Below are 57,671 nucleotides of genomic sequence, written 5' to 3' on the forward strand. Positions count from 1 at the left end.
GTCGGTCGTCGTGCACCCCATCCGCAACTACATCGAGCACGCCGACCTCCTCGTCATCAAGAAGGGCGAGAAGGTCACGATCGACGTGAACGTCATCGTCGTCGGCGATGCTGCTGCAGGCACGATGGTCGCGCAGGACGCATCCACGATCTCCATCGAGGCCGACGCGCTTCACATCCCCGAGCAGATCGAGGTTTCGGTCGAGGGTCTCGAGATCGGAACCCAGATCCTGGCCAGCCAGCTCGAACTGCCCAAGGGCTCGACCCTGCAGGCTGACGCCGACACCCTGATCGTCAACGTCGTTGCTGCACCCACCGAGGCAGACCTCGAAGAGGGCGCAGAAGCTCCCGCCGCCGACGAGGCTGCAGAAGAGGCCTGATCCTCTCGGTTCCAACAGAACTCACTGCGCGCGGCGCGTCATTCCGATTCGGAGTGACGCGCCGTTCGTGCGTAGCAGGAAAAATCAAGCCAGAAAGTAGCGTCCGTTGAGCACAGATACCGCCCTCGTCATCGGCCTGGGTAATCCCGGCCCCCAGTACGAGAAGACCCGGCACAACGTCGGCTTCATGGTCGCCGGCACCCTTGCCGGGCGCATGGGCGGAAAGTTCAACGTACACAAGAAGAGTGGTGCCGAAATCGTCGAAGGTCGCCTCGCCGGCCGGCGCGTGATTCTCGGAAAACCACGCTCGTACATGAATCTCTCGGGTGGCGCTGTCGCCGGTCTCGCACGGTTCTTCTCGGTCGACGCCGCGAACATCATCGTCGTCCACGACGAACTGGATCTCGATTTCGGGACGATCAGACTCAAACTCGGCGGCGGCGAAGGCGGCCACAACGGCCTGCGGTCCATTTCGAGTTCGTTGACCACCAAGGACTACCTGCGCACGCGCGTCGGGATCGGTCGTCCGCCGGGCCGCATGGACCCGGCGGACTACGTTCTCAAGCCGTTCTCGTCCACGGAGCGAAAAGAACTCGATCTCGTATGCGAAGAGGCTGCGGATGCAGTGGAGCTACTGCTCGAACTCGGGTTGGAAGCCGCACAGAACCGCCTGCACTGACGGTCAGTTACCCAGCAGTGCAGCCGAATTCGCGCGGCGGAGCTTCCCCGACGACGTCTTCGGGATACTGCCGGGACCCAGGACCGCAACGGCGCGAGGTCGGACACCGACGTCGGCAACCACGGCGTGGACCACTTCGCGTTCGATACGCTTGACCTCTTCCGGATCTTCGAAAGCGTTGGTCTCGACGGCGACTGCAAAGCTCTCACGCTTCTGGCCGGCGTCGAGACGAATCGCGACGGCGTTTCCGGGACGCACACCGGCAACGGTTCCGGCCGCCCGTTCGATGTCTGTGGGGTACACGTTCCGGCCGCCCATGATGATGACGTCCTTGACACGCCCGCACACCACGACCAGTCCTTCCTCGGTGAAGTACCCGACGTCACCGGTGTCGAGCCAACCGTCGGCGTCCTGGGCCGGCTTGTGTCCGTCGACCGTGACGTACCCGGGGGTGACTGCCTTGCCGCGAACCTCGATGATTCCGACACCGCGGGCCGGAAGCACCTGACCGTCACGGTCGACGATGCGTCCCTCGAGGTCAGGCACCATCTTGCCGAGTGTGGCGAGGGCACGAGCGTTGGGGCGATTGGACGGCACCGCTCGAGACATCGATTCGAGAAAGTCTGGATCGACGTAGTCGAGGACCTGACCTTGATCGGGATCCGGAATCGACACGGCGAGCGTGGTTTCCGCCATTCCGTACACGGGCGCCAGCGCAGTCGGGTTCAAACCGAAACGCGCACCTGCCTCGGCGAGTGCATCCATCGTTTCGGGATCCACCGGCTCGGCGCCGTTCCACATGTATCGGACGCTGGACAGGTCGACTGCCCCGTCTTCCGCCTGTGCGAGTCGACGAGCCAAGAGCGAGTACGCGAAGTTCGGTGCGGCGGTGACGGTTCCGCCGTACTTGCCCATCAGTTCGGCCCACAGCACCGGGGTGCGCAGGAAATCCATCGGCGTGATGCTGATGACCTCTGCGCCCACCTGCATCGGAACCGTGAGAAAACCGACCATGCCCATGTCGTGGAAGAGCGGAAGCCAGCTCACCATCACGTCGTCTTCGATGGAGAACTTGATGCGGTTGATCATGGCGTAGGCATTTGTGTAGAAGTTCTCGTGCGTGATCTGCACGGCCTTGGGCGAACCGGTGGAACCGGACGTCAACTGCTGGAGTGCGATATCCGATTCGGCCGTCTCCACGGGATCGATCGACGTTCCGCTGCGAAGCTCGTCCACCGTCACGACGGTGATGCCACGCTCTTCGAGGAGCGGCTTGGCCGCGTCGAAGGGCGCACCAAGAATGACGGCTTTCGCGGAGATCATGTCGATCACAGTCTCGGTGTCCTGAGCCCAGACGCCCAGATCCGTTCGGGGGGTCGGCTGATGCAGCATCGTCACCGACGCACCGCGCATCCACGTCGCCTGGCAGGCAGGTGCGATGTCGACGGGCTGTCCGGCGAGAATGCCGATCGCGACGCCGCGATCGATACCGACCTCGGCCAGGCCGCCGGCCATGCGCCTAGCCTCCTGGTGGATGTCGCCCCAGGTCTGACGGAAAGCGTTGTCCGGCTCTCCCGTCACCAGGCCGCGGTCGGTGACTGCGGCGGTCGCATACATCTCTTCGGTGAACTTGCTCAACGCAACTCCTCGGTCAGTGTCACTCTTCGATCAGTGCAACTCTTCGCAGGACACAAATGGCTGTGTGTTCGAACACACACATACATGGATAATCAGCGATCGTTCGCCGAGTGTTACGCCGCAGTGGCTATTGCATCGTGGTCTGCGAGTATCCTTTCTCTGTTGTGCTGCCGCACTCTCCACCTGTCCGCGCACCGGCACGTCGCCGGCACCGACGCCCACTTCGAGAGGTTCTTCGTTGACTACCCCGTCCGACTCGACCGTCCCTTCCGACTCGACTGTCCAGTCCGACACCGAAGGCCCCGATTCAACCGAGAGCGGGTCGGTCGCGGTCACGACGACGACCAAGGGCCTGTCCGCCGAGGCAGAGCGTCGCCGCACCTTCGCCGTCATCTCGCATCCCGACGCCGGAAAGTCGACGCTGACCGAAGCGCTGGCACTGCACGCGAAGAAGATCTCGGAGGCAGGAGCCGTCCACGGCAAGGCAGGCCGCAAGTCGACGGTCTCGGACTGGATGGAGATGGAGAAGGCCCGCGGCATTTCCGTCAGTTCCACCGCACTGCAGTTCAACTACCACTCGTCCGAGACCCCGGACGAGCAGATCAACGTCATCAACCTCGTCGACACCCCCGGTCACTCCGACTTCTCCGAGGACACGTACCGCGTCCTGACCGCCGTCGACGCGGCGGTCATGCTCATCGACGCTGCCAAGGGCCTCGAACCGCAGACGCTCAAGCTGTTTCAGGTGTGTCGTCACCGCGGCATTCCGGTCATCACCGTCATCAACAAGTGGGACCGTCCCGGTCAGACTCCTCTCGAACTGCTCGACGAGATCAGCGAACGGATCGGCCTCACGCCCACCCCCCTGTACTGGCCGGTCGGCATCGCCGGCGACTTCCGCGGACTGCTGCGGCGCGGTGAAGACGGTCAGGCTCGCGAATACGTCCGCTTCACCCGCACCGCAGGCGGCGCGAAGATCGCCCCCGAAGAGGTCATGGACGCCGACGCGGCGCTCGCCAAGGAAGGCTCCGAGTGGGAGACCGCGGCCGAGGAGAGTGAACTGCTCTCCGCTACCGGCCAGGACCACGATCAGGAGATGTTCCTCGCCGGTCAGACTTCCCCGGTGATCTTCGCGTCCGCGATGCTCAACTTCGGCGTCCGCCAGATCCTCGACACCCTCGTCGAATTGGCGCCGCCGCCGCGTGGGCGCGAAGACCTCAGCGGCAAGCCGCGCGAGGTCACCGATCCGTTCAGTGCGGTCGTCTTCAAGGTCCAGGCCGGTATGGACACCGCGCACCGCGACCGTCTGGCGTTCATGCGCATCGTCTCCGGCGTGTTCGAGCGCGGCATGGTTGTCACACACGCCCAAACCGGCAAGCCCTTCACGACCAAGTACGCCCAGACGGTATTCGGACGTGAACGTTCCACCGTCGAATCCGCGTTCCCCGGCGACGTCGTCGGCCTCGTCAACGCCACCGCACTCGCACCCGGCCACACGCTGTACACCGAGAAGAAGGTGGAGTTCCCGCCGATTCCGTCGTTCGCGCCGGAACACTTCTCGATCCTGCGCGCCGAAAGCGCCGGCAAGTACAAGCAGTTCCGCCGTGCTGTCGACCAACTCGATTCCGAGGGCGTCGTCCAGATTCTCCGCAACGACATCCGCGGCGACGCCTCCCCCGTCATGGCGGCTGTCGGCCCGATGCAGTTCGAGGTCGTCGCAGCGCGCATGAAGGCCGAGTTCAACGTCGAGGCCAAGATGGAACCGCTCGGCTACGCATTGGCTCGCCGTACCGACGCCGCGTCCGAGGTCGAACTGAACCGTCAACGAGGTGTGGAGGTCTTCACCCGTTCCGACGGTGTTCTGCTCGCCCTGGTCAGTGACAAGTGGCGCCTGCAGTACATCCAGAAGGAACTCCCGGATCTGACGCTCGAACCCCTCGTCGCTGCTGCGGACTGATGAGCCTGATCGAGGCGCTGTTCGACGCCGAACTGCACATCGGCAGCGCCACGATTCTCTGGCGAGAGATCATCGGAAACGCGTTCGGAATCGGCTCCGCGATCGCGGGCGCGCGACGCTCGGTATGGGCGTGGCCCGTCGGCATAGCCGGAAATGCCTTGTTGTTCACGGTGTTCATGGGCGCACTTTTCCACACGCCGCAAGAGCTCAATCTCTACGGCCAGGCCGGCCGTCAGTTGTTGTTCATCACCGTCAGCGTCTACGGGTGGACTCAGTGGCGACGCGGGGCACGCGACTCCGGTCGCGCAGTCCTGCCCCATTGGGCGACAACTCGCGAGCGCGTCGCCATGATCGCCGTCATGACCAGCGGCACAATCGCTTTCGCCTGGATCTTCGACCTCCTCGGCTCGTACGGAGCGTGGGCAGAGGCCTGGATCTTCACCGGCTCCATCCTCGCGACATACGGCATGGCGCGCGGCTGGACCGAATTCTGGCTCATCTGGATCGGCGTCGACGCCGTTGGTGTTCCCCTTCTTTTCCGAGCCGGCTATTACCCTTCGGCGATCCTCTATCTGGTCTATGCATTCTTCGTCCTGTGGGGCTTCGCAATGTGGCTGCGCATTCAACGCCGAACTCCACAAGGGGTGTGACCGTAAACCAACTCCTGGTATGTTTGCGTCGATTAAGCAAACCGGCGGTCTGTTTACGGGCATCAGGAGCGAAACAATGGAAGACAAGAATTCTCACGGAATAGCGGGCCCCAACGGTTCCGGCAACGGATCGAGAGCCAATAGTTCCGCAAGTAATGGTTCTGCAAGCAATGGTTCTGCAAGCAATGGTTCTGGGAGCAACCTTTCCACGGGTAACGGTTCCAGCAGTGCCACCGCCACAGCGGATTTTCTGTCGACCGCACCCAAGCAATCCGATGCATTCACGTTTCCGCTTCCTGCCCGAACCACGGCCGCACACAGCAGCGGAGAGGACCTTTCAGTGCCAGCTTCAACACGCGAATCATCGAGGACGCTCGAAACTCGGAGTCGTACCGTCGTACGTCGCGACGCGATGGGCGTAGCCGCCGTTCGAGTGGCCGGTCGACTCACCCACACCGAACTCATCGCAAATCAGGCCTCACCCTCGAGCGCACATTCCTCCGATCCCACGACGGATCTGGACGAGTTGCTCACGATGCTCGGCAGCTACCTGTTGTCCTCGGGGTTCGAACATCCCGAAATCCACGCCAAGCTGGGCGGACAGTCGATCGTCGTCAACCTCGTATCGCCGGAGATCAGCGCGAGCTGATCTGGGCCCAGCTGCCCCTCAGGGCCACAGCACTGCTCGTGTCCATGCTCGGTCCGAGCCGCGCCGGTACAACCACCGCTGATGCCGACGCCCGGAGTCTGCCTGCCAGAACTCGACAGACTCCGGCTGGAGGCACCACGCACGCCAGTCCTCCGACACGAACCCTGGGTCGTCGCTGATTCTTGCTTCCGCAGCGGCCACCGACGTGTCGTACGCCCCTAAGTCTTCGAGCACCTCGCTCTGCTCACTTGCCGTCGCCACCGCTCTCGCCGTGACGGAGCGTTCGACGAAGTCTCGGCGTCGAAGTGCGTCGTCGCCCTCGCGAACCGTTCCGCGAATCCGGATCTGTTGACCCGTCTCGCGCCAGTAGAAGGCGAGCGATGCTCGCGGATTTTCTTTCAGCTCAACACCTTTCGGCGAAGCAGCTGAACCAAAGAACCAGAACCCACCCTCGGTCACGTCCTTGAGGATGAGGAAGCGAGAATCAGGCATACCGTCGCCGTCCACGGTCGAGAGCGCACACACGTGTGGCTCGACGACGCCGAAGGCCACGGCCGCACGGAGCCAGTCGAGGAACAACTCCCCCGGCTTTTCCGGAAAACACTCGGGCGCGGGCGGCGGAGTTCCGGTCAGCGCGGGGATACCGCGAATCCACGTCCGTACGTCAGGCAGCGAAAAATCTGCATCAACCATGAGCCGACTCTAATCGCGGGCGACCTCAGGAGACGTTGCGAACGACCGAGTCGCCGAACGACGGTTGCTGCAGCAGCGCCCACTTGTTGGACGTCAATCGGAAACTCGGCATGTCGGCGAGCGCCACCACCGATTCCCAGGTCCGCTCGTAGCTCGTGTGGGAGATTCGCCATTCACCGTCGCTGCAGCGGGTGTATCTGTCGTGATAGAAGGCCGATCCGCGAAGCAGCATGCCGTCTTCGGGGATTACCACTGTGTCCGCGAGGCACCAGATCCCGGTTGCGGTGTCTCCGTCGACGTCGATCTCGGGTTGCCCGCACTGATGTTCGGTGATGATGTGTGATCCGAGAGTGTTCTCGAGGAAGGAGACGAACGAATCTCGGGAATCGAAACTGAGTTGTTCTCCGTAGATCGCGGTGGCGTCGACGGTCAGAGTGTCGGCGAATTCGACCCACGATTTGGTGTCCAAGGCGCGTGCGTATCGGTACTTGAGTCTTTGGATGAGAACAATCGCTTCGAGATCCATGATCCCCGCCTCCCGGTGCAGCAACCACCCGTCCTATGTGTGCACATTAGCCTGTATCACGCCGAAACGGGCATTACTCTCAAAGCTAGTAGAAATGTCAGCCGATAACACGCTTTTCCAGGCCGTCGAGCATGATCGTGATCTTCTCGTCCAACCAACCTCGCCCGTGCCACGTCGATTCGTCGCCGATTCCCTCGATCAACGACTCCGATGCATTCCAACTTTCCTGATACGCCTGTCGCGCGGAACGTGAATCGGCGGAGCTGACGGTCTTGTCCATCGCCGCCATCATTGCGAACTGCGTCATCGTCACCTCGGAGATGAAGTCCACCGCCAATATCGCATCGTGGGGTGTGAAGCCTTGCGCAGTCAACGAACCGACCAGTTTCTCCACGATCTCGATTATCGCCGGCGGCGTGCCCGGAACTGCGAGACCGACCTGGGCCAGACCTGGATAGCGCTCGAACGAGGACCACAGAACGTCGCAGAAATCCTTCAGGAATTCGCGCCACGGACGATTCGTATCGGGCCATACAGTCTGACGCACAACATGATCCGAGCAGGCACGCAGCAGCGCTTCGCGGTCTGCGAAGTAGCGATAAAGTGCAGAATGACTGACGCCCAGCCGCTTTGCCACGCTCGGCATGGTCAGTTCACTCAGATCACCGGCGAGGGCGGCCTCGACGATGTCCACTGTCGACAACGTCGGCGGCCGCCCCGTCTTCTTTCCGGTCTGCATTCTGCTCAGCTTGCCACCAACCGCCATCCCGACGCACGGTGGCGCTGATTCCAGAACGCGGCGTAGTTCCCACCGGCTGCGAGCAGGACTTCGTGGGTGCCCACTTCGACGATCGAACCGTCGTCACCGAGCACGATGATCTGATCTGCGGCCACGACGGTCGACAGTTTGTGAGCGATCACGAGCAGTGTGCTTTCCCTGGCGAGTTCTTGCATCGCACGTTGAACGTGTGCCTCGTTCTCGGGATCGAGCGCGGCAGTCGCCTCGTCGAGCAGAACGACAGGTGCGCGTTTGAGGAGTGCGCGTGCAATGGAGACCCGCTGCCGCTCTCCACCGGACAGTGCCGTCCCGCCCTCACCGACACGGGTGTCCCAACCCCGAGGAAGCCGCTCGACGATTTCCGCGACGCCCGCGATCCGAGCCACGTCGAAGACTTCTTCGTCCGTGGCTTCGGGGCGGCCGAGGCGGATGTTCGCGATCAACGTGTCGTCGAAGAGGTACACGTCCTGGAAGACCAGAGACAGCTGCGACATCAGGTCGGCACTCGTGAGGTCCCGCACGTCGACGCCGCCGACACGCACCACACCGGAGTCGACGTCGTAGAAGCGCGAGATCAACCGGGTGACGGTGGTTTTGCCGGACCCTGACGGACCGACCAACGCCGTCAACGACTTCCGTGGCACGTCGAAGGAGATGTTTCGCAGAACCTGCCCACCGTCCGCGTATCCGAAGTCGACGGCGTCGAACTGCACTGCCGTCTCCCCCGTCGCCGTCCCGCTGGTATCGGGTTCGACCATTGGTTCAACTTCGAGGATCTCGGACATTCGCCGGATTTCATTGCGTGCCATTCTGATTGCACCGCCGAACTCGCCGATCTCACCCAGCGGCTGGATGAACCGTGCGGTCAGTCCGAGTAGCGCGATCAACGTGACCGGATCGATGTCGCCGCCGAGCGCGAGGAACGCGCCCAAGATGATCACGGCAGAGAACACGAATTGCAGGGCGATCCCGTTGACCACGGACCCGATCACCACGAACCACAGTTGTGAACGACCGGCAGTGTGTTGCGCTTCGATCGCGTCGTCGAGCGGTTCGTACACCCCGTGGGTGCGTCCGAAAGCACGCAGGACCGGTTGGCAACGCGCGTATTCGAGCACTCGATTGTTCGATTCGACGGCCGCTGCATGAGCCCGATCGTCGGCCTTGGCAGTCATCGTCGAGGCAAATCGTGCTGCCGCGAAGAGAATCGGAACGCTGATTACCAGCGCGAGCCCGAGCCGCCAGTCGAAGAACAACATGCACACGACAATGGTTGCCGGGCTGGCAATTCCGGAGATGATCGGTGTCATCAGGTGCGCAGCGGCCCCCATCACCGAGATGGTGCCCTTGCTGGCAACCTGCGATACCTGCCCGAGTCGGCCGGCGCCGAACCAGCCGAGCGGCAGAGTGACGAGATGATCTCCCAGGCGCAGATGCATCGTCCGCAGCAGAGTGAGGGCCGACTCGAAACCCTTCATCGCCTGCAGGTAGTGCGCAATCGAACTGATCACAGCGCATACGGCCATGGCGGCGAGCCACCGAACGAAACTGCCCCAGCTCTGATCGAACAGTGCCTGCACCGCAGGGACCAGAAGCGCCACTGCCAAACCCTGCATCACGCCGTACAACACTGCCCACACCAGGAACTCGCGATAACGGCCCTGATTCTGCGGGCCGAGTATCCGGAAGAGGTCGCGAATCATGAGTTGGCCTTTCCTGCTGCGTCAGACTTACCTGCGGTGTTGCGTTCAATCGAGTCGGCCCGACTGTGCTCAATCGAGTCGGCCCGACTGTGTTCAATCGAGTCGGCCCGACTGTGACTCGCCCACATCCGGGCATAGGTTGAACCACTCGCCACAAGCTGATCGTGCGTGCCCTTCTCCACGATCCGTCCGGCGTCGAGGACCACGATCTGATCGGCGCTCACGATCGAAGCCAACCGGTGCGCGATCACCAGCACGGTGCGCCCCACCGTCAAACGCGACAGCGCTTCTTGGATATCGGCTTCGGACTCCGGGTCGGCGAACGCGGTTGCCTCGTCGAGCACGAGAACAGGAGTGTCCGCGAGAATCGCACGCGCGATGGAGACTCTTTGGGCTTCACCACCCGAGAATCTGGCGTCGACCCCGACCACCGAGTCGTACCCCCTCGGGAGCGCTTCGATTCGGGTGTCGATCTGCGCGGCTGCGGCAGCGGCCTTCACCTCGGCCGAAGTCGCCTGCGGTCGGGCAAGCCGAATGTTGTCGAGCACGGTCGCTTCGACCAGCTGCACGTCCTGCAGAACGAATCCGACGTGGCGGTACAGCTCGTCGGTAGCGACTTCCCTGACGTCGACACCACCGATGGCCACGGATCCGGCACGCACGTCGTGGAACCTCGGAACCAGCGTTGCCAGCGTCGACTTACCCGAACCCGAAGGTCCGACCAGCGCCGTCACCGTACCCTCCGGCAGCGTCAGATCGATGTCGGTCAGAACGTCGGCGCCGTCGTCGTATGCAAAGGAAACTCCGGAGAATCGAACTTCGTTCCCCACAGGCTTTTTCGGATGATCGGTTTCCGGCAGAGCGTCGGTTGCGAACAGCGCGATCAGTCGCGCCGCAGCGGCGGCTGCCTCACGGCGTGCCTGCATACCGAAACCGATGGTCGTCACCGACACCGGAATCACCATCGCGACAAGAGAACTGGTCAGCACATCGATGGGTGACACCCATCCGGAGTGAACGAACCACGAGCCGAGGCCAAGGTTGACCACCAGCACAACCGGTGCGCTCAACGCAATCGAGGCCAGCGCCTCGGTCCGGAGCATCGGGCGAACCCAGCCCTCGTACGAGACGGCAAACGCCTTGGCAGCGTCGCGGTATCGAGAATGTGACTGCTTGTCCTGACCGAAGGTCTTGACCACTGCGATGCCGGTGACGAACTCGACGATGGTGTTGCTGATGGCCGCGATGCCCTCATTCATCCGGCTCATCTTGACGGCCATGTCCTTGGTCATCATGGCGTAGGCGATCATGTAGATCGGGAGGGTGGCAATCGCGACCAGTCCCAGACGCCAGTCGATCGAGATCACGTAGCCGAGCCCGACGAGCGGCACCGCGATGGCGCCGGTGGTCTCGACGGCGCTGTGCGCAACCAGGTAGTGGAGATCGGAGATGTCGTTCTGCGCGGCTTTTCGCACGGTTCCGGACGAGTGGGAGGTGAACCAGCCCAGTGGAAGTCGACCCAGTGTCGCTGCGATTCGACGCCGAAGCACAGCTTGAAGATTGACATCGGCGAAGTGCGTCACGATCAATGCACCGCCTCCGAAGAACGCACGCATACCCAGACCGAAGACGACCACCCACACGATCGTCCAGACGCGAGACGAGTCGATGTCGCCGCCCACGATCAGCGTCTTACCCAACTCGGCGATAGCCACGTACGGCACGATGGCCGCGACCGCGGCGATCACCTGCATCACCATCGCGATGGTGGTCCGTGTACGAACTGGCGCAAGGAGTTCGCGAAGCGCGCTCTTGTGCGCCGCCGCTTCAGCTTTGGCTTGCGAGGCTTCGGCCGCCGCTCCTTGTGATACGTCGGCCTCCTCAGATGAAATGTCTGCTTTCGTAGCCTCTGTCGTCGTCATTTCGAGAACGCCTTCCATCGGGTAACTGCGTCGGCGTCGGATGCGATGCGGCCTTGGAGTTCCGCGCCGGTGAGAGTGCGATCGGCAAGAGCCTCGAGGTCTTCGAGGATCCAGTAGACCGCGAAAGGATAACTGCCGAACCAAAGTTCACCGCTCACGTCCGCCGTGCGTCCGGCCTTCACTGCGGAGATCTCGTTGAACAGTGGATTTGCGTGAACTAGAGCGCCGTCGTAGATGTTGCCCGAGGTCACGACCATCGCGTCCGCCGCGTGCTGTCCGACCTCCTCGTCTGACACCGAAGACGTGGCAACACCTGTGTTGGGGCCGATCTTCGCGTCGAGTTCGGCTTGCGGGCGCCCGAAACCGGCTTCCTCGATGATCGAGGACATCGGCGACTGTGGGATGACGGTGTACATGCCGCCGGAGAATCCCACCAGCACTGACAGCGTCTGCGGTTGCGCCTCGACCGTTCCGGATACTTCGGCAAATTTGGTCTCGAGCCTCGACACGATTTCGCGAGCTTCGGACTCTCGACCCAGTGCAGTCGCCGCGGTATTCAGAACTTCGCGCCACGGCGCCGCATAGGCGAGCACCGTCGTCGGGGCAATCTCGTTGGCCTGCGCGGTGATCGACGTCAACGAGCCGACATCACTGAGCAGGATTCGGTCAGGATGAACGGCCGCGATCTGCTCCACATCTGGTGATTGGAAGAACGTCGGTTTGTCGACGACCTCGATCCCCTCACTCTGCAATATCTCCTTCGCCGCCTGCGACTGCAGCGTGGCGAAGACCGTATCGGGCTTGACCCCGAGCGTGAGTGCGTTGAGCGCTGCGAACTCGTCCAGTGCGAGCAGTTTCTGAGGTGCAGGTACGGCCGACGACTCGCCTGTTTCCGATGCGTCTGCGTCATCGCCGCCCACGGAGCAACCGACAAGCGCCGTTGCTGTCGCTGCGAGTGCCGTTGCTCGCAGGCCCCACTGCTGCCGCATCCTTCTCTCCCCGCTTTAGTTACACGCTGTCTCGATTAGGGGAGCCTACAATAAGTCACGCCTTTTGTGCAGTCCTCGTCGCTGGAAGTGCAATCGCCGGCAGACACGCGACAACACTGATGACGGCACCCATCACGAACGCCAGCGCGAACGAGTCGTCGGAAATGCCGATCGCCAGGACCGCTGTGGTCACCGGGGCGCCCACCGCCGAACCGACGGTTCTGATCACACTGTTGACTCCACTGGCTGCTGCCATTTCCGATGGCGGGACGATCGAGGCAACCAACAGAGCACAGACCGCGAACCCCACGCCGTTCCCCAATCCGACGAGGGAAAAGAACGCCACGATCGCAACCACCGAACTCGGCCAGATCGCGAGTCCGACTGCGCCCGCCGCCATGAGGGCCAGCGCTATGACAGCGGGCACCCGCGGCCCGAATCGCCGCGCGAGAGCCGGCGTCAAGCGGCCACCGAGAAAGACGAGGACAGCGGCGGGCAAGAGCGCCAAGCCGGTCTGCACAACGGTGAATCCGCTTCCATACGTGGACGTTTCCGGCGCCTGGAGGATCCGCGGCAGGCAGAGGTAGAAAATGTACGGCACGAACCCGAACACCAGGGTGAGTGCACTGGTGATCAGCATCGGCTTGTCCCGAAAAACTCGCATGTCGACGATCGGAGCGTCGTGGCGGGAATCGACGGCAATCAGTGTCGCGAACGAAACGAACGCGACTACCACCAGACCCCAGAATCCGAGCGACAAAACTCCCCAGTCGGAGGCTTTCGTGATCGCCAAGAGCAGGCTCACCAATCCGAACGCCAGAGCGCCGGCACCGGCCCAGTCCGTCGGCATACCCGGGCGGCGATGCGAGCCCGGAACCACGGCCACCACTGCGACCAATGCGAGCACGATCAAGATCCCGGTGATCACGAACAACCACTGCCAACTGAGATACTCGAGGATGACACCGCCGATCACCAGTGCACTTCCGGCACCGATTCCCAAAGTCCCAGCGAGCCAACCTATCCCTGAAGACAACTCGGGACCTACTACCGTTCTCCGCAGTACTGCCATCGCAAGCGGGAAGCTCGCCATACTCACTCCCTGGACAGCTCGAACGACAAGCAGCACCCCGATATTCGGGGCGGCTGCCGCGGCAAATGTCGCGAGAGCGAAGATGATCAGGACGATCACCAGGACTCGCTTGTCGCCGAATCGGTCACCCATCGCGCCGACTATCGGAGCCATCACCGCGGCCGCCAACAGGTACGCCGTCAGGATCCAGCCGGTCACCGCCACGGACGTGTCGAAATGCTCACCCAACACCGGCAACGCCGGTACCAGCATGGTCTGCATGAGCGAGTAGACGAGTACCGCCCCCGCAAGCGCGGCGATCACCCGGCTCCCGGATCGCGTGGGCGCCTCCGCCAAGGTTGTCATCGACACCTTCCTCCAATCATGAATCGAATCGGAACGGAACACTCCGTTCCGATTGAGTAAACCATGCATTGCTAGCCTGTGGGAATGGCGAAAGAGAATGCGAGCCTCCCCGGACGCGCCCGAGAAGCCGCAGACAACGACGTCACCGTACTGCGAGCAGCGCGCGAGATTTTTGCCGAACAGGGTTGGAATGCACCGGTATCGGCAATTGCCACCCGGGCCGGAGTGGGAGTAGGCAGCATCTATCGCCGATACCGAGGCAAGGAGGAACTGGCGCAATCCCTGCGCGTCTGGGCGATCGACCACCTCGCCACCCTCGCCCGAGAGTGCATGAGCACCGCGAAAACCGATGAAGCCGTATTGAAGACGTTCTTCTCGCGATATCTCACCGAATCAGTGGGACCGCTCATTCCGGTCCTCGGCGGCAAGTTACCTGAACACGCCGAAGTCACTCGTGCCGCCGAAGAATTGGAGGCCGCACTGCAATCGATGGTCGACGTCTGCATCGACGCTCGCGAAGTCCCGCCCGACTTCACTGCTGCAGACGTCATGCTCATGACAGTGCATCTGCGGCCGACTCTGCCGATCGAGGGTGATCGAGCCACCGAAATACACAGGCGCTATCTCGACTTCATGCTCGACGGACTTCGTGGTGGAACACCCCGACCAACGATCACTCCCCCGTCCTGGAGCGAATGGCTTCAGATGTGGCAGGGCAACTGACCCCGAGAACACCCGAATGACATGTCAGGTTAGGCTTACCTAGCTTAGTTCGCCATGTTCGGAAGGTTCTCATGAAAATCAATCGCCGGCTCGCCGGCTTCGCCGCTCTACCCGCCGTCGCCACGCTCCTACTCGCCGGTTGCGGAAGTAGCGACGCAGCGCCCTCTACCGAGACCAGGTCTGCCGACCAGTCCTGGAGTTACACAACGGGATACGGAAACACGATCACCCTCGACCACGCCCCGGAGCGGATCGTCGTCGACGCGTACTCCGCTGCGGCTCTGTGGGACTACGGCATTCGGCCGGTCGGCATCTTCGGTTACGGCGTCGGCAATCCAGACGTCACCGATCGCGCTGACGAGTCGACGATGACCGTCGTCGGCCGTGAAGGTGAACTCAGCGCGGAAGCTCTTGCGGCGCTGGACCCAGACCTGGTCATCGGGTACGGCAACAGCGACGACCCGACGCGATGGACTTGGTGGGACGAGCCGATGGGCAAGACCGTCAACAATGTTGCACCGTTTGTCGGCGTCAAGTTCTCCGGAGCCTCGACACCGGACGTGTTGAACGAGTACGCCTCACTCGCCGAAGCTCTCGGCGGGGACACCGACACAGCCGCAGCACGCGAGGGCAAGGAAGCATTCGAATCCGGTGCAGAGCGCATCCGAACTGCTGCGGCCAAGGTCGACGACATCGAAGTCCTCGCCCTGAACGGTGACAGCTCCGAGTTGTACGCAGGCACAACGGCGCTCGCTCAGTTCGGTTACCTGAAGGAACTGGGCGTGAAGTTCACCGGTCCGGGAGGTGACAAGGGCTGGGCCGATCTCAGCTGGGAACAGGTACCGGACTATCCAGCGGACATCGTGTTCCAGTTCGCGAAGTCGGCAGAGGCATTCGCGGCATCACCCGTGTTCGTCAAGCTGCCCGCGGTGACCGCGAACCAGGTGATCGACTTCGACGACAAGCGTCCCAACACCTACGCCAATTACGGCGCCTGGTTCGAGCAGGTTGCACAACTACTCGACCAGGCCCGCAACGTCGCCTGAATTACTGCCCAGTAGTGATTCGTCCGGCCGCTTCCTCGAGAACGTCGAGGAAGATGGCCGCGGTGAGCGCAAATCCTTGGTTGTATCGCGCGTCGCTGGTCAACACGTTGCCCGCTTGAACTGCAGGCAACCGCTGCCACGTCGGCTGCGACTTGATCGCGTCGAGCGCTTCCTGATCGCGTGCTTGGGCGATGATCACATCCGCCGGAGCCAAGGTGTCGAGTTGCTCGAACGACAACTCGAACGAGTTCTCTGCATTGTCGTCGTCACGGAAAAGCACGTCCAGGCCGGCATCGAGTGCAACACTGATTCGCAGATTCCGCTGATGCACAAGGAAGCCCGTCGGCGTCTGAACGCCGAACACGATCTTCTTTCCGCCCAGCTTCTCCTGCAACATCGGTCGCAGTCTCGCGAGCTTGTCGTCGTACTCCGCAATGGAAGCCTCGGCGATCGTCACCCGGTCGAGCTGGCTCGCCTGCGCCATCAGAGCACCTCGCCAGTCGACCGGGTGCCCGGCAATCGGTTCGACGTCGTCGCCGACGACCAACAGCGGCGCGATGGAAGACAAGCGCTCGGTGCCGTACCAGTCACTGGTGTATCCGATCGCAGTGATGACGATCAGATCGGGCTCGAGAGCGAGCAGAGCCTCGAAGTTGGTGGAGAAGTCGCCGGCGACGTTGACGAAGCTCGCGTCCTCGATGGTGCGGCCGGGAAACTGGAATCCTGCCTTGGCGTCGGGGAACCAGAAGTTGCCCGATCCGACGATCGGGTAGTCCATCATCATCGCGAATTCGAGGTCGACGCGGCCGTCGAGCACCACCACACGCTTCGGGTCGCGCGGAACGTCGCCGCTGAACTCGGCCCACGTGTACGGGAGAGTGTCACTGGCAGAGTCGGATTCGCCATCGGAGCTTCCGCAGGCGCTCAGCGCCAATGCTGCAGCCACACCAGCTGCGCCACCGAAGAATCGGCGTCGCGAAATGCGGTCGACGATCTGAGCCCACTCCGTGTCGGTAACCTGCGCATCCAGGACGAGTGTCATACCTTTGCTCCTTCGATGTTTCGCTGACGCTCGCGTCCCAGCGGAATGACCAGCGGTGTGTGGGAAACCGGATCGTCGATGATGCGGCACGCCATGCCGAACACCTCCTGCACCAGTTCTTCGGTGATGATCTCCGCGGGCGGGCCCTCGGCGACCACCGCGCCGTCCTTCATCGCGATGATGTGAGTTCCGTAGCGGCACGCGTGATTGAGATCGTGAAGCACCGCCACCAGCGTGTGTCCGTCGTTCTCGTTCAGATCGCGGCAGAGTTCCAGCAGCTCGATCTGGTGCGCGATGTCGAGGAACGTCGTCGGCTCGTCCAGTAGCACCAACGGAGTCTGCTGCGCGAGAACCATAGCTACCCAGACACGTTGGCGCTGACCACCGGACAGTTCGTCGACCGGCCTGGCCGACAGATCCGTGACCTTGGTTGCTTCCATCGCCTTGATGACGGCGGCCTCGTCCTCTCGGGACCACTGGCGGATCAGCTTCTGGTGCGGATAACGCCCTCGCGCAACCAGATCGGCGACTTTGATTCCGTCCGGCGCGATCGACGTCTGCGGCAGAAGCCCGAGTCGCCTCGCAACTTCCTTTGCCGGGTACGACGTGATCGTCTTACCGTCGAGAAGGACCTTGCCGGTGGTCGGCTTGAGCAACCGGGACAGCGCACGCAGAAGCGTCGACTTGCCGCAGGCATTGGGACCGACGATGACGGTGAAGCCACCGTCGGGGATTTCGACGTCGAGGTGTTCCGAGATGACGCGCTTGTCGTAACCGATCGTGACGTCCTCGGCGCGAAGCCGATTCGTCCTTTCGACCACGACGGCGGCCGTACTTGTCTCGTTCACGCTGTTCCTCGTTCCTTCACCGATCACTGCTTACGTGCCTCTCGCGCGAGAAGCCATACGAAATAGATGCCACCGATGGAGACGGTGACGACGCCGACCGGCAACTGTGTCGGCGCGAAAGCTCGCTGCGCCACCCAGTCGCTGACCATCAGCAACGCGCCACCCATTGCTGCCGACGGCAGCAGGGTCACTCCGGCACTACCGGTCAATCGCCTCACCAACTGCGGAGCCGCCAGCGAGACGAACCCGATGGGACCGGCCGCTGCTGTCACCATGGCCGTCAGGGCGACGCCGAGAACAACCAGGGAAAGCCGCGTGGGTTCGGCCCGGACGCCGAGCGCCTTGGCGGCGTCGTCGCCCATCTTGAGCATCTGCATCCGCCTGCCCAACACCAGGATCAGCGGAACGAGGATGGCCAGCACGACGACCACCGGCCACACCTGAGTCCAGCCGAGTCCGTTCAACGAACCGGCACCCCACACTGCGGCAGCCATGGCGTCGTCAAGTTTCGCCTTGAGGATCATCCAGGTGTTGACCGAGCCCAACATCGCGCTGATGGCGATACCGACGATGATCAACCGGAATCCCTGCACACCTCGCTTGTACGCAAGGAGATAAACAACTGCTGCGGTGGCGATTCCGCCCACCAGAGCACCGACTGCGATCTCGTAGTAAGTACCACCGATGAGGAGGATGACCACCAGAGCGCCCGTGTACGCACCGGAGTTGAAGCCGATGATGTCCGGGCTACCCAACGGGTTCCTGGTCAGCGATTGGAAGATCGCACCGCTCATACCGAGCGCCGCACCGAGCATCAGCGCCAACAGAACTCGGGGCAGACGCCATTCCACGACGACCATGTGGATACGCGCGGGGGCTTCGCCGAACAGTGCACCGAGGACGTCCCCGATCGGCACTTGGTAGTCACCACTACCGAGCGCGATGACACCGATGGCCAATGCAAGCGCAACGAGGACGAGGCAGACTGTGACCGTGCGGACGTCGATCCGCGCGGACCAGCCTTCTTTGGGTGAGCGCACCACCGTGGTGGCGCGCCCGAAATCGATGCTCACAGACCGCTCACCTTGCTTCGACGCACCAGCATGATCAGCACCGGAGCGCCGATGAAGGCCGTGACGATGCCGACCTGAAGTTCACCCGGGCGCAGCACGATTCGGCCGACGACGTCGGAGAAGAGAAGAAGAATCGGCGAGCACACCAACGTGTACGGGAGAATCCATCGCTGATCCGGTCCGACGAACCATCTCGCGACGTGCGGAACCATCAATCCGACGAATCCGATCGGCCCGGCCGCAGCTGTCGCCGCGCCGCACAGCAATGTCACCGCGATGACACCGAGGATGCGAGTACGAGTGATGTTGGCACCGAGCGAACGTGCCAGATCGTCACCCAGGGCCACCGCGTTGAGTTGGCGCGCCAACGCGAGCGCCAGGAAGAGCCCGATGAGAATGAACGGTGCGACGGCGAGAACGATTTCCAACGAACGCCCGCTGAGTGAGCCGGCATTCCACTGGCGCATCTGGTCGAAGGCGGTCGGGTTGAGCAAGGTGATCCCGGACGAGATACCGCCGAGCACGGAGCCGATGGCAACACCGGCAAGCGTCAGCCGAATGGGCGTCGCACCACCTCGACCGATCGAGCCCAGCGTGTAGACGATCGCTGTGGCTATCACCGCTCCGAGGAAAGCGAACCATATGTACGACCAGATGCTGGTCAAGCCGAAGACCGCGACGGCAACGACCATCGCGAAGCCCGCGCCGGCATTGACACCGAGAATTCCGGGATCAGCCAAGGGATTTCGTGTCATCGCCTGGATGAGGCCACCGGCCACACCCAGTGCCATACCGACTATCAGACCGAGCAGAGTACGCGGTAGTCGCAGGTCACGGATGATCACGTGATCGTTCGAGTCGTCGTAGTTCACCAGCGCGTCGATCACGGTCCCGAACGGAATGGTCTTCGATCCCACCGCGATACTCAGCAGGAGCACGGCGGCGAGCACCACCAGACACACCAGAAGACCCGCCATACGACGAGAGTTGGTCGATACCAGGCCGTCCGGTTGCTTCTGCTTCTCGTGCAGCGACTCGTCGATCAGTTCTTCGGTGTGTTTGTCGACTGCACTCTTGTCCGCCGCACCGCTGTCGACAGCACTCTTGTCGAATCCAACGGTCACAAGCCGGCGCTCTCTAGAGTCTTCTCGACCTCGTCGCGGATCTCTTCCTCGTCGCGGTCCGATTCCCAAGCCGCATCGAGTGCCGCGCGGACACTTTCGTCGAGGGCCTCGTACTTCGCGTTCCACACCTCGGCTTTGTACGTCCAGTAGCCGATGACCTTGTACTGCTCACCCGGCAACTTCAGTTCGTGGCGAAGGTACTTGCGGATGTCACGGAGCATCGTGCTCTCGCCTGCAACCCACACGTATCCGAGTTCGGTGGGCAAGTTCATCGCGCGAACCGCGTCCGGCAACTTCGACGGTGCAACACCGTTGCCACTGCCGACCAGCCAGATGAACTCGACGTCGGCGTCCGAGGTGATCTGCTGCTTGTGAGACTCGTCCACCACCTCGACGATCGCCTTGGCCGACATCCCGGCGGGCAACTGTTCGATCAAGCGCCCGAGTGCGGGGAGTCCAGTCGCGTCGGCGACGAACACCTGCCAGCGTGCGTCGGCCGGGGGCTCGTAGAGGCCACGAGACTCGCCGATCGCCAACTTGTCACCGATCTCGGCCTTCTGTGCCCAGTCGCTGGCGATACCACCCTCGTGAACGACGAAGTCGATCGTCATGCAGCTGGTTTCGGAATCGAACCGTCGCACGGTGTACGGCTGGCACGGGGACGGTTCCTCTCCCTCCGGGTATCGCCAACCGCGCGGTGCATCCGGATCTTCCGCCGGTAGAACGAACTTGCCTGTAGCCGGGACCGGGAAGTGGAGGCGCAGGTATTCGTCACCGGTACCGGTGGTTTCGAAGGCGGTCAGCTCCTCCCCACCGAACACGATACGAACCATTCCCGGGGTCACGTACTCCTTGTGAAGTACCTCGCCGAACACAAGACTCACAACAATCTCCAACATCGATGGAACATGAACCGGACCCGAACACGAGGATCTATCCGACTTCCGGACATAGTTAACCCGCGCTAAGTAAGGTAGACCTTAATTTATTGCAGTGTCGTCGATGAGTCGATGCCTTCTCCGCTGCAACGGGGCCAACTACTATCGCAATTCGGCCAACGCAATACGTATGGCCTGTTCACGACAAGTATTGGCACCGGTGTGACTTCTGACTACCGCCCACGATCCCTAGCGTGGACCCAGTGCCTTCGACACCACTTCTTTCGGCCGAGACAAACGGTCCCCCAACCAGCCCGGCGATCACGCCGCGTCAGGTAATCACACGCGCGATCGCTTCCGAAGGTCGCGGAGCCAAGCTGGCGGCCGCGTCCGTCGGCTTCACCGGCCACCAGGTCGCGGAAGCGTTGGTGCCGGTGGTGATCGGTGCGGTCATCGACCGTGCTGTGGCGACCAGCGATGCCGCCGCACTCGGAAAGTGGATCCTCGTTCTCGGAATTCTCTTCACCGGCTTGTTGCTCAGTTGGCGCTTCGCGGCGCGCATCTCCGATTCCGTCACCGAGCACGGAGCACATCGCTTGCGGATGGACATCGCGCGCCGAGGCCTCGATCCGCACGGCATACGCCGCGGCGTATGCCGGGCGAGGTCTACTCGATTGCAACATCCGACGCGGGTTCGGTGGCCGGATTCACGCACACGCTGAGCACCAAACTTGCGGCCGCCTGCGGAGTGCTGACCGCCGCGATTTCGCTACTGGTGATCTCGGTGCCACTCGGCCTGCTCGTCATCCTCGGCACTCCCCCGGTGCTGGCTCTCATGCAGGTGGTCAGTCGGCCGCTCGAACGCCGAGCCGAAACCGATCAGTGGCAGGGCGCCAAGGCCGGCGCGCTAGCCGCGGATCTACTCTCCGGACTCCGAATCCTCTCCGGAATCGGCGCCGGAGATGCTGCAGCGCAGCGGTATCGGGGAGCCAGCCGGACTTCGTTGGGAGCAACCCTTCGCGCACAGAGATACCAAGCGATGTACTCCGCCGCCAACGTTGCGATCGCCGGCGCTTTCCTCGCCGTCATCGCGTACGTGGGCGGACGGATGGCAGCGTCCGGGAGCATCTCGGTCGGTGAATTCGTTGCCGTGGTTGGTCTGGCACAGTTCCTTCGGGGTCCGTTGATCGACATCATCTACTTCGGCGCCGGTCTGGCACGGGCGCGTGCTTCCGCCAACCGCGTCGCAGCACTTCTCGGGACCACCGAGGCTGTGACTCCCGCGGGTGAACCTGTGTCCCTGAATCACTCCGAGTTCCTGACGCTGCGCGACGTCGTGTTGGCCGGAGCGTCACCAGTCGATCTCGACGTCAAACGCGGCGAGATCATCGGCATCGTCACCGAGAATGCCGCCTGGGCGGATGCGTTGGTCGACGCACTGGCGCGTCGAATCGAGCCTTCGAGCGGAACAATTCATCTCGGCGACAACGCCATTCACGAGCTGCACATCGACGAACTTCGCACTCACGTTCTGGCAGCACCGCACGACGCGGCACTGTTCATCGGCACAGTCGGCGACAACATCGACGCCCTCGCACCGATCGGCAGCCGCAACGACGAGGCCATCGCCGCTGCTGCGGCAGATCAAGTGATCTCGGCACTGCCGCTCGGCCTCGCAACCCGAGTCACCGAGCAAGGGAATTCTTTGTCCGGCGGTCAGCGTCAGCGCATCGCGTTGGCGAGGGCACTGGCGAGCGAAGCTCCCGTCCTGGTGCTGCACGATCCCACCACTGCCGTCGACTCCGTCACCGAAGCGCGCATTGCTCGCGGGATCGCCGAGGTACGCGGGGCACACGCCACAATACTTCTGACCAGCAGCCCCGTGCTGCTCGATATCTGCGATCGGGTGATCGAGCTGTGAACGAACTACTCCCCACCGCAACACCGAAACAGGCGCGGCGCGCGGCACTTCGGTTGATGGGACCCCACCGAATTTCCGCGATCGCAGCAGTCGTCACCCTGACCGCCGCGACCGCGATCGGTCTGCTCACACCGCTGGTCCTCGGCGCCATGGTCGACGCCGTGACCGACGCAGACGGCGACGCTGTCTCTCGCATCGGCACACTGACTCTCGCGTTGGTCGGTATCGCGGTTGCCTCATCCCTTCTCGTCGGAGTGAGCAACTACCTGCTCGCCGGCGTCGGCGAGCGCGTTGTCGCCGACCTTCGCGAAGAAGTCGTCGTCCGGGTTCTCGACCTTCCGCAGAGCGACGTCGAACGGGCCGGGCGCGGAGATCTCGTCTCCCGCATCACCGGCGACGTGCGGTTGGTGACCCGGGCCGTATCCGAAGCACTTCCGGTTTTTGCCACCGCGGCACTGACCATCGTGTTGACCCTGATCGGATTGGGTAGCCTCGATTGGAGATTCGCCGTCGCCGCGGTGATCGCGGCACCCATCCAGATCCAGGCGCTGCGCTGGTACCTCTCGAGGTCGGCACCGGTCTACCGCGAGGAGCGGGAGGCAGAAGGTGCACGTGCGCAACAGCTCCTGGACTCGCTGAGCAACTCCGACACCGTCGGATCGCTTCGCCTGGCCCAGCCGCATCTCGAACAGATCGAATCTCGATCGATGACGGCCGTCCGGCTGAGCTTGTTGACCACGCGTCTACGCACCAGGTTCTTCGGCCGGCTCAACATCGCGGAGTTCATCGGCCTGTCCGCTGTGCTGATCACCGGCTTCTGGCTGGTGAAGGACGGTCAGATCAGCATCGGTGCCGCCACCGCCGCAGCCCTGTTCTTCCACCGCCTCTTCGATCCGGTGGGCGCGGTTCTCAGCGTGTTCGACGAATTGCAGGAAGGCACAATCGCGTTGGCTCGCCTGGTCGGAGTCACGCTTGCGCCCGTGCCATCTGCACCGACCGATCCGCAGGAACCTGTCGACAGCTCAGCTTCTTTGGAACGCGTCACATTCTCGTACCGAAGCGGCGACGCTCCTGTTCTGCGAGACATCGACATCACCATTCCGGCAGGAACCGTCACCGCACTGGTGGGCGCTACCGGAGCCGGAAAATCTACAGTCGCAAAGCTGATCGCGGGAACCTACGAACCGACCGAAGGCGTCGTGAAGATCGGGACGGTGCCCCGGAACGAACTGCCACCGTCGACATCTCGGAGCGCGGTGGCCCTCGTGACTCAGGAGGTCCACGTCTTCGCCGGCACGTTGGCCGAGGATCTGCGGCTGGCCGACCCGTCGGCAACCGACAACGACATCACCGCGGCGCTCGATACCGTCGGCGCGTCGGATTGGCTGCGGGCTCTCCCGGACGGACTCGAAACCGTGGTCGGAGACGGTGGACACCGGCTGACCGCAACACAGGCACAACAACTTGCGTTGGCAAGAATCGAATTACTGGATCCGCCGCTGCTGATTCTCGACGAGGCGACCGCCGAAGCGGGCAGCGCCGGAGCCAGGGTCCTCGACGATGCCGCTCTCGCTCTGACCCGGGGTCGCACTGCTGTCACAGTGGCACACCGACTCTCACAGGCCGTCGACGCCGATCAGATCCTGGTGATGGACGACGGCCGCGTCGTCGAGCACGGCTCTCACGACGAGTTGGTCAACCTCGGGGGTCGGTACGCGGAGCTGTGGGAAGCGTGGTCCGCGCCGCGGAGTTGACCGCGACGGTTGCACCGAGCACTTCCGCCCGGTGCAACCCAACTCAAGCGTGCAGAAGGTACGGCACCGATTCGGGCGCCACACTCCCCTTGTTCATCATGCTGCCGGGTGTGCGGCCGGTGACCCGGCGGAACACTGCGACAAAGGCACTCGGAGTTTCGTATCCGACCCGCCTACTGACAACCGAAACCGGCACTCCAGCAGCTAAATACGTCAATGCTGCGCGGACACGTACCTGAATTCGCCACTGCGCAAAAGTCATTCCAGTGCCCTGCGCGAACACACGCGTCAGCGTACGGACGCTACCGCCAGCCGTCAGCGCCCATTCGGACAGCGACCGCTGGTCTGCCGGATTGGCGACCAATGCTTCGGCGACGAACAACGCTCGCGGATCGGTCGGCATCGGAACCTCCACCGCAGCAACTTCGAGCGGCTGCAACATGTCGAAGGCCACCCGCTCGGCGCGACTGCGCGCCTCGTCGGGCATGTTCCGCCGATGCATGTGCAGGAGTACCTCACGCAGGAGAGCGCTGACACCGAACAAGCCCGGAACACCCGACGGCGCGGCGTGAGCCTCGGGCCGGAAGTAGGTGCAGAAGAACTCCGTACCCGGACCTGCCTTCACGGCATGCAACGCCCCGGCAGGCAGCCACAGTCCGGCCGAAGGCGGAACCTCCCAGGTGATGCCGTCAGCGACAACCGTGAGCATTCCACCGGAGTTTCCCCAGATCAGCTCATGTTCAGGATGACGATGCGGGGCCCACTGCCGCTGATGAGAGAGCTTCAGAGTCACCGTTGTCATCGAGTAGGGGTGATCGATGGAACGCGGCCCCACGGGCACCGAAATTCTCTCTGCCACAGCTGTCATGAAGACGAGTATAGGACTTTCGTTAGGCATACCTAAATAGGAACCCGGAAATTGTTGACTGTGACCCCAGAGTTACACATACCGGGGTCCCCGATATCGTGACTGCAACTCCCGGCTACGGGTCGGCAACGAGAGGTACATGATGGTTGACGCATCACGAATCCCGGTCATCGTCGGCGTCGGCGATCTGCGCTGGAATCCTGCCGACGGGCACCGCGAACCCCTCGATCTGATTCACGACGCCACCGTCGGCGCGTTGAACGACAGTGGACACGCTGAACTGGGAACACAGATCGATTCCGTGTTCGCGATCAAGACAGTCAGCTGGTCGTACGACGATCTCCCCGGGCTGCTTGCCTCACGATTAGGCGCGACCCCCACGGTCACCTCTACCTCGCCGATCGGTGGCCACTGGCCCGCGGCGCTCCTCGATCGGATCGGCGCGGCCATCGCTCGCGGTGAATCCTCGGCTGCTCTGCTCGTGGGCGGCGAATCGCACGCCAGCAGCACCGCGCTGCGAAAGTCCGGAGTCGCCCCCGACTCGATCGGGTGGACAGCCGCGCCCGGTGGGCCTCCCGGATTCGATCCGACCGACCTGGGAAGCCCCGAAATGCAGCGCGCCGGTTTCATCGTGCCGACTCGTGTCTACCCGCTCTTCGAGAACTGTTTCAGTGCTGCCGAGGGCCACGACGCCCGTGAATCGCTCGACTGGTCCGCGCGGATGTACGCCGCGTTCTCGGAACTGGCTTCGAAGAATCCCGCCTCCTGGACGTCGGAGATCCGATCGGCAGACGAGATCGGCACCGTCGGCCCCGGCAATCGGATGGTCTCCGAGCCGTACCCGCTGATGCTCAACGCCATGCCTTTCGTCAATCAGGCTGCGGCCGTTGTCGTCTGCTCGTTGTCGACGGCCCGCGAGTTCGGGATCGATGAAAACAAGCTGGTGTACCTCTGGGGCGGCGCAGGTGCGAGTGATCCGTTGGACATACTCAGCCGCAACAGCTTCGACAGCTCGGCCGCGATGCATGACGCCGTACATCGCACACTCGACGGTGCCGGAGTCGGCGCCGACGCACTCGACATCGTCGATGCCTACAGCTGCTTCCCGATCGTGCCCAAGCTGTTGATCCGCGAACTCGGACTTCCCGATACCGCGATCCCAAGCGTCACCGGAGGACACTCGTTCTTCGGCGGACCGCTCAACAGCTACACCCTGCATTCCGTCGCTGAAGTCACCAGGCGAATTCGCGACGGCGCGAACCTTGCCCTCGTCCACGGCAACGGTGGATTCCTCACCTACCAGCACTGCGTACTGCTGTCGTCCGCCGCTCATGCCGACGGGTACGTCGGTGATCCCGACGCACGCGCTTTGACCCCGGAGGCTCCGGAACTGATCACCGATTACCAGGGCACTGCAGAAATTGTCACTACCTCTGTCGAATACGGTCGCACCGGGGAGCCTGAGATCGGGTTCGTGATCGCGGCAACGCCGGACGGCCGCCGCGTCGCCGGTCACACCGGTCCCGAGAATGCCTCCGAACTGACCCAGCTTCGCGGTGACAACCCTCCGTCGATCGGGCGAACTGTTCACATCAGCGACGAGAACGGGCGACTCACGCTCACGTTCTGACAGTAGCGTTCTGACAGTAGACAGCCGTCAGCACCGGGGCATGGTGATGCCCCGGTGCTCACGTCTTCAGTTGTCGCGATTCACGCCGCGGTGGGTGGGCTGTTCCCGCCGATCGGCTGCTGATACGGATCAACAGACATCGGTGGATAGAACACCGTCTTCCGATCCGGTCCGATCTCCACCCGCCATTCCGTGTGGTGCATCGTCCAGTGGTGATGACCGCACAACAAGATCAGGTTGTCGAGATCTGTTGGGCCACCATCGTTCCAGTGAACAATATGATGGGCATCGCACCACCCCGACGGAGTCCCGCACCCCGGAAACGCACACCCACCATCCCGAACCGCAAGAGCCCGCCGCTGCGGAACGGTCGCCGTTCTCGCTTCCTTACCGCAGTCGAGCGGAACACCACTCTCATCCAGGAGGATCCGGGTGACTGTGCAGTCGCACGCCAACATCCGGGCGGTGTCGATGCTGATCGGGCCCACCCAATCCGCCCACGCGAAACCCAGTTCCTGAGTCGACGGCAGTAGATCCTTCAAGGCTTTGAGGTCGGTCATGTCTTTTGCACTGGCGGTGACTGTGATGTGCGGTTTCACTCCGCCCTCGATCGGACCCAGCCCCGCCCGCTCGTACCGGCGCAGTAGTTCGCAGAACCCGTCCGCGCGCCGCAGCGCCGGCGTACGGGTGTCCTTGACGCCGTCTTTCTCCGGCGTCGGCGCAGACAGGCTCGACAGCAACGTGATCAGACGGGCCCCGTTGATCGCATCCAAGTCACCCTTCACAGTGACCCGCCCGTACAAGCCTTTCGACGCGTAGAACTCGTTACGCTCCGAATCCTCGCCGACCGGAACGCCGTCCTCGCGTTTGCCGTACTGCTTCTCGATCCGCCGGATCGCCGCCCGCACGCATCACAATCGGCAATGTTCTGCGACGCCAAACCCAACAGGATCCCGCGAGCCTTGTCCACGTCCGCCGGCGTCATGTTCTTGGGCGGATGCTGACAGAACGACGCCACCTGACGCGCCTTCAACGCATCCACGTCACCACGATGAAACGCATCCGCGACAACAGGTTCGAGCATCAACAACCGCGCCAACCCGACCAGCAGACTGCACTCACCGATCTCCAGATTCGTCGACCCATGCAACCACTGCGCGATCGCCCGAAAACCCTTCCCACCGAGAACCTCACGGGAAAACATCTCCACGATCAGCAACACCATCCGCGACTGCAACTCGTGCCGGGCGCGCACCAGATCCAGAACCTCACCCTTGAGGTCCTCGCCATCCAGCTGCCACGCATCCCGACTGTCCATGCTCAAAGTTTAATCGAACATACTTTCGATAACCAGAGACAAACCGGACAACTTCGGGAACATGAAGACTTGAGACCTGTTGCAGTACATCACCATTCAGCTAGCCGTCAAAGACGACGCGATAGAGGACGTATCCCGCGAAACACACAATCGCAACAACGCACAGCACGAGCAGGATGTCGAAAAAGACGGGCCGGGTTGGGTTTCGAGCCTGGTCGATGAGAGGCGTCGAAGACGAGGCGGGCGTGCCACACGGCAGCGCACGGCACTACTTCGCAAACCAACGTGGACTGATAGTCGAGGTGGTGCGGCATCTTCTGGACGGCGATCTTCCTCGCCCGGGCGAGACGCCGAAGCAACAGGTGGCCCGGTGGCTGGGGCCGGAGTCCGGTCGCACTCGTGCTCGCTACGAACTGATCATCGCGGCATTCCACGATCCCGACCTCGCAGTGGAACTGGTGCGTGGTCGGGATCGGTTTGTCGACATCTTGATCGAACGCGGCATGACCTCGTCCGATGCAGCGGAATTGGTCGCAGCACTGGACGGGCTCGTTCTGGACGCACTGCTGCGCAGGCATGCTCCGGAAACCCTGGATCCAGAGCGAATCTTCAAGAGGTTCGCAGCGAAGTTCCCCTAGCCGTCCAGCTCGGCGAAGAGCTCCATCCACTGCTCTTCGGCGGCTTCCTTGTCGGCGATGACCTGCTTGAGTTCTGCGCCGAGTTTCTGCAGCTTGTCCGGGTCGGTGGCCGCGTCGGCGAGGGAAGCGTGCAGCTTCTTCTCTCGGTCGTCGAACTTCGCAATGGACCGCTCGAGCTTCGAAAGTTCCTTGCGTGCAGCGCGATCCGCGGCGCCGTCACGGACCTGCTTGCTCTTCGACGCACCACTCGCCGTCGAGGCCACCGACGGGTTGTCGCCATCCCCCATTGCTGCGCGCCGACGCAGGTAGTCCTCGATACCACCGGGCAGGTTGGTGAGCTTGCGGTCACCGAAGAGCGCCCAGGTGGTGTCACAGATGCGCTCGATCAGGTATCGGTCGTGCGAGATGACCACCATGGTGCCCGCCCAGCCGTCGAGCAGATCTTCGAGTTGCTGAAGCGTGTCGATGTCGAGATCGTTGGTCGGCTCGTCGAGAAGCAGGACGTTGGGCTCGGCCATGAGGACACGCGTCAACTGCAGACGTCGGCGCTCACCACCGGAGAGATCACCGACTGGGGTGCGCTGACGCGCCGGTGTGAAGCCCAACCGCTCAGCCAGCTGACCCGCCGATACTTCCTTGTCTCCCAGCGTGATTCGCTCGGCTACATCCTTGACCGCGTCAAGTACGCGCATGTCGGTCGGTAGATCGTCGAGTTCCTGCTTGAGCCAACCGATGTGGACGGTCTGCCCCTGAATGCGCTTTCCGGCGGCAGGCTCGAGTTCGCCGGCCAGAGTCCGCAGCAGAGTCGTCTTGCCCGAGCCGTTGACACCGACCAGGCCTACACGCTCACCTGGAGCGAGACGCCAGGTCAGATCCTCGACGAGTACACGACCGTCCGGAGTCTCCAGACGCGCGTCTTCGAGTTCGATGACAACCTTGCCGAGCCGACGCTGCGCGAACGACGCAAGAGCGACCGCGTCACGAGGTGCCGGAACGTCGGCGATCAGGGCCTCTGCGGCCTCGATGCGGTACTTCGGCTTGGACGTACGGGCCGGCGCACCGCGGCGCAGCCATGCGAGTTCCTTGCGTGCAAGGTTGCGTCGACGCTCTTCGGAAGCGTCAGCCTGACGCGAGCGCTCGGCGCGAGCGAACACCCAGTCGTTGTAGCCACCCTCGTAGCTTTCGACGCCGCCGCCGACAACCTCCCAGGTGCGGGTGGCGACGGTGTCGAGGAACCAGCGATCGTGGGTCACGACGACAAGCGCGCTGCGACGCGAGACGAGGTGCTCGGCCAACCACTGAACACCTTCGACGTCGAGGTGGTTGGTGGGCTCGTCGAGCACCAGCAGGTCGAGGTCCTGAACCAGAGCCGCAGCGAGAGCCACGCGGCGACGCTCACCGCCGGACAGGCCGTCGACCTTGGCGTCCAATGCGGACCGCTCGCCACCGGCGCCCAAGTTGTCGATGCCGATACCCGAGAGCACCGAACGGATGCGCGCGTCGCCGGCCCATTCGTGTTGCGCCACTCCGAGCGGCCCCAGGACCACTTCACCGACAGTGGAGCCGGGAGGCAGCACACCGCGCTGCGTCACGACGGCCATACGCAATCCGCCGACGCGGCTGACGCGTCCCGAATCCGGCTGCTCCACACCCGCGAGGACTTCGAGCATGGTCGTCTTACCGCCACCGTTGAGACCGACGACGCCGATGCGCTCGCCCTCCTCGACGCCCAGGGAGACCCCGTCGAGCAACGGCTTGACGCCGAAAGACTTCGACACGTTTTCCAGATTGATCAGATTCGCCATCAGTGCTGTCCCTTTGCCGCATTGTCGAGTATTCGTGCTCCGGGAACGGGTCCGCTCGCCACGCGAACGGTGCGGCACACCCCCGCTCCCGCAAGTTCTGCGCTCACTTCCACCGCGGACTGTGCGTCGGCGCAGAGAAAGGCGCATGTCGGTCCGGAGCCGGAGACGATGCCGGCCAAAGCTCCGGCTTCGACGCCCGCTCGAAGCGTCCGTCGTAGATCCGGGTTGAGTGAGAGTGCCGCAGCCTGCAGATCGTTGCCGAGCAGCGACGCAAGCAGATGAGCGTCACCCGTGGTCAGCGCCTGGATCAACGCATCGGCGCTCCCCACCCGTTTCGGGGAGCCTTCTGCCCGCAGCTTGTCCAGCTCGCGGAACACGACTGGTGTGCTCAAGCCACCCTTGGCCAGCGCCAACACCCAGTGAAAAGTGTGGCGCGTCAACACGGGGACAAGTTGTTCGCCGCGGCCGGTTCCGAGGGCAGTGCCACCGTGCAGCGAGAACGGAACGTCACTCCCGAGGCGTGCCGCAAAAGCGTCGAGATCAGGCCGCGAGAAGTCGAGCTTCCACAAAGCGTTGAGCGCAACCAAAGCGGCGGCTGCGTCGGCACTCCCGCCGGCCATTCCGCCTGCGACGGGGATGCCTTTCTCGATGACTATCTCGACGTTCGGGGCCACGCCACCCTCGACGGCGAGCATCTCGGCGGCACGCCACACGAGGTTGGTGCGATCGGTCGGCACGGCCGCGGCGTCGTCGCCGATCACCCGCACGGTCAAGGTGTCCGCAGGCGCCACCGTGAGGGTGTCTGCCAGCGACAATGCCTGAAAAACCGTCGTCAGCTCGTGATAGCCGTCGTCTCGCAGGTCCCCGACGGCAAGGTGGAGATTCACCTTGGACGGGGCCCGGACGACTACGGGGCGTGGAACGACGGAGAGCACAAGGAACAACAATAGGCGCTGCGAACACCTGGGCGAAAACCTGCGACCGCAGCAGCCCGTCCGACAGCCAGCACACCCACGCTATTTCACCGCGCGCACACCTACGCCCAGACCGACCACCGCCACGCCCAAGGCGGCGACGATTCCTGCCAGAATGCTGCTCGACGCGAAGTCTCCGGCAAAGAGTGCCCGCTCGGCATCTACGACGTAGCCGAGCGGATTGATGTTCACGAGGACCTTCATCCAACCTGGTGCGTCCTCGAGTGGAAGCATGGTTCCCGACAGTATCAGGAGCGGGAACATCAGCGTCTGCTGAACGACCCAGAACATCCAATCCTGCTCTCGCACAGCCAGAGCGAGAGCGTACGAGAGCGCACCGAGTCCGACGCCGAACACTCCGAGCAGGACTATCCCGAGCGCGGCGCCCGCTGCATTGACGTCCAATCCGAGCGGAAGTGCGACCAGAATGATCAGAATCGCCTGCGCGGCAAGCGGAACCATCTCCTTGCACGCTCGCCCGATCAACAAGGACGAGCGTCGGAGCGGAGTCACCAACATTCGCTCGTGCGATCCCTGCTGCATCTCCATCAGGAGGTTGGACCCGGTCATCGTCGTTCCGAAGATCGCGATCATCACCAACACACCGGGAATGAACCAATTCCATACGCCGTCACCGGTACCCGGAACCCCTTTGAGCAGAGGCCCGAACAACGCCAACAGGATCAGCGGCTGGATGAGGCTGAAGATGACGCTGACCGGGTCGCGCAACATCGGTCGCAGCTCACGGCCCATCACGATTGCGCTGTCTCGAACGATGTTGCCGTGCACGGTACGTGGGGTATCGAGTGTGATTGTCATGGCGGATTCCTGTTCGTCGAAGTTCTTCGTCGTGTTTCAGGAAGCGACCGCGGCGGCGCTCTCGCGCAGGCTGCGGCCGGTGAGAGTGAGGAAGACGTCGTCGAGAGTCGGCCTGGTGATGTCGGCAGTGAGTGCGCGGGCACCACGGGCATCGGCTTCACGCAGCAACACCGGTAGCGTCGAATCACCCTCGCCGGCACGGATACTCACCGAACTCGCCTGGACGGTGACGTCACGCACAGTGACAAGTCGCTCGGCCACCGACGCTGCGACGGCGGCCGCCTCGACGCTGTCGAAGGTGAGCAGAAGATGATCCCCCGCAAGATCCGCTTTGAGTGCAGCGGCGGTGTTGTCCGCGATGACAGTGCCCTCGTCGATGACGATGACCCGCTCCGCCATCGAATCCGCTTCTTCCAGGTAGTGCGTGGTCAGCACGATCGTGGTGCCCATCTCGCGCCGCAACCGCAGGATGTGGTCCCAGAGGTTGGCCCGACTTTGCGGGTCCATGCCCGTGGTCGGCTCGTCGAGGAACAGGAGCGGTGGGCGATGCACCAGGCCGAGGGCGATATCGAGCCGCCGGCGCTGCCCGCCGGACAGCGTACTGACCTTTCGAGTACCCAACTCGGTGAGTTCGAGATCACGCAGCAATTCGTCGGCCCGGACCTGCGAGTCGCCCTTGGGCATTCCGTAGCACAACCCCTGCGTCACCAACTCGTCGCGAACCCGCTGGTTGTGGCCGGCTCCGTTCCCCTGCCCGACGTACCCGAGGCTCGATCGCACCTCGTTTCGTGCCGCAGCGATGTCGAATCCTGCGATTCGCGCGCTGCCGGACGTGGGCTCGAGCAAGGTGGTCAGCATGCGCAACGTCGTCGATTTCCCGGCGCCGTTCGGCCCCAGCAAGGCAACCAATTCACCCTCCGCTACATCGAGCGTGACTCCCTTGACTGCTTCCACGAGCTTCTTGCCCTGGGCGAAGTGCTTGGTGAGCGCCTTCGTCTCGATCATCGGTCTGCCGTCGTTGATGCGACTCATGATGTGCCCCAATTTCTTCTCGACTGATCGGATGCGGACCAACCTAGATTCAATTGAGGACGCATTGGGTCCTAAATGTTTGGCAGACTTCTTCCCATGAAGGAGACATCGGCTCGCCTACTGCGGTTGCTGTCACTGCTCCAGACACGTCGAGACTGGTCCGGTGCCGAACTCGCAGACAAGCTCGCGATCACCCCGCGCACAGTTCGACGTGACGTGGACCGCCTCCGCGATCTCGGCTATCCGGTCGACGCGACAGTCGGAGTCGGTGGCGGATATCGCCTGGGTGCAGGCGCGGAGATGCCCCCGCTACAGCTCGATGACGAAGAAGTACTCGCGGTGGCACTTTCACTGCAATCCGGAGCGACCGGCTCTGTGGTCGGCATCGGCGAGGCTTCGATGCGCGCGCTGGCGAAGCTGCGGCAGATCATGCCGTCGAGGCTGCGACACCGTCTGGAGTCGCTGTCGATCGATGTCGTGCCACGCGAGCCCGCCGCGAGCGCAGTCGATGCGTCGGTACTGTCCGCCATCGCATCCGTATGCCACAACCACGAGCGATTGAGATTCGACTACAGCACTCACGACGGCACCCAGAGCCGACGCGAGGTGGAACCGTACAGGCTCGTGCGGTCGGGTGTTCGGTGGTATCTGGTGGCCTGGGATCTCGCTCGCGAAGACTGGCGGTCGTTCCGCGTCGACCGGATGGAACCCAAGATCCCCACCGGCCCACGATTCGTGCCGCGGGAACTACCCGCCGGTGGTGCAGCAGACTTCGTGTCCCGCGGTGTCGCTCGGGCCTATTCCTCCACGCGCGCAACAGTTCTACTGCATGCACCCATCGAGCAGATAGCACCCATGGTCAACGAACAGTGGGGATCGGTGGAGTCCACCGACGAAGGGCGTTGCGTCATAGTGCTTTCGGGCACTTCTCTGCGATCGATCGCACACTGGCTCAGAGCTTTCGACGTCGATTTCACCGTTGTGAATCCACCTGAACTCCGCGAGGAATGCCGCACGATCGCGGCGGAAACGGCAGTCGCCACTCAGCGGTATCTCGATGCATGACAGCGTTTTTCACCCAAATACAACAAGACCCCAACTCCGAAGAGTTGGGGTCTTGTCAGTACGTCATGCGTCGGTTGCCCGACTCACATGGACGTCTTAGACGATGGTAACGCCGGTGGCCTGCGGGCCCTTGTTGCCCTGACCGATCTCGAACGCCACGCGCTGGTTCTCCTCGAGAGTGCGGAAGCCGCCACTCTGGATCTCGGAGTAGTGAACGAAGACGTCAGCACTGCCGTCTTCGGGAGCGATGAAGCCGAACCCCTTCTCGGAGTTGAACCACTTCACGATGCCCTCTGCCATGTAAATCTCCTCTAACACAGTGTCAACAGGCAGTCGCTTCGACCGCCCGGGTCACTTACTACGACCGTTCTGAGACAAATCCGTGGAGGATGTCCAAACGCTCGCAACCTAACCATTTGCGAGCGTGGAAACACAAACACAAACACTTACGACCACCACAAGTAGACCACACATCCGCCGTGTTGTCTTCCCTGAGGCCTTCATCACTGCCCAGCCCGTTGACAGGCATACCCCCTGGGGGTACCTTCGATTGCAGAGCGATACCTACACCGGGTATCCGTAAAATAAGCTTTCCACAACCGAAGGGATCTGCGATGACCACCGCCGAATACACCGTTTCCGGAATGACCTGCGGACACTGCGTCGGATCCGTCAAGGAAGAGATCGGCAACATCGCGGGAGTAACCGCGGTGGATGTCGAACTGGCGAGCGGACGCGTCGTCGTCACCAGCGATGCTCCCGTCTCCGCAGCCGACGTCGTCGCAGCAGTCGACGAAGCCGGCTACGCAGTCGTACCAAGCTGAGTCAGCCGTGCGCACCTCGACAACACTTGCCGCCTACGCCGTAGGGCTGGTCGCCGTCTTCGGCGCCGCCCTCGGCGTGGGGGCCGCAATCGGAAGCCCGATAGACATGTCCACCACCCAGCACAGCACCCACGAATCAACCACCGAATCGATGCCAGGCATGGATTCGGCAACACCTGCAGGTCTCGAAGTCTCCTCCGGCGGATACACACTCACCGATGTGACCGCACCCGGTCGAGCTGGGGAGCCGGGAACCTTGACCTTCCGGATTCTCGACGACACCAACACGCCCGTCGTCGATTTCGACCTCCTGCACGAGAAGAAACTCCACCTCATTGTCGTCCGAAACGACACCAGCGAATTCCGCCACGTACATCCGTCCCTCGCTGCAGACTGCACCTGGTCGATCGACTGGGCCTGGCCCGCCGCCGGCACCTACCGAGTCTTCGCGGACTTCGATCCCACCGACGGCACCCAACTGACACTCGGCCGAAACTTCGACGTGGCAGGCGAATTCACTCCTGCGCCGCTACCTGCGAAGAGCGCGACCGCAACCGTCGACGGATACACCGTGACTCTCGACGGTGATCTGACCACTGCCGGCGGCCCGATCACGCTGAGCGTTGCTCGCGACGGAGCCCCGGTCACCGATCTCGATCCGTACCTCGGTGCCTTCGGTCACCTCGTTGCCCTGCGCACCGGCGACCTCGCCTACCTGCACGTGCACCCCGAAGGCGAGCCAGGCGACGGCGTCACAGCACCTGGTCCGGACATTTCCTTCCACGCACAGGCACCGAGCGAAGGCACATACCGGCTGTTCCTCGACTTCCAGCACGAGGGCGTGGTTCGGACCGCCGAATTCACTGTTAATGCAGGCATTTCCACAGCTTCAGTTCCAGACAATCACGAGGGAGGGCACTGATGACGTCACCGACTGCGGTCGACAATGCTGCCAACTCGAGCAGCGTCGAACTCGCGATCACCGGGATGACCTGCGCCTCCTGCGCGTCACGAATCGAGAAGAAGCTCAACAAGATCGACGGCGTCACAGCCACCGTCAACTACGCGACGGAGAAGGCCAAGGTCACCTTCCCGGACGGGGTACCCGTCGAAGATCTGGTCACTGCCGTCGAGAACGCCGGTTATTCCGCCGCGCTCCCCAAGCCGCCCAGCGCGCCGGACACCGTCGACCCGGATGCGGAAACCCCGCAGGATCGTGATCTGCGCGAGCTCCGTACCCGCCTGATCATCTCGACTCTTCTCTCCGTGCCGGTCATCGCTATGGCAATGATTCCTGCGCTGCAGTTCGACAACTGGCAATGGCTCTCCCTCACACTGGCCGCACCGGTCATCGTGTGGGCGGCCTTCCCCTTCCACCGGGCTGCCTGGGTGAACCTGCGTCACGGCGCGGCCACGATGGACACGCTCATCTCGCTGGGCACCATCTCGGCCTTCGTCTGGTCGCTCTACGCACTGTTCTTCGGCACTGCGGGCGAAGCCGGTATGAAGCACGCCTTCCGGCTGACGGTCGACCGGATGGACGGCAGCGCCAACATCTACCTCGAAGTTGCCGCGGGCGTCATCACGTTCGTGCTGGCCGGACGCTACTTCGAGCACAAGTCCAAGCGCACGTCCGGCGCCGCACTACGCGCACTCATGGAACTCGGTGCGAAAGACGTCGCGGTATTGCGCAACGGCGTCGAAGTACGAATCCCCGCCGAAGAACTGGCAGCGGGCGACTCCTTCATCGTCCGGCCCGGCGAGAAGATCGCCACCGACGGCATCATCACCGAGGGCCGCTCAGCCGTCGACATGAGCATGTTGACCGGCGAATCCGTGCCGGAGGAAGTCGGTGTCGGGGACACTGTCGTCGGCGCCACCGTCAATGTCGGTGGAACCTTGACCGTCGAGGCAACCCGGGTCGGGAGCGACACCCAACTCGCCCAGATGGCGGCACTGGTCGAAGACGCCCAGAACGGCAAGGCCGAAGTTCAGCGCCTCGCCGATCGGATCGCCGGTATCTTCGTACCGGTCGTCATCGCGATTGCCGTTGCGACACTGGGCTACTGGCTCGGCACCGGTAACCCTATCGAGATGGCCTTCACCGCTGCTGTCGCCGTGCTGATCATCGCGTGCCCCTGTGCCCTCGGATTGGCAACGCCCACAGCCCTGTTGGTGGGCACGGGTCGCGGAGCCCAGATGGGAATCCTCATCAAGGGACCCGAGGTGCTCGAATCGACGCGCGCAGTCGACACCGTCGTGCTCGACAAGACGGGAACCGTCACCACCGGTCAGATGACATTGCTGGACACCGTGGTGGGCGAAGGAACAACCGTCGACGAGGTCCTTCGGCTGGCGGGCGCACTCGAACATCGCTCCGAGCACCCCATCGCCGCAGCGATCGCGAAGGGTGCGACCGAAGCCGTGGGCGAATTGCCTGCGGTCGAGGATTTCGTGAACGTCGCCGGGCGCGGCGTGCAGGGAATGGTCGACGGTCACGCCGTCGTCGCGGGCCGAGACGCGCTGCTCGCCGACTGGTCGATGCCGTTGCCGGAAAATCTCCGCGAGGCGAAGGCTGCAGCAGAGAAGGCCGGGCGCACCGCAATCGCGGTGGGCTGGGACGGCAAGGCGCACGGCATCCTCGTGATCGCCGACGCGGTCAAGGACACGAGCGCCGAAGCAATCGCGCAGTTGAAAGCACTCGGCCTCGAACCGGTTCTGCTGACCGGTGACAACGCCACCGTTGCTCGCACTGTCGCGGATCAGGTCGGGATCAGCACCGTCTTCGCCGAGGTCATGCCTGCGGACAAGGTCGACGCCGTCAAGAAACTGCAAGCGGAAGGACGCGTCGTGGCCATGGTCGGCGACGGCGTGAACGACGCGGCAGCCCTGGCTCAGGCCGATCTCGGCCTGGCGATGGGCACGGGTACCGACGTTGCGATCGAGGCCAGCGACATCACTCTGGTGCGAGGTGACCTGCGGTCGGCAGCCGATGCAATTCGACTGTCCCGCAAGACGCTCAAGACCATCAAGGGCAACCTGTTCTGGGCATTCGCCTACAACACGGCTGCGATCCCGCTGGCTGCGGCCGGCCTGCTCAACCCGATGCTCGCCGGTGCCGCAATGGCATTCAGCAGTGTGTTCGTGGTGAGCAACAGCCTGAGGTTGCGGCGGTTCAAATAAGGGGGCAAGCCCCTGTGCGCGGTTAGGGAGTCCCTGCACTCCTTAACCGCGCACGGGGCTATTCGCCTCCAGCCAGCCGAACGAAGGCTGCTGCGTCGAGCATCTCACCACGCGTCTGTGGCTCGATGCCGGCAGCGAGGAGCCGTCGTTCGGCCTCCGCAGGCGAACCTGCCCAACCGCTGAGCGCGGCACGCAAAGTCTTGCGGCGCTGCGCGAACGCGGCGTCGATCGCCGCAAAAACCTGCTTGCGGTGTTTCTCGTCCATCGGCCACGGCGGCTCCGCATACCGGTCGATACGAACCAGACCTGATTCCACCTTCGGCACCGGCCAGAACACGTTGCGTCCGACGGCACCGGCGCGGCGAACCTCGCCGAAGAAGTTGGCCTTGACGCTGGGAACGCCGTAGATCTTGCTTCCCGGATCAGCCGCCAGGCGATCGGCAACCTCGGCTTGCACCATCACGAGTGCGGTCCGCAGACTCGGGAGCGATGCGAACAGATGCAACAGCACCGGCACCGCGACGTTGTACGGCAGGTTCGCAACCAGCGCGGTCGGCTCGCCGGGAATCTGTGAAGGCAGCACACGCATCGCGTCCGCTTCGACGACGGTCAGTCGATCGGCCAGTTCCGGCGCTCGCTCGGCCACCGTCTTCGGCAGGCGAGCCGCGAGGTTGGGATCGATCTCGACCGCGATGACCCGATCGACCACGTCCATCAGCGCCATCGTCAGCGAACCGAGACCAGGCCCTACCTCGAGAACGACGTCGTCACGTGTGACGCCTGCCGTGGTGACGATGCGCCTCACGGTATTGGCGTCGTGAACGAAGTTCTGCCCCAACTGTTTCGTGGGCCGGACACCGAATTCCTCGGCAAGAGCGCGCACCTCGACCGGACCGAGCAGGGCTGCCTGCCCGCGCGGAGTAGCGATGGGTTCGTTCGATTGTTCGGCGTCTGACACCAGTAGAACTTATCCCAGTCCGAGGCGACCCGAGCACGACGGCCATGCGCCCCAGCCCTGAGTGCGCTGGGTCTGTGTCGCAATCGCGATCTGTTCTTCACGGGTGGCGAGGTCGGCGCGGGGCGCATACTTCAACCCGCCCTGTCGTTCCCAGGTGTTCTGGTCGAACTGCACGCCGCCGTAGAAACCGTTGCCGGTGTTGATGGCCCAGTTACCGGTGGCCTCGCACTGTGCGAGCGCATCCCACGTCGAACCGTTCTCCACGGGCGGCACCTCGGTGCCCGGCTTCGTTCCGACACGCACGACCTTCGGCTGCGCCGGTGTGGTGATCGTCTCCGAGACCTGGGTACGTCCGGCTTCGACACCGTTGACGAGATTCACGGCGAACGTCACGTCACGCACGCCGGGCACGCCCGGGTTCTCGACGATCGTGCGGCTCTGGTTCATCGTCGGATCCTCGATGCGCTGATCCGGCGGATCGAGCGGCAAAGTCTCGACTTTGTTCTCGGTGCGGTTGCGCGTCACCGTGACCTCCAGGCCCTCGGTCAGTGGAGCGTCGGCGGCGGGAACCACCGTGTCCGACTGCTCGAGCGGAGTGCCGTTGGCGGTAAGGAACTCCCCGACCGTCGGCGCCGCGATACGCACGTCTGCTGCCGCGTTTGCGCCGTCGACCAGTTTTGCGACGACCGGTGTCAGCACGTCGAGCGCGGCGCCGTCCAGCGGAAGACGCTGCGAGCGCGAAGCCGACACGTGCACATCCGCCGCGACGTCCAACTGCTTCAACGCGTCGTCGACGGTCAAGGCAGTGGTCCAGAGCTTCTGCGGCTGACCGTCGACCGTCAGCGTGATCTCACGGGCACGACGGAGCACCACGGTGTCGCCGTCGGACAGCGAAGCGTCGGCCGCGGGAGCAACTGCATCCTTGTCACCGATCGGGTAACCCGCGTCCTCGAGAGCGCCGTCGACGTTGGTCGACATGGTGCTCAGGCGAATCTGCTCACCGTCGACATCGAGAGTGATGGTCTTGTGCCGGACGACGGCCAGAACACCACCCACGAGAACCGTCAGGAGAAGAGCGGCGATCGCCGAGTACAACAACGGCGACCTGGTCGAGTTGATCTTGGCGAACGGTGACATCGGTTCCTGTGTTCTGTGAGGTGTGAGCGCGTCAGCGCAGGCCCAATTTGCTGGTGCAGGACGGCCAAGCACCCCAGCCCTGACCGGCGCGGACTTTCTCGCCGATCGCGATCTGCTGTTCACGTGATGCGAGGTCGGCGCGAGCTGCGTACTGACCGCCGCCGAATGCTTCCCAGGTGCTCTGGGTGAACTGAAGTCCTCCGTAGAAACCGTTGCCGGTGTTGATGGCCCAGTTTCCGGTCGCCTCGCACTGAGCAATGGCATCCCACGTCGACGCGTTGGACACAGCGGGAGCGGAAGCCTGCTTGGTACCGACCTTCACCACTGCTGCGACCGGTTCCTTGATCACGGTCGCGGACAGTTCCGTGCGTCCGGCCTCGACACCGTTGACGGTCTTGACCTCGACGGTGGCCGTGCGCTCACCCGGAACACCCGGGTTCTCGACGACGGTCTTGTCCTTCTCTAGCTCGGGATCCTCGACCTTGTTCTCCGGCGGCGCGATCGGCTGCGTCTCGACGCGAGTGTCCGTGCGGTCGCGAGTGACCTGGATGGTCAGGCCGTTGGTAACGGGTGTGTCGGCGGCGGGAACCACCGAGTCGGCCTGCTCGAGCGGCGCATTCTTGGCCGCGAGAAGATCACCGACGGTCACGGCGGCGAGCTTGACCTCCGCCGCGGGAGCGCCACCGTCGCTGACGCTGACGGTCTTCGGGCTGACGACGTCGAGCTCGGTCCGTTCGAGCGGCAGACGATGCGAGCGCGAAGACGAGACTGCGAAGTCGTCGGAAACATCTACCTGCTTCAATGCCTCGTCGACCGTCAATGCGGTGGTCCAGATGGTGGTCGGCTGACCGTCGACGGTCAGAGCCAACTCACGGGCACGGCGCAGTACGACGGTATCGCCATCGGACAGGGAGGAATCGGCACTGGGTGCGAGCGCGTCCTTGGGATCGACCGGGTATCCGGCGTCCTCGAGAGCGGTACCGACGCTGCTCGACATCGTGGACAGCGAAATCATGTCGCCATCGACATCGAGGGTGATCGTCTTGTGCCGAACCACGGCGAGCGCACCCCCGACGATGAGCGTCAGAAGCAACGCACCCACCACTGAATAGAGAAGTGGTGACTTCGTGGAGTTGATCTTGGCAAAAGGCGACACAGGAAATCCCAAGGCAGACGACGTTCGATCACAATACGGTAACGACCGAGCGTTGTATCGGCAACCAAATCACAACGAAATGCGACTTTTGTCACGGAACGGCAACGGCGTGTCGTGTGTTCTGCACTTTCCGGCTCCGATACCCGTGTATCGATTCAGCTCTGGGCGCAGTATGTTCTCGTCTGGTTCAAAGCAGTCCGGCGATCCCGGGCGCGACAGAAGAAAGCTGGGCGATAGTGCGAAGAAGATTCGACAGACCACGTAATGCCAGGTGGCCGATCCTGGCCATCCTGCTGGCGCTGATCGCAGCGCTGTTCGCCCCCGGAATCGCGAGCGCGCAACCCGGCCGCACCTACACGATCGCCACCGATCTGACATTCGCCCCGTTCGAATTCGAGAACGAAGACGGCAAACTCGTCGGCATCGACATCGACCTGCTCAATGCGATCGCCGAGGACCAAGGCTTCAAGGTCGACATCAAGCAGCTCGGCTTCGACGCTGCACTGCAGGCCGTGCAGGCCGGGCAGGCCGACGGCGTCATCGCGGGCATGTCCATCACCGACGCCCGCAAGCAGGTGTTCGACTTCTCCGACCCGTACTTCGAGTCGGGCGTGCAGATGGCGGTCCTCGAGACCGACAACGACGTGAAGTCGTACGAGGATCTGAGGGGCAAGCGCGTCGCCGTCAAGAACGGCACCGAGGGCGCCAGCTTCGCCGAGTCCATCAAGGACCAATACGGCTTCACCACAGTCTATTTCGCCGACTCCGCCAGCATGTACGACGAGGTCCGCACCGGGAACTCCGTCGCAGTCTTCGACGACTACCCCGTCCTCGCCTACGGCATCACACAGGGCAACGGCCTCAAGACGGTCACCGAAAAAGAGGTGGGCGCGAGCTACGGCTTCGCAGTCAACAAGGGCCAGAACGCCGAACTGCTCCAGATGTTCAACGCCGGACTGCAGAACCTGCGCGACGACGGCCAGTACGACGAAATCGTCTCGACCTACCTCGGTCAGGGCGCGTCGACGTCGGACAACTCCATCATCGGCTTGATCAAGAGCACCTACCCGCAGCTTCTCAAGGGCCTGTGGTTGACGATCGTTCTCTCCGTCGTCTCGATCGCGATCGCTCTGGTCCTAGGCGCGATCTTCGGTCTCTGCCGCGTGTCCACCAACATGTTCGTCCGAGGTATAGGCACAACCTACGTCGACATCTTCCGCGGCACACCGCTGTTGGTGCAGGCATTCTTCATCTACTTCGGCATCCCGGCAGCCCTGCATTTCCAGATGTCCGCCTTCACCGCAGGCATCATCACGCTCTCGCTCAACGCCGGCGCGTACATGGCTGAAATCGTCCGCGGCGGCATCCTGTCCGTCGACAAGGGACAGATGGAGGCGTCACGAAGCCTGGGCATCAGCTACATGAAGTCGATGCGAAAAGTCATCATGCCGCAGGCAATTCGCACGATGATCCCGTCGTACATCAACCAGTTCGTGATCACCCTCAAGGACACGTCGATCCTGTCGGTCATCGGACTCGCCGAGCTCACTCAGACAGGGCGCATCATCATCGCGCGCAACTTCCAGTCGTTCAACATGTGGCTGATCATCGGCGTCATGTACTTCATCATCATCATGGCGCTCACCAAGCTGTCGAACCGCCTCGAGAAGAGGATCAACAAGTGACCGAAACAGCCGTCAACATGGGCAAGTCCGCCACCGAGGTCAAGATTTCGGTCAAGGGACTGAAGAAGTCGTTCGGCGACAACGAGGTCCTCAAGGGCCTGGACGTCGACATCAAGAGCGGTGAAGTGGTCTGCGTCATCGGGCCTTCCGGTTCCGGCAAGTCGACCTTCCTGCGTTGCCTCAACCGCCTCGAAGACATCACCGCCGGATCCGTGCGCGTCGACCAGTTCGACCTCACGAACAAGGATGTCGACATCGACAAGGTGCGCCAGCACATCGGGATGGTGTTCCAGCACTTCAACCTGTTCCCCCACATGAGCGTCGTCGAAAACGTGATGCTCGCTCCGGTGCAGACCGGGCGATCGACCAAGGAGCAAGCTCGCGAGATCGCCGTCAAACTGCTCGGCCAGGTCGGTCTCGCGGAGAAGGCAGATGCCAAGCCCGCCAGCCTGTCCGGTGGGCAGAAGCAGCGCGTTGCCATCGCCCGCGCACTCGCGATGAGTCCGGACATCATGCTCTTCGACGAGGCCACCAGCGCCCTCGACCCCGAAATGGTGGGTGAGGTTCTGCAGGTGCTGCGCGACCTCGCCAAGCAGGGCATGACCATGGTCGTCGTGACCCACGAGATGGGCTTCGCCCGTGAGGTTTCCGACCGAGTCATCTTCATGGCCGACGGATACATCGTCGAAGAAGGTAAGCCGGAGAGTCTGTTCGGCAACCCCCAGCAGCAGCGCACCCAGGACTTCCTGGCGAAGGTTCTCTAGGGGCAAGCCCCCTGTGCGCCTTTTTGGTAGTGGGGACTACCGGAAAGGCGCACGGGTGGTGGCCAATTCGACGACCAGCCCGGTCTCGATCCGATTCTGCGGCTCGAAGTCGAAGTGGCCGAACCTTCGGAACCACCGAGGACTGGCCTCGACCCTTCGATAGGTCTCGCTACCTTCGACGGGCAACCACATGCGCGGACTTCCGACTTCCTCGTACGTCGTCGTGACCACGAGAATCCCGAGCATCACACCCGTGGTCACGACTCCAGACGCCGGCATCCCGCCGTGAACCCAACCGTCGAAATCGTCGTCCTGCGATCGCGGTGTCAATGTCCACGAGCATGGTTCACCGACCACCGGAAACGGCCCGCAGCACTCGACTTCGACCGCGTCGACATGAACGCTGACGATCCGGACCGAAGAGTCGACCGGCGTCGGCTCAGTGAAGCTGTGCGCCTTCATTCCCTCCCGGGATGCGAGAAATTCGCCGCGCTCGAGCCGGATCGAGAGGACTGTTCGTCTGTGTGTTCGACGTCGTCGGGATAGACGTCGGAGGGATAGATGCGGTCATTCATCTGAATACTCCGCGCAGTAGACGAACCGGGACACGACCGTCCCGGGCGCGGAGTTACCTGTCAGACCACCATAGCGTCAGAGCTTGTAGACGCGCTCCGCTGTCGCCGTGGACGCTGCTGCCAGCGCCTGCGGATCCTCACCGCGGATGTCTGCGAGCGCGCGCACTGTGTACGGCAGGCAGTACGACTCGTTGGGCGCACCGCGGAACGGGTGCGGCGTCAAGAACGGCGCATCCGTCTCGACGATCAGTTGATCCGACGGCACCAACAGCGCGGCCTCACGCAGCGCCTTCGCATTCTTGAAACTCACGGTTCCCGAGAAACTCAACACGTAGCCCGCGTCGATGCACGCACGGGCCATCTCCGAATCCGAGGAGAAGCAATGGAACACCACGGTCTCCGGCGCGCCTTCCTCGTGCAGCACCCGCAGCAGGTCCTCATCGGCTTCGCGATTGTGAATCATCAGCGTCTTGCCGAGACGCTTCGCGAGGTCGATGTGCCACCGGAAACCGTCGACCTGCTCCTCGATGGTGGCGCACCCTTCGAGCTTGCCTGGCCAGTAGAGATCCAGCCCGGTCTCCCCCACCGCGACGACCCGCGGATCGGACGCCAACCGTTCTATCTCGGCTCTGGTGTCGACATCAAGGACGTTCGCCCTGGTCGGATGGATTGCGACGGCTGCGTAAACCCTCGAATCCCAGTTCGCAGCGTCGACGGCAAAGCGTGCGGCATCAAGGTCGTCGGCCACCGTGACGACCCGTCCGACGCCGACGGCTTCGGCCCGATCGACAATTTCGGCCACGGTCGCAGCGTCGTGCGCACCACAGGCGTCGAGGTGCGTATGTGCGTCGATCAGAGGCGACAAGGGCTCAGGGGCATCGGGGGCGGGACGGTCTTTGCTCACGCCCGATAGAGTAAGCCCACCATGACTGTGCCTGCCTCACCCTCCCAGACCCCGCGCCCGGACTCCGCTGCCCCGGAAGGCGCGGAACGATCGCCGTTCTACATCACGACAGCGATCGCGTATCCCAACGGCGCTCCGCACATCGGCCACGCGTACGAGTACATCTCCTCGGACGCGCTCGCCCGCTTCAAGCGGTTGGACGGTCATGAAGTGTTCTTCATGACCGGCACCGACGAGCACGGTCTGAAGATGCAGCAGACAGCGATCAAAGAGGGCATCGACGTCCGCGAACTCGCGGCTCGGAACTCCGACGTGTTCCAGAACCTCGACAAGGTCCTGAACATCTCGTACGACCGCTTCATCCGCACCACCGACGCCGACCATCAGGTCGCCAGCAAGGCGATCTGGGAAAAGATGGCTGCATCGGGCGACATCTACCTCGACACGTACTCGGGGTGGTATTCGGTTCGTGACGAGGCCTTCTACACCGAAGCCGAGACCACGCTTCTGGACGACGGCACCCGTCAGTCGACGGAGACCGGCACTCCGGTGGAGTGGACCGAGGAGTCCAACTACACCTTCCGTCTCTCGGCCTACGAGGACCGTTTGCTTGCTCTGTACGAAGAGCATCCCGAGTTCATTGCCCCCGCGACTCGTCGCAACGAGATCGTCAGCTTCGTCAAGGGCGGCCTCAAGGACCTGTCGATCTCGCGCACCACGTTCGACTGGGGCGTCGAGGTTCCCGGAGACCCCGACCACGTCATGTACGTCTGGGTCGACGCCCTCACCAACTACCTGACCGGCGTGGGTTACCCGAACGTCGACTCGGCGGAGTTCGAGAAGTTCTGGCCCGCGAGCCTGCACATCATCGGCAAGGACATCACGCGTTTCCATACCGTGTACTGGCCGGCGTTCCTCATGTCTGCCGGCATCGAACTGCCAGAGCGGGTCTTCGTCCACGGGTTCTTGTACAACAAGGGCGAGAAGATGTCGAAGTCGGTCGGCAACGTCGTCGACCCCATCGCGATGGTCGATCAGTACGGCCTCGACGCGGTCCGCTTCTTCCTGCTCCGCGAGATCTCGTACGGCCAGGACGGCAGCTACAGCCACGAAGCAATCGTGACGCGTATGAATGCAGACCTGTCCAATGAACTGGGCAACCTCGCGCAGCGTTCACTGACGATGGTCGCGAAGAACTGCGATGCCCAGGTACCGACCCCCGGCGAGTTCACCGAGGACGACCTGGCGATGCTGGCGTCGGCGGATGCCCTGCTTGCCAAGTGCCGCAGCGAGTTCGACGTGCAGGCGCTGCATCTCGCACTGGAAGCCATCTGGGGCGTTCTCGGCGAGACCAACCGGTACTTCTCCAAGCAGGAACCGTGGGTTCTGCGCAAGACGGATCCGGCACGCATGGCGACGGTTCTGTACGTGACGCTCGAAGTGGTCCGTATCGTCGGGCTTCTCGTTCAGCCGGTGATGCCCGACGCGGCGTCACGCATCCTCGATCTGCTCGGTCAGAGCGAAGAGAACCGTCAGTTCACCGACATCGCGGTTCGCATCGACGCGAACCGGAAACTGCCTGCTCCGGCACCGGTCTTCCCCCGCTTCGTCGAGGAATGAGCTAAGCGAGAGTGCCGCACGTGGGGTCCGAGATATCCGGTTACAGGCGGATGTGTCGGACCCCACGTGCACACTCCAGCCATGACGGCAAATAGAACATACATTCGAACCAGCGCTTCGGCGCAGACACTGCCATGGAACGGAGCGCGGGTGTCCACTCAGGAGGTCAGCCCTCAATCCGTTTCCGCGGTGCGAGATCTCGTTTCCGAACTGTCCGCGGCGTACGACCGCGGATGGCAGCCGGCGGATCTGATTCATCTGGCGCGTCGAAGCAAAGAAGCGTCCGACGCCGATCTCGCCGCCACCACCATCCTGTTCGACGCGAAGGCGTCGCGCGCCTCCGATCGCGCTCCGCTCGAATGGGTGGGGCAGTTGCAGACAATCGGCGAGCAGTATCCGAAGTCTCGGCACATCGCTTCTCGAATCACCGTGGACGACGACGTTTTTCGCTCCCTCGCGGCCGGCCTTCTGTTCCAGGATCCCTACTTCCTCGTTTCGCAGATCGTCGACGTCGCGCGATCGTGGATGCGCCTACCTCAGTGGACGGTGTTGCTCGCGCCACCATCCACCTGGCCGTCGCAACGCACCGATACCAGCTATGCCGGCGTCGGCGATACCGAGGTCGACGCCAAGGTACTCAAGCGAATTCGTGGACTACTCGCCAAAGCGGAAGCAACCAACTTCGCGGAAGAAGCCGAGATTTTCACCGCGAAGGCCCAGGAGTTGATGACCCGGTACGCCATCGACTCCGCACTGCTCCACAGTCGCGCCGGGGTCACCGACACATCCGTCAATGCCCGACGCATTCACATCGAGAACCCGTACGTGAAGGAAAAGGTTCACCTCCTGACCGAGATCGGCGAATCGAATCGAGTCAGGACTGTCTGGTTCAGCGACATTGCACTCGCGACCGTCGTCGGCACTCCGGTCGACCTTCAGCAAGTCGACATGCTGTTCACTTCCCTGCTCGTACAGGCAACCCGTGCAATGCAATTCGCCGACTCGAGCAATCGTGGCGGCTCACGCACCACCTCGTTCCGCAAGGGATTCCTGGCCGGGTTCGCCAGCCGCATCGGGCACCGCCTGCGTGACGCCGGCACCAAAGCCACCGCCGAAGCGGCCGACGCGGCATCGATGGACGTCGCGGATCTTCTGCCGATCCTCGCCACCACATCCGAGGCCGTCGACGCCGAATTCGATCGATTGTTCCCGACAACCCGCAAGACTCGCGGACGGTCCGTGGACGCCGAAGGCTGGCACGCCGGCCAGGCTGCAGCCGACGACGCCAACCTGCGTCCCGGCGCACCCGCCGTGAACCGCTCCCGCTAGTCCTTTCGAGCGGCCAGGACCGTCTCGTACAACTCACGCTTGGAGACTCCGGCCGTTGCGACCAGAGCACACGCGTCCTTCAATCGTGCTCCCCCCTCGACCAGCCTTTCCACCTCGTCGACCAGATCGGCAGGATCAGATGCCACCAGCACTGCGCCTTCGAGCACCACCGTGATCTCACCGCGAACGCCCTCGGCGGCCCAAGCAGCTAACTCCCCGAGAGTGCCGCGCTTCACTTCCTCGTAGGTCTTGGTCAATTCCCGGCACACGGCCGCGCGGCGATTCGGCCCGAGCACTTCCACCGCATCTGCGAGGCAGTCGGCAAGGCGATGAGGCGCTTCGAAGAACACACACGCTCGCTGCTCGGTTGCCAAGGCAGAGAGCCACGTCTTGCGCTGCCCCTGCTTACGGGGCGGGAACCCGTCGAAGCAGAACCGCTCGACGGGCAATCCGGAGAGTGCCAGCGCCGTCGTCACCGCCGACGGACCGGGCAAGCACGTGACGGCGAGGTTCTCGGCTACGCAGGCGGCGACAAGGCGATATCCGGGATCGCTGACCGACGGCATGCCCGCGTCCGTGACCAGCAGGACGGTCTTGCCTTCGGCGACGTCGGCGACCAGCGCGGGCAGCCGGGAAATCTCGACCTGATCGTAGAAACTGACGATCTTCCCGGTGATGGTTACCTCGAGCGCGGACGCCAGAGACTTGGTGCGTCGTGTGTCCTCCGCAGCAACGACGTCGGCGGTTGCGAGAGCAGACCGAAGACGCGGAGACGCGTCACCGACATCTCCCATGGGTGTTGCGGCGAGTACCAAGCGACCAGTCATACCTGACAGCCTACGATTGCCAGGTGACTGTGCAGACGGACGAGCGGCCAACGCCCGCCACGAGCGATCGGGTAATGCGTAGTCCCGGCCCGCTGGTACCGGATCCTGATTTCGGCCCGACCGACAGATTGCGCGGCTGGATCGTCACCGCTTTCGTCACCGCTATCGCGGCGATCACACGCTTCACGATGCTCGCCTACCCGACCGACGCCGGCACACCTGTCTTCGACGAGAAGCACTACGTTCCGCAGGGCTGGCAAGTTCTGACCGGTGGCGGCATCGAAGACAATCCCGGTTACGGATTGGTGGTACACCCGCCGATCGGTAAGCAGATGATCGCGATCGGCGAAGCACTCTTCGGTTACAACGGTTGGGGGTGGCGATTCTCGTCGGCCCTGGTCGGGACACTGATGGTCTTGCTGATCATCCGGATCGTGCGCCGCATGACGCGCTCCACGCTGATCGGCGCGATTGCCGGAATCCTGCTCATCGTCGACGGCGTCACCTTCGTCTCCTCACGCCTGGGGATGCTCGACATCTTCCTGGCTTTCTTCGTCCTCGCTGCTCTCGGATGCCTGGTGGTCGATCGCGACCAAGTCCGCGAACGGATGGCGAAGGTATACGAAGAGGGCCGAATCGGCGACTCTGCCTGGGGTCCGCGGCTGGGTTTCCGGTGGTGGAGGTTCGGCGCCGGCATCCTGCTCGGCCTGGCCTGCGGCACCAAGTGGTCCGGCATGTACTTCATTCTGTTCTTCGGATTGCTCAGTGTTGCCTTCGACCTGTCAGCGCGCCGCGCCTACCGCGTGCAGCGCCCATGGGTCGGCACTGCATTTCGCGACATCGGGCCGGCTCTGTATGCGTTGGTGATCATTCCGCTCGGTGTGTACCTCGCGAGCTACTGGGCCTGGTTCACCAGCGAGACCGGCGTCGACCGTCACGCCGTCGGGAACGAGATCGGTGAGGGTGGCACATGGAGCTTCATTCCCTCCGCACTGCGTTCACTCTGGTACTACAGCGGAAACGTTCTCCAGTTCCACGCCGGTCTGACCAACTCCGCCGGAAACCACCACCCGTGGGAGTCGAAACCGTGGACGTGGCCGATGGGGCTACGACCGATGCTCTACTACTACGCCGACGGCGAGCAGGTCACCGGTTGCGGGGCCGCCAGCTGCGTCAAGGCCGTGATGCTGATCGGCACACCGGCGATGTGGTGGCTGGCCCTACCGATGTTGGCGTGGGCGATCTGGCAGACGTTCGTGCGCAGGGACTGGCGATACGCCGTGGTCCTGACCGGCTACGGTGCCGCTTACCTCCCGTGGTTCGCGACGCTCGACCGCCAGATGTACTACTTCTACGCAGTTGCACTCGCCCCGTTCATGGTCATGGGATTTGCGCTGGTCCTCGGCGATGTACTGGGCAAGGCGAGCGCGTCCGTCGAGCGTCGTACCACCGGACTTCTGGCAGTCAGTCTGTACATCGGTCTGGTCGTGGCCAACTTCGTCTACCTCTGGCCGATACTCACCGCCATGCCGATCACGCCGGAATCGTGGCAGAACCATCTGTGGTTGCCCAGCTGGAAATAACCGGACGACAAAAGGGGCACCGAACCGCAGTTCGGTGCCCCTTCACGGTTCAAGTCCTACTCCGCTCAAGTCCTACTCCACTGACTTACCCACACGGCGTCCTCGGCGCGGGCGTAGGAGAGCACGTTTCTGCTCCTTCGCCGCAATGATGATCGGGTCGTGCGAAAGATCCTTGTACAGCGAGAAGCACAATCCGATCATGACCAGCACGAACGGCGCCGCAGCGATGATCGTCATGGTCTGCAAGCCGTCGAGCGCTTCGGAACCACCGGTCCACAGCAGAAGCGCCGCGACGCCACCGGTCAACATGCCCCAGAACACCACGACCCAGCGACTCGGTTCGAGCGTTCCGCGCTGCGAGAGCGTCCCCATCACCATCGACGCAGCGTCGGCGCCGGAGACGAAGAACACTGCGACGAGCAGCATGACCAGGACAGTCGTCACTCCGGCCAACGGCAGATTGTCGAGCATGCCGAACAGTTGAGCCTCTTCCGAGCCTCGGCCGGACAAGCCGATTCCGTCGCGTTCCTCGCCGATGCCTGCGCCGCCGAAGATCGCGAACCAGAGCAAGCTGACAGTCGTGGGAACGGCGATGACGCCGACGATGAACTGGCGGATCGTGCGGCCGCGGCTGATGCGGGCCAGGAACATGCCGACGAACGGCGTCCAGGACACCCACCATGCCCAGTAGAAGATCGTCCACGACGAAAGCCACGCGCCGGTTTCAGGATTCGACGATGCACCCGTGCGGGCCGACATCTGGGCGAGGTCGGAAACGTATGCACCAATGGTCGTCGGGAGCAGATTGAGAATCAGCACGGTCGGCCCGAGAACGAACACGAACAGGGCCAAGATCAATGCGAGCACCATGTTGATGTTGGAGAGCCACTGAATTCCCTTGGCCACACCGGAAACTGCCGAAGCGACGAACGCCAGGGTCAGTACCGCAACGATGGCCACGAGCAGGAATACGCCGGCTTCTTCCATCCAGCCGACTACCTCGAAACCGGAGCCGATCTGAAGTGCGCCGAGCCCCAAAGATGCTGCGGTGCCGAAAAGTGTCGCAAAGATTGCCAGGATGTCGATGACCTTGCCGATCGGCCCTTCGGCTTTGCGACCGAGCAACGGGATGAAGGCCGAACTGAACAGTTGCTTGCGTCCTCGGCGATACGACCCGTACGCAATGGCAAGGCCCACAACGGCATACATCGCCCAAGGATGAAGACCCCAGTGAAACATGGTGGTAGCCATGGCAGTTCCGACGCCACCGTCGGTGCCGGGAGGCGGAGTCACGTAGTGCGCAAGCGGCTCCGCGACACCGAAGAACATCAGGCCGATGCCCATGCCGGCACTGAACATCATGGCGATCCAGCTGACGGTTCGGAACTCGGGCTTCTCACCGTCTTTGCCCAGCGGAATGTCGCCGAATCGACTGACAGCGAGGTAGATGGAAAACAGCACGAAAGCAGAAGCTGCGAGTACGAAGAGCCAGCCGATGTTCGTCACCAACCAGCCGAGAACACTTCCGGTTACCGAGTTCAGGTTGTCGGGAGCTACGAGACCCCACACGACAATAGCCAGCACCGCTGCGGCCGCCACGGAAAACACCACGTAGTCGGTCCGAACGCCTACCCGAGTAAAGCCCGTCTCCGGGCGCTCTTCGTTGGCCCCGGAATCTTGTTCGGATCGATCAGATTTCGTCACCATAGATGACTACGTTCGTCACTTTGTGGGCCAAAAGCAAGCTGGAAGGCGGGCTCAACAGCCGTTGAACCCGCCTTCTCACCCCGATCAAGCTGGGGTTTTAACCCAACCGTTGCCCTTGCCGATCAATCCGTCGATGCTGATGCGTCCTGCGCCGATAACAGCGATCAAGAGCGAACCGACACCGAGTGCGACGACGAGTTCATAGCCGCCGTTGTCTATGAAGACGCCCTTGTCGGCGTGCACGATGAAGAACGCGCCGACCATGTCGAGGAACAGCAGTGCGCCGACGAGCGGGGTCAGCAGACCCGCGATGAGCAGGATGCCGCCACCGAGTTCGATGGATGCTGCCAGAACTGCAGAAATCTTGGGGAGCGGGGCGCCCATCCCTTCGAATGCGGCCTGCGTTCCGGCGATCTTGTAGGTGAAGAACTTCTGCCAACCGTGGGCGATGAAGATGATCCCGAGGCCGACACGGGCGATGAGGAGTCCGAGGTCACGAGCAATCGACGAATTCATGAGCCAAGACTGACAGCTTTAAGTTGAAGCGTCAACTTAATCAATGTGTCACGCACCTCTCAATGCCGACTCCACCATGGCGACGATCTCAGTGTCGGAGTACCCGAGCGAGCGGACCTTATGCGCAAACGCGGTCGCCGCCTGCTCCGCCTGCGCCTGCACCGGATCGGTCCCCGAAGCGATGAACGTCCCTTGCTTTCCCCTCGTCTCGATCACGCCCTGATCGCTGAGCGCGCGATAAGCCTTCGCGACGGTGTTGGCCGCCAATCCCAGCTCCGAGGCCAATGCACGCACCGTCGGGATCTTGGTTCCCGCAATCAATCCGCCGCCGTGAACCTGCTCGATAATCTGTTGCCGCAGTTGGTCGTACGGAGCTGTGGAGGAATCGTGTTCGATCGCGATCTTCATCGTCACCCTCGTCGTATCTTCTCGGTCACAGCATCTTCTCTCTCACAAACCCTCGATCGCTTCGCGGATCGTATGCGGGCCGGAGGTCAGAACCAATATCTTGCCGACACTGGACGGCGCGTCGATGAGCGCTTCGATCACTGCGGCGACATCTGCACGAGGCACAGAGCCTCGATCGACGGGTGGCTCTGCAAGAAGGACTTCACCGGTGGGGTCGTCGTCTGTCAGAAGTCCTGGCCGAAGAATCGTCCAATCCAGCGAAGTCCTTGTCTTCAGGTCTTCCTCCGCTGCCGTCTTCGCCCGCAGGTAGGCGGCAAAAATCTCGTCGGTGTTCTCCGGTATTTCGTCACCAGCACCCATGGCGCTGATCTGAATGAACCGACGCACTCCCGCTTTCTCGGCGGCATCGGCCAACAGCACCGCCGCAGCTCGGTCTACGGAGTCCTTCCGCTCGATCGAGCTACCAGGTCCGGCGCCCGCGGCGAAGACCGCGACGTCGGCACCGTCGAGTACCTTCGCAACTTCCTCGACCGTGGAGGATTCCAGATCGATCACCACGGGGAACGCGCCGAGTGTGCGGACCGCACCCTCGTGCGCGGAGTTGCGGATCAGCGCTACCGGCCGATCACCATGTCCTGCCAGCAGGTACGTCAGGTGCTGCGCGATCTTGCCGTGCCCACCGGCAATGACCACGCGCCGTTCGTCCACACTTCGATGTTCCGTCATCGTTTTCTCCTCACAAGTCGGTACTTCAAGTGCAGCGCGCCGGAGGTGTCCGTTGTTCCCCTGTTTGTCCCACGAGTTCGGACACAGAGGCAGAATGACGGACATGGCATCTGCAACCATCTTCCACAATCAACGGTGCAACACGTCGCGGACTGTTCTCGGACTTATCCGCGACGCCGGCATCGAACCGACCATTGTGAAGTACCTCGATACTCCGCCTACCCGATCCGAGCTGGAAAAACTCCTCGCCGACGCCGGCCTCGAGCCCAGCCAAGCCGTTCGCAAGCGCGAAACGCAGTACAAGGAACTCGGGCTCGCCGATGCATCCGAATCCGAGATCCTCGACGCGATGATCGAGCACCCGATTCTGATCGAACGCCCGTTCGTGGTCACCGACAAAGGCACCGTCCTCGCGCGGCCTGCAGCCAAGGTGGAAGAAATTCTCTGACAGCGTCGACGGCTTACAGCGGATCGCGGGCGATCGGGCAGGACATGCACCGAGGACCACCTCGGCCGGACCCCAGTTCCGAACCCGCGATTCGCAAAACCTCGATACCCGAGGCCTCCAGCCTGGCGTTCGTTTCGACGTTGCGCTCGTAAGCGACGACGACGCCAGGCTCGACGGCGAGGGTGTTGTTTCCGTCGTCCCACTGCTCACGCTCGGCAGTCACCGTGTCGAGTCCGGTGTCGATCACACGCAGTTTTCCGATTCCCATGGCGTCGGCCGCCGCTTCGAGGAACGGCGTCGCACCGCGAATACTCACCCCGTCGTCTTCCTTGCGCAGAGTGAACGCCGCCAGGGTGTCCTGAATGGCCGGATACATGACGACCGCGTCGGCCTCGACCATGGTGCAGACCGTGTCGAGATGCATCGACGCTCGGCGTTGCTCGATCGGAACAACCAACACCGTGTGGGCGAGGCCGTCGTCGAACACGCTACGCGCCAATGCTTCTGCTCCGGCGGGTGACGTACGTTCACCGACACCGATTGCGATCACCCCCGGCGCGAGAAGCAGCACGTCACCTCCCTCGACAGGAGCCGTGTGCGACTCGTACGCGCGGCGCACGCCTTTGAATCGAGGGTGATGTGCGTAGACGAGATCCGTTATCGAGGATTCGCGAGCTCGCGCTGACAACGCCAAGGACGTGATGATGACCCGTGGCCCGACCCAGAACGACGAATCACGGGTGAAGAGCAAGTTGGGCAACGGGTCGATCACGAAGTCACCGCCGTGATGCATCCTGCGCACCAACGAGGTCGAGTCGGCATCGATCGGCAATTCGTCGAACGTCATTCCTGCAGTAAGGATCGACGAAAGCTCCTTCGGCTCCACCTTTCGCAGGTAGGCGGCCAGGTGTTGCCCGAGCGCGTGGCCGATCTTGCGTGCGTCCACGGCGGCCGCGATTCCCTGGATCCTCGCTGCGCCACTGACCTCGAGCGCCTCGGTGAGGAGATCGGACAAAAGCAGTACCTCGACGCCGCGCTCACGAAGGACGGTCGCAAACTGATCGTGTTCTTCCTGCGCGCGGTCCACCCACGGCAACGCGTCGAACAGCAGCTCGTCGTTGTTGCGCGGAGTCAATCGTTTCAACTCGTCGCCAGGACGATGAAGAATGACCGATCGCAATCGGCCCACCTCGGAATCGACACCGAGGGGGACGGAGCCAGAAGCGTTCATGAGTGAACACTAATCCCGTAGGCCCCACCCAGCAGGGACAAGCAGCTGTCGTACTGGTCCGCGTAACGTCTGATCCGACGCAGGCGAGAGGACCAGGCAATGAGTAGTACGGATCAGGCGGCGCTGAACGGCGCCGGAATCGAGAGGTTCACCGGGCGCTGGGTCGGCGCTGGAGCCGGACATTTCCCCACCATCGACGACTTCGAGTACTCCGAGGAGATCGAGTTCGCGCCCACCCCGAAACCGTTTCTCACCTACTCGTCGCGCACTCGTGGGCTCCCCGACGGACGACCGCTTCACATGGAATCGGGATACCTGCGCCCAACACCGGGTGGTGAGCTCGAATTGCTGGTCAGCCAGCCCACCGGATTCGTCGAGATCCATCGCGGCACCCTCGACTCCGAAGGCACTCTCGCCTTGACCCGTCTCACGCTCGCAGCATCACCCGACGCAAAACCGGTTCACGACGTCCGGCGAGTCATGCGCGTTCAGGGCGACACGCTGACATACGACTTGTGGATGGCGCACGGTGACACCCCGCTGACACATCATCTCCACGCCACCCTCCACCGGGCGACGGACCGGTAGTCGCCATGGAGATGCCGTCGTGGAAGGCAAAGGAACTCACGCCCGGCCAGCTCTCCGAGCGCAGCGGTGTCGCCGTCTCGGCCCTGCATTTCTACGAACGAGAAGGCCTCATCGTCAGTCGCCGGACCAGCGGAAACCAGCGCCGATACCAACGAGACACGCTTCGACGCGTCGCCTTCATCAGAATCTCGCAACGCGTCGGCATTCCGCTGTCGGAAATCAGAGAGGCCCTCGGCACACTTCCTGAAGGCCGTACCCCGAACCGCGCAGATTGGGAAAGATTGTCGACCGGGTGGCGGCGCCACCTCGATCTACGCATCGAGCAACTGGAACGTCTACGGGACAACCTCACCGGTTGCATCGGTTGCGGGTGCCTCTCGTTGGAGGGGTGCGCCCTCGCCAACCCGCACGATCAACTCGCATCCGCCGGCCCGGGTGCGCGCGTTCTGGAAGTAGATTTCGGTGCAGACTCAGGCGAGAAATGACTCGACGGCGTCCCGATCGCGCCCCAACAAGTCCTCGACGGTCTTCTTCAGCAACTTCTCGATCTGGCCGCCGATGATCGGCATCTTCACCTCAGCCGTTCCGTCGACGACCAACCGCGTGCAGGACTCGGCGGCGGTGAGATCGAGCGTCGTCTCGATTCGGATCGGCAGTCCCCGCGCGATTCCGGTGACCGACCCTGCTGCACGCCCGTCCGACAGAGGTCCCCACCGATCGACCCGTTTCAGACCGAGCCGACTCGGCGCAACCTTGGCGACCAGGCTCGGGAGGGAGGCGGAGTCGATTTCCTCGGACACGGATACTTCGATCGATCCGTCTCGAACTTCGATGTCCGAGGTGGCATAAAGGTCTCCGAGTCTGCCTTTCCAATAATTCGGGTCGGTCAAAGTTCGATGCACGTCGTCGATCGGATATTTGAATTCGATATCGAAGTGAAAAC

The 57,671-nt window shown here is 62.9% G+C and carries 55 protein-coding genes and 1 pseudogene (1 of these 56 running past the window's edge); 24 read left to right on the forward strand and 32 right to left on the reverse strand.

Going from position 1 to position 57,671, the window contains the following annotated elements; translation table 11 throughout:
* Together QM609_RS24605 and pth are read left to right on the forward strand one after the other, a co-directional pair.
* Window positions 1-379 (forward strand): 50S ribosomal protein L25 (locus QM609_RS24605; protein WP_283337583.1); only part of this gene is annotated, 379 nt, incomplete at its 5' end.
* 106 nt (window positions 380-485) lie between these two features.
* On the forward strand, window positions 486-1,058 hold the full coding sequence (gene pth / locus QM609_RS24610) for an aminoacyl-tRNA hydrolase (RefSeq protein ID WP_003946229.1): 573 nt from the start codon (window positions 486-488) through the stop codon (window positions 1,056-1,058).
* Window positions 1,059-1,061: 3 nt separating this feature from the next.
* Here pth and QM609_RS24615 read toward each other — a convergent pair whose 3' ends face one another.
* Entirely contained in the window at window positions 1,062-2,696 is a 1,635-nt protein-coding gene (locus QM609_RS24615) for a fatty acyl-AMP ligase (protein WP_050654518.1), read from the reverse strand.
* A gap of 352 nt (window positions 2,697-3,048) precedes the next feature.
* Here QM609_RS24615 and QM609_RS24620 point away from each other — a divergent pair, with 352 nt between their 5' ends.
* From QM609_RS24620 to QM609_RS29310, 3 genes are all read left to right on the forward strand, one after another.
* Window positions 3,049-4,653 (forward strand): peptide chain release factor 3, encoded by a 1,605-nt coding sequence (locus QM609_RS24620; RefSeq protein ID WP_371747846.1) that lies wholly within the window; start codon window positions 3,049-3,051, stop codon window positions 4,651-4,653.
* Window positions 4,653-5,303: a nicotinamide riboside transporter PnuC gene (pnuC, locus tag QM609_RS24625; protein WP_050654516.1), complete on the forward strand. Its 651-nt coding sequence runs from the start codon at window positions 4,653-4,655 to the stop codon at window positions 5,301-5,303. The genes QM609_RS24620 and pnuC overlap by 1 nt, the downstream gene beginning before the upstream one ends.
* 340 nt (window positions 5,304-5,643) lie before the next feature.
* The gene (locus QM609_RS29310; RefSeq protein WP_306669658.1) at window positions 5,644-5,952 is read left to right on the forward strand and encodes a hypothetical protein; all 309 of its coding nucleotides are present in this window, start codon (window positions 5,644-5,646) and stop codon (window positions 5,950-5,952) included.
* 18 nt (window positions 5,953-5,970) lie between these two features.
* Here the strand turns inward: QM609_RS29310 and QM609_RS24635 are convergent, their stop codons facing one another.
* From QM609_RS24635 to QM609_RS24665, 7 genes are all read right to left on the reverse strand, one after another.
* Window positions 5,971-6,645: a pyridoxine/pyridoxamine 5'-phosphate oxidase gene (locus QM609_RS24635; RefSeq protein WP_283337585.1), complete on the reverse strand. Its 675-nt coding sequence runs from the start codon at window positions 6,643-6,645 to the stop codon at window positions 5,971-5,973.
* 25 nt (window positions 6,646-6,670) lie between these two features.
* Window positions 6,671-7,171 carry a nuclear transport factor 2 family protein gene (locus tag QM609_RS24640; protein WP_003946235.1) on the reverse strand — a complete coding sequence of 167 codons (501 nt, stop codon included), beginning with the start codon at window positions 7,169-7,171 and terminating at the stop codon, window positions 6,671-6,673.
* A gap of 97 nt (window positions 7,172-7,268) precedes the next feature.
* Window positions 7,269-7,910: a TetR/AcrR family transcriptional regulator gene (locus QM609_RS24645; protein WP_054780876.1), complete on the reverse strand. Its 642-nt coding sequence runs from the start codon at window positions 7,908-7,910 to the stop codon at window positions 7,269-7,271.
* A gap of 5 nt (window positions 7,911-7,915) precedes the next feature.
* Window positions 7,916-9,652: an ABC transporter ATP-binding protein gene (locus tag QM609_RS24650; protein WP_030536297.1), complete on the reverse strand. Its 1,737-nt coding sequence runs from the start codon at window positions 9,650-9,652 to the stop codon at window positions 7,916-7,918.
* Window positions 9,649-11,574, reverse strand: coding sequence for an ABC transporter ATP-binding protein (locus tag QM609_RS24655; protein ID WP_228232779.1), 1,926 nt, complete (start codon window positions 11,572-11,574; stop codon window positions 9,649-9,651). The genes QM609_RS24650 and QM609_RS24655 overlap by 4 nt, the downstream gene beginning before the upstream one ends.
* A complete protein-coding gene (locus tag QM609_RS24660) occupies window positions 11,571-12,563 on the reverse strand; it encodes an ABC transporter substrate-binding protein (RefSeq protein ID WP_007728971.1) in 993 nt (330 codons plus the stop codon). Before QM609_RS24660 ends, QM609_RS24655 begins: the two co-directional genes overlap by 4 nt.
* Before the next feature lie 55 nt (window positions 12,564-12,618).
* Complete coding sequence (locus QM609_RS24665; RefSeq protein WP_007728973.1) at window positions 12,619-14,001, reverse strand: MFS transporter; 1,383 nt, start codon at window positions 13,999-14,001, stop codon at window positions 12,619-12,621.
* Between the two features lie 84 nt (window positions 14,002-14,085).
* Here QM609_RS24665 and QM609_RS24670 point away from each other — a divergent pair, with 84 nt between their 5' ends.
* Both QM609_RS24670 and QM609_RS24675 read left to right on the forward strand, forming a co-directional pair.
* On the forward strand, window positions 14,086-14,724 hold the full coding sequence (locus QM609_RS24670; RefSeq protein ID WP_050654513.1) for a TetR/AcrR family transcriptional regulator: 639 nt from the start codon (window positions 14,086-14,088) through the stop codon (window positions 14,722-14,724).
* A 71-nt stretch (window positions 14,725-14,795) separates the two neighbouring features.
* On the forward strand, window positions 14,796-15,770 hold the full coding sequence (locus QM609_RS24675) for an ABC transporter substrate-binding protein (RefSeq protein WP_050654512.1): 975 nt from the start codon (window positions 14,796-14,798) through the stop codon (window positions 15,768-15,770).
* Between the two features lies 1 nt (window position 15,771).
* Here QM609_RS24675 and QM609_RS24680 read toward each other — a convergent pair whose 3' ends face one another.
* From QM609_RS24680 to QM609_RS24700, 5 genes are read right to left on the reverse strand one after another with little or no spacing between them, the layout of a single operon-like run.
* Window positions 15,772-16,812 carry an ABC transporter substrate-binding protein gene (locus tag QM609_RS24680; protein WP_050654511.1) on the reverse strand — a complete coding sequence of 347 codons (1,041 nt, stop codon included), beginning with the start codon at window positions 16,810-16,812 and terminating at the stop codon, window positions 15,772-15,774.
* Window positions 16,809-17,660 (reverse strand): ABC transporter ATP-binding protein, encoded by an 852-nt coding sequence (locus QM609_RS24685; RefSeq protein ID WP_042449225.1) that lies wholly within the window; start codon window positions 17,658-17,660, stop codon window positions 16,809-16,811. The genes QM609_RS24680 and QM609_RS24685 overlap by 4 nt, the downstream gene beginning before the upstream one ends.
* 23 nt (window positions 17,661-17,683) lie before the next feature.
* Window positions 17,684-18,733 carry an iron-enterobactin ABC transporter permease gene (fepG, locus tag QM609_RS24690; protein ID WP_283337586.1) on the reverse strand — a complete coding sequence of 350 codons (1,050 nt, stop codon included), beginning with the start codon at window positions 18,731-18,733 and terminating at the stop codon, window positions 17,684-17,686.
* Window positions 18,730-19,857 carry a Fe(3+)-siderophore ABC transporter permease gene (locus QM609_RS24695; RefSeq protein ID WP_003946222.1) on the reverse strand — a complete coding sequence of 376 codons (1,128 nt, stop codon included), beginning with the start codon at window positions 19,855-19,857 and terminating at the stop codon, window positions 18,730-18,732. The genes fepG and QM609_RS24695 overlap by 4 nt, the downstream gene beginning before the upstream one ends.
* Window positions 19,854-20,741: a siderophore-interacting protein gene (locus QM609_RS24700; protein ID WP_228232781.1), complete on the reverse strand. Its 888-nt coding sequence runs from the start codon at window positions 20,739-20,741 to the stop codon at window positions 19,854-19,856. The genes QM609_RS24695 and QM609_RS24700 overlap by 4 nt, the downstream gene beginning before the upstream one ends.
* 257 nt (window positions 20,742-20,998) lie before the next feature.
* Between QM609_RS24700 and QM609_RS24705 the strand changes: the two genes are divergently transcribed.
* The 3 genes from QM609_RS24705 to QM609_RS24715 are packed head-to-tail and all read left to right on the forward strand — an operon-like array spanning window position 20,999 to window position 24,410.
* Window positions 20,999-21,457 (forward strand): hypothetical protein, encoded by a 459-nt coding sequence (locus QM609_RS24705; RefSeq protein WP_283337587.1) that lies wholly within the window; start codon window positions 20,999-21,001, stop codon window positions 21,455-21,457.
* On the forward strand, window positions 21,388-22,656 hold the full coding sequence (locus tag QM609_RS24710; RefSeq protein ID WP_283337588.1) for an ATP-binding cassette domain-containing protein: 1,269 nt from the start codon (window positions 21,388-21,390) through the stop codon (window positions 22,654-22,656). The genes QM609_RS24705 and QM609_RS24710 overlap by 70 nt, the downstream gene beginning before the upstream one ends.
* A complete protein-coding gene (locus tag QM609_RS24715) occupies window positions 22,653-24,410 on the forward strand; it encodes an ABC transporter ATP-binding protein (protein WP_007729003.1) in 1,758 nt (585 codons plus the stop codon). The genes QM609_RS24710 and QM609_RS24715 overlap by 4 nt, the downstream gene beginning before the upstream one ends.
* 43 nt (window positions 24,411-24,453) lie before the next feature.
* Here the strand turns inward: QM609_RS24715 and QM609_RS24720 are convergent, their stop codons facing one another.
* Complete coding sequence (locus QM609_RS24720) at window positions 24,454-25,278, reverse strand: helix-turn-helix domain-containing protein (RefSeq protein WP_003946247.1); 825 nt, start codon at window positions 25,276-25,278, stop codon at window positions 24,454-24,456.
* A 139-nt stretch (window positions 25,279-25,417) separates the two neighbouring features.
* On the opposite strand from QM609_RS24720, the gene QM609_RS24725 reads away from it, so the two are divergent.
* Complete coding sequence (locus tag QM609_RS24725) at window positions 25,418-26,908, forward strand: acetyl-CoA acetyltransferase (protein ID WP_050654510.1); 1,491 nt, start codon at window positions 25,418-25,420, stop codon at window positions 26,906-26,908.
* Between the two features lie 80 nt (window positions 26,909-26,988).
* Here QM609_RS24725 and QM609_RS24730 read toward each other — a convergent pair.
* Window positions 26,989-28,226, reverse strand: a pseudogene (locus tag QM609_RS24730) (HNH endonuclease signature motif containing protein).
* Between the two features lie 218 nt (window positions 28,227-28,444).
* Here QM609_RS24730 and QM609_RS24735 point away from each other — a divergent pair.
* Window positions 28,445-28,864, forward strand: coding sequence for a TetR/AcrR family transcriptional regulator (locus QM609_RS24735; protein ID WP_080726600.1), 420 nt, complete (start codon window positions 28,445-28,447; stop codon window positions 28,862-28,864).
* Here QM609_RS24735 and QM609_RS24740 read toward each other — a convergent pair.
* The 4 genes from QM609_RS24740 to QM609_RS24755 form a co-directional block, all read right to left on the reverse strand.
* The gene (locus tag QM609_RS24740; RefSeq protein WP_003946255.1) at window positions 28,861-30,669 is read right to left on the reverse strand and encodes an ABC-F family ATP-binding cassette domain-containing protein; all 1,809 of its coding nucleotides are present in this window, start codon (window positions 30,667-30,669) and stop codon (window positions 28,861-28,863) included. The genes QM609_RS24735 and QM609_RS24740 overlap by 4 nt on opposite strands.
* Window positions 30,669-31,604, reverse strand: a complete 936-nt coding sequence (locus QM609_RS24745; RefSeq protein ID WP_042921272.1) for a 4-(cytidine 5'-diphospho)-2-C-methyl-D-erythritol kinase — start codon at window positions 31,602-31,604, stop codon at window positions 30,669-30,671. The genes QM609_RS24740 and QM609_RS24745 overlap by 1 nt, the downstream gene beginning before the upstream one ends.
* Window positions 31,605-31,685: 81 nt before the next feature.
* Window positions 31,686-32,462, reverse strand: coding sequence for an ABC transporter permease (locus QM609_RS24750; RefSeq protein WP_050654508.1), 777 nt, complete (start codon window positions 32,460-32,462; stop codon window positions 31,686-31,688).
* Between the two features lie 36 nt (window positions 32,463-32,498).
* Window positions 32,499-33,494, reverse strand: a complete 996-nt coding sequence (locus tag QM609_RS24755) for an ABC transporter ATP-binding protein (RefSeq protein WP_080726601.1) — start codon at window positions 33,492-33,494, stop codon at window positions 32,499-32,501.
* A gap of 96 nt (window positions 33,495-33,590) precedes the next feature.
* On the opposite strand from QM609_RS24755, the gene QM609_RS24760 reads away from it, so the two are divergent.
* Window positions 33,591-34,559 carry a helix-turn-helix transcriptional regulator gene (locus QM609_RS24760; RefSeq protein ID WP_042449230.1) on the forward strand — a complete coding sequence of 323 codons (969 nt, stop codon included), beginning with the start codon at window positions 33,591-33,593 and terminating at the stop codon, window positions 34,557-34,559.
* Window positions 34,560-34,655: 96 nt separating this feature from the next.
* On the opposite strand, the gene QM609_RS24765 is transcribed toward QM609_RS24760, so the two are convergent.
* Entirely contained in the window at window positions 34,656-34,859 is a 204-nt protein-coding gene (locus tag QM609_RS24765) for a cold-shock protein (RefSeq protein WP_003946232.1), read from the reverse strand.
* Window positions 34,860-35,173: 314 nt separating this feature from the next.
* Between QM609_RS24765 and QM609_RS24770 the strand changes: the two genes are divergently transcribed.
* Genes QM609_RS24770 through QM609_RS24780 form a run of 3 tightly spaced genes read left to right on the forward strand, consistent with a single transcriptional unit; the run spans window position 35,174 to window position 38,566 of the window.
* Window positions 35,174-35,383 carry a heavy-metal-associated domain-containing protein gene (locus tag QM609_RS24770; RefSeq protein WP_003946267.1) on the forward strand — a complete coding sequence of 70 codons (210 nt, stop codon included), beginning with the start codon at window positions 35,174-35,176 and terminating at the stop codon, window positions 35,381-35,383.
* Between the two features lie 7 nt (window positions 35,384-35,390).
* On the forward strand, window positions 35,391-36,305 hold the full coding sequence (locus QM609_RS24775) for a DUF8832 domain-containing protein (RefSeq protein ID WP_050654507.1): 915 nt from the start codon (window positions 35,391-35,393) through the stop codon (window positions 36,303-36,305).
* Complete coding sequence (locus QM609_RS24780) at window positions 36,305-38,566, forward strand: heavy metal translocating P-type ATPase (protein ID WP_050654506.1); 2,262 nt, start codon at window positions 36,305-36,307, stop codon at window positions 38,564-38,566. The genes QM609_RS24775 and QM609_RS24780 overlap by 1 nt, the downstream gene beginning before the upstream one ends.
* Before the next feature lie 58 nt (window positions 38,567-38,624).
* Here the strand turns inward: QM609_RS24780 and rsmA are convergent, their stop codons facing one another.
* From rsmA to QM609_RS24795, 3 genes are read right to left on the reverse strand one after another with little or no spacing between them, the layout of a single operon-like run.
* Window positions 38,625-39,524, reverse strand: a complete 900-nt coding sequence (rsmA, locus tag QM609_RS24785) for a 16S rRNA (adenine(1518)-N(6)/adenine(1519)-N(6))-dimethyltransferase RsmA (protein WP_003946263.1) — start codon at window positions 39,522-39,524, stop codon at window positions 38,625-38,627.
* A gap of 9 nt (window positions 39,525-39,533) precedes the next feature.
* A complete protein-coding gene (locus QM609_RS24790) occupies window positions 39,534-40,661 on the reverse strand; it encodes a resuscitation-promoting factor (protein ID WP_007729017.1) in 1,128 nt (375 codons plus the stop codon).
* Between the two features lie 31 nt (window positions 40,662-40,692).
* Complete coding sequence (locus QM609_RS24795; RefSeq protein WP_050654505.1) at window positions 40,693-41,817, reverse strand: resuscitation-promoting factor; 1,125 nt, start codon at window positions 41,815-41,817, stop codon at window positions 40,693-40,695.
* 236 nt (window positions 41,818-42,053) lie between these two features.
* On the opposite strand from QM609_RS24795, the gene QM609_RS24800 reads away from it, so the two are divergent.
* Window positions 42,054-43,502, forward strand: coding sequence for an amino acid ABC transporter substrate-binding protein/permease (locus QM609_RS24800; protein ID WP_003946214.1), 1,449 nt, complete (start codon window positions 42,054-42,056; stop codon window positions 43,500-43,502).
* Window positions 43,499-44,266 carry an amino acid ABC transporter ATP-binding protein gene (locus QM609_RS24805; protein ID WP_003946239.1) on the forward strand — a complete coding sequence of 256 codons (768 nt, stop codon included), beginning with the start codon at window positions 43,499-43,501 and terminating at the stop codon, window positions 44,264-44,266. The genes QM609_RS24800 and QM609_RS24805 overlap by 4 nt, the downstream gene beginning before the upstream one ends.
* A 36-nt stretch (window positions 44,267-44,302) precedes the next feature.
* Here the strand turns inward: QM609_RS24805 and QM609_RS24810 are convergent, their stop codons facing one another.
* Complete coding sequence (locus QM609_RS24810; protein ID WP_283337589.1) at window positions 44,303-44,728, reverse strand: DUF6578 domain-containing protein; 426 nt, start codon at window positions 44,726-44,728, stop codon at window positions 44,303-44,305.
* A 189-nt stretch (window positions 44,729-44,917) separates the two neighbouring features.
* Window positions 44,918-45,745: a TatD family hydrolase gene (locus QM609_RS24815; RefSeq protein WP_030536315.1), complete on the reverse strand. Its 828-nt coding sequence runs from the start codon at window positions 45,743-45,745 to the stop codon at window positions 44,918-44,920.
* 21 nt (window positions 45,746-45,766) lie between these two features.
* Between QM609_RS24815 and metG the strand changes: the two genes are divergently transcribed.
* Both metG and QM609_RS24825 read left to right on the forward strand, forming a co-directional pair.
* The gene (gene metG, locus QM609_RS24820) at window positions 45,767-47,365 is read left to right on the forward strand and encodes a methionine--tRNA ligase (protein WP_050654503.1); all 1,599 of its coding nucleotides are present in this window, start codon (window positions 45,767-45,769) and stop codon (window positions 47,363-47,365) included.
* An 81-nt stretch (window positions 47,366-47,446) separates the two neighbouring features.
* Complete coding sequence (locus QM609_RS24825) at window positions 47,447-48,694, forward strand: DUF2786 domain-containing protein (RefSeq protein WP_076948398.1); 1,248 nt, start codon at window positions 47,447-47,449, stop codon at window positions 48,692-48,694.
* Here QM609_RS24825 and rsmI read toward each other — a convergent pair.
* Window positions 48,691-49,521, reverse strand: a complete 831-nt coding sequence (gene rsmI / locus QM609_RS24830; RefSeq protein WP_003946264.1) for a 16S rRNA (cytidine(1402)-2'-O)-methyltransferase — start codon at window positions 49,519-49,521, stop codon at window positions 48,691-48,693. The two genes, QM609_RS24825 and rsmI, sit on opposite strands and share 4 nt — an antisense overlap.
* Before the next feature lie 74 nt (window positions 49,522-49,595).
* Here rsmI and QM609_RS24835 point away from each other — a divergent pair, with 74 nt between their 5' ends.
* Window positions 49,596-51,104, forward strand: a complete 1,509-nt coding sequence (locus tag QM609_RS24835; RefSeq protein ID WP_050654501.1) for a dolichyl-phosphate-mannose--protein mannosyltransferase — start codon at window positions 49,596-49,598, stop codon at window positions 51,102-51,104.
* A gap of 72 nt (window positions 51,105-51,176) precedes the next feature.
* On the opposite strand, the gene QM609_RS24840 is transcribed toward QM609_RS24835, so the two are convergent.
* The 4 genes from QM609_RS24840 to QM609_RS24855 form a co-directional block, all read right to left on the reverse strand.
* Window positions 51,177-52,811: a BCCT family transporter gene (locus tag QM609_RS24840; protein WP_003946258.1), complete on the reverse strand. Its 1,635-nt coding sequence runs from the start codon at window positions 52,809-52,811 to the stop codon at window positions 51,177-51,179.
* An 84-nt stretch (window positions 52,812-52,895) separates the two neighbouring features.
* Window positions 52,896-53,327 (reverse strand): DoxX family protein, encoded by a 432-nt coding sequence (locus QM609_RS24845; RefSeq protein ID WP_003946228.1) that lies wholly within the window; start codon window positions 53,325-53,327, stop codon window positions 52,896-52,898.
* 48 nt (window positions 53,328-53,375) lie between these two features.
* Window positions 53,376-53,735, reverse strand: a complete 360-nt coding sequence (locus tag QM609_RS24850; RefSeq protein WP_003946225.1) for a GntR family transcriptional regulator — start codon at window positions 53,733-53,735, stop codon at window positions 53,376-53,378.
* A gap of 42 nt (window positions 53,736-53,777) precedes the next feature.
* Complete coding sequence (locus QM609_RS24855; RefSeq protein WP_050654500.1) at window positions 53,778-54,461, reverse strand: SDR family oxidoreductase; 684 nt, start codon at window positions 54,459-54,461, stop codon at window positions 53,778-53,780.
* Between the two features lie 94 nt (window positions 54,462-54,555).
* Here QM609_RS24855 and arsC point away from each other — a divergent pair, with 94 nt between their 5' ends.
* A complete protein-coding gene (gene arsC, locus QM609_RS24860) occupies window positions 54,556-54,909 on the forward strand; it encodes an arsenate reductase (glutaredoxin) (RefSeq protein ID WP_003946209.1) in 354 nt (117 codons plus the stop codon).
* A gap of 13 nt (window positions 54,910-54,922) precedes the next feature.
* Here arsC and arcA read toward each other — a convergent pair whose 3' ends face one another.
* Window positions 54,923-56,140, reverse strand: a complete 1,218-nt coding sequence (arcA, locus tag QM609_RS24865; protein ID WP_003946210.1) for an arginine deiminase — start codon at window positions 56,138-56,140, stop codon at window positions 54,923-54,925.
* Between the two features lie 99 nt (window positions 56,141-56,239).
* On the opposite strand from arcA, the gene QM609_RS24870 reads away from it, so the two are divergent.
* Window positions 56,240-56,728 (forward strand): heme-binding beta-barrel domain-containing protein, encoded by a 489-nt coding sequence (locus QM609_RS24870; RefSeq protein WP_003946270.1) that lies wholly within the window; start codon window positions 56,240-56,242, stop codon window positions 56,726-56,728.
* 5 nt (window positions 56,729-56,733) lie between these two features.
* The gene (gene soxR, locus QM609_RS24875; RefSeq protein ID WP_050654499.1) at window positions 56,734-57,213 is read left to right on the forward strand and encodes a redox-sensitive transcriptional activator SoxR; all 480 of its coding nucleotides are present in this window, start codon (window positions 56,734-56,736) and stop codon (window positions 57,211-57,213) included.
* Here the strand turns inward: soxR and QM609_RS24880 are convergent.
* Window positions 57,199-57,671 carry the 3' portion of a DUF2505 domain-containing protein gene (locus QM609_RS24880; protein WP_030536322.1) on the reverse strand. The gene runs 10 nt beyond the window's last position, so 473 of the gene's 483 nt are visible here — the last part of the coding sequence; the start codon falls outside the window, past its right edge; the stop codon is at window positions 57,199-57,201. The genes soxR and QM609_RS24880 overlap by 15 nt on opposite strands.

Origin of the sequence: Rhodococcus sp. IEGM 1302 (assembly GCF_030056935.1) — a bacterium.
Lineage (GTDB): Bacteria > Actinomycetota > Actinomycetes > Mycobacteriales > Mycobacteriaceae > Rhodococcus_F > Rhodococcus_F qingshengii.

Bases quoted from the DNA above. Each gene is read 5' to 3' on its own strand.
- pnuC (WP_050654516.1), top strand. From the start codon at position 4,653: ATGAGCCTGATCGAGGCGCTGTTCGACGCCGAACTGCACATCGGCAGC.
- QM609_RS24635 (WP_283337585.1), bottom strand. From the start codon at position 6,645: ATGGTTGATGCAGATTTTTCGCTGCCTGACGTACGGACGTGGATTCGC.
- QM609_RS24640 (WP_003946235.1), bottom strand. From the start codon at position 7,171: ATGGATCTCGAAGCGATTGTTCTCATCCAAAGACTCAAGTACCGATAC.
- QM609_RS24645 (WP_054780876.1), bottom strand. From the start codon at position 7,910: ATGCAGACCGGAAAGAAGACGGGGCGGCCGCCGACGTTGTCGACAGTG.
- QM609_RS24650 (WP_030536297.1), bottom strand. From the start codon at position 9,652: ATGATTCGCGACCTCTTCCGGATACTCGGCCCGCAGAATCAGGGCCGT.
- QM609_RS24655 (WP_228232779.1), bottom strand. From the start codon at position 11,574: ATGACGACGACAGAGGCTACGAAAGCAGACATTTCATCTGAGGAGGCC.
- QM609_RS24660 (WP_007728971.1), bottom strand. From the start codon at position 12,563: ATGCGGCAGCAGTGGGGCCTGCGAGCAACGGCACTCGCAGCGACAGCA.
- QM609_RS24665 (WP_007728973.1), bottom strand. From the start codon at position 14,001: ATGACAACCTTGGCGGAGGCGCCCACGCGATCCGGGAGCCGGGTGATC.
- QM609_RS24670 (WP_050654513.1), top strand. From the start codon at position 14,086: ATGGCGAAAGAGAATGCGAGCCTCCCCGGACGCGCCCGAGAAGCCGCA.
- QM609_RS24675 (WP_050654512.1), top strand. From the start codon at position 14,796: ATGAAAATCAATCGCCGGCTCGCCGGCTTCGCCGCTCTACCCGCCGTC.
- QM609_RS24680 (WP_050654511.1), bottom strand. From the start codon at position 16,812: ATGACACTCGTCCTGGATGCGCAGGTTACCGACACGGAGTGGGCTCAG.
- QM609_RS24710 (WP_283337588.1), top strand. From the start codon at position 21,388: ATGCCGGGCGAGGTCTACTCGATTGCAACATCCGACGCGGGTTCGGTG.
- QM609_RS24720 (WP_003946247.1), bottom strand. From the start codon at position 25,278: ATGACAGCTGTGGCAGAGAGAATTTCGGTGCCCGTGGGGCCGCGTTCC.
- QM609_RS24725 (WP_050654510.1), top strand. From the start codon at position 25,418: ATGATGGTTGACGCATCACGAATCCCGGTCATCGTCGGCGTCGGCGAT.
- QM609_RS24735 (WP_080726600.1), top strand. From the start codon at position 28,445: ATGAGAGGCGTCGAAGACGAGGCGGGCGTGCCACACGGCAGCGCACGG.
- QM609_RS24740 (WP_003946255.1), bottom strand. From the start codon at position 30,669: ATGGCGAATCTGATCAATCTGGAAAACGTGTCGAAGTCTTTCGGCGTC.
- QM609_RS24750 (WP_050654508.1), bottom strand. From the start codon at position 32,462: ATGACAATCACACTCGATACCCCACGTACCGTGCACGGCAACATCGTT.
- QM609_RS24755 (WP_080726601.1), bottom strand. From the start codon at position 33,494: ATGAGTCGCATCAACGACGGCAGACCGATGATCGAGACGAAGGCGCTC.
- QM609_RS24760 (WP_042449230.1), top strand. From the start codon at position 33,591: ATGAAGGAGACATCGGCTCGCCTACTGCGGTTGCTGTCACTGCTCCAG.
- QM609_RS24765 (WP_003946232.1), bottom strand. From the start codon at position 34,859: ATGGCAGAGGGCATCGTGAAGTGGTTCAACTCCGAGAAGGGGTTCGGC.
- QM609_RS24770 (WP_003946267.1), top strand. From the start codon at position 35,174: ATGACCACCGCCGAATACACCGTTTCCGGAATGACCTGCGGACACTGC.
- QM609_RS24780 (WP_050654506.1), top strand. From the start codon at position 36,305: ATGACGTCACCGACTGCGGTCGACAATGCTGCCAACTCGAGCAGCGTC.
- QM609_RS24790 (WP_007729017.1), bottom strand. From the start codon at position 40,661: ATGTCACCGTTCGCCAAGATCAACTCGACCAGGTCGCCGTTGTTGTAC.
- QM609_RS24810 (WP_283337589.1), bottom strand. From the start codon at position 44,728: ATGAAGGCGCACAGCTTCACTGAGCCGACGCCGGTCGACTCTTCGGTC.
- metG (WP_050654503.1), top strand. From the start codon at position 45,767: ATGACTGTGCCTGCCTCACCCTCCCAGACCCCGCGCCCGGACTCCGCT.
- QM609_RS24825 (WP_076948398.1), top strand. From the start codon at position 47,447: ATGACGGCAAATAGAACATACATTCGAACCAGCGCTTCGGCGCAGACA.
- rsmI (WP_003946264.1), bottom strand. From the start codon at position 49,521: ATGACTGGTCGCTTGGTACTCGCCGCAACACCCATGGGAGATGTCGGT.
- QM609_RS24835 (WP_050654501.1), top strand. From the start codon at position 49,596: ATGCGTAGTCCCGGCCCGCTGGTACCGGATCCTGATTTCGGCCCGACC.
- QM609_RS24840 (WP_003946258.1), bottom strand. From the start codon at position 52,811: ATGGTGACGAAATCTGATCGATCCGAACAAGATTCCGGGGCCAACGAA.
- QM609_RS24845 (WP_003946228.1), bottom strand. From the start codon at position 53,327: ATGAATTCGTCGATTGCTCGTGACCTCGGACTCCTCATCGCCCGTGTC.
- QM609_RS24850 (WP_003946225.1), bottom strand. From the start codon at position 53,735: ATGAAGATCGCGATCGAACACGATTCCTCCACAGCTCCGTACGACCAA.
- QM609_RS24855 (WP_050654500.1), bottom strand. From the start codon at position 54,461: ATGACGGAACATCGAAGTGTGGACGAACGGCGCGTGGTCATTGCCGGT.
- arsC (WP_003946209.1), top strand. From the start codon at position 54,556: ATGACGGACATGGCATCTGCAACCATCTTCCACAATCAACGGTGCAAC.
- arcA (WP_003946210.1), bottom strand. From the start codon at position 56,140: ATGAACGCTTCTGGCTCCGTCCCCCTCGGTGTCGATTCCGAGGTGGGC.
- QM609_RS24870 (WP_003946270.1), top strand. From the start codon at position 56,240: ATGAGTAGTACGGATCAGGCGGCGCTGAACGGCGCCGGAATCGAGAGG.
- soxR (WP_050654499.1), top strand. From the start codon at position 56,734: ATGGAGATGCCGTCGTGGAAGGCAAAGGAACTCACGCCCGGCCAGCTC.